Source organism: Streptomyces sp. NPDC000410, from assembly GCF_040300305.1.
Taxonomy (GTDB): domain Bacteria; phylum Actinomycetota; class Actinomycetes; order Streptomycetales; family Streptomycetaceae; genus Streptomyces.
In genome coordinates this window covers 57,132-114,802 of record NZ_JBEPDM010000010.1, presented here as the reverse complement: position 1 = coordinate 114,802, position 57,671 = coordinate 57,132, and the positions used below count along the sequence as shown (strand labels likewise).

Annotated in this window: 50 protein-coding genes, 2 tRNA genes and 1 pseudogene (2 of these 53 cut by a window edge); 34 read left to right on the top strand and 19 right to left on the bottom strand. The window is 70.5% G+C overall.

Going from position 1 to position 57,671, the window contains the following annotated elements; translation table 11 throughout:
* Positions 1 to 2,744: the end of a PDDEXK-like endonuclease domain-containing protein gene (locus tag ABT342_RS14655; protein WP_351572304.1), read on the top strand. Its footprint begins 2,974 nt before the window's first position; the window shows 2,744 of its 5,718 coding nt (coding positions 2,975-5,718); its start codon lies beyond the left edge, outside the window; the stop codon is at positions 2,742 to 2,744.
* 29 nt (positions 2,745 to 2,773) lie between these two features.
* On the opposite strand, the gene ABT342_RS14650 is transcribed toward ABT342_RS14655, so the two are convergent.
* The gene (locus ABT342_RS14650; RefSeq protein WP_351572301.1) at positions 2,774 to 3,031 is read right to left on the bottom strand and encodes a hypothetical protein; all 258 of its coding nucleotides are present in this window, start codon (positions 3,029 to 3,031) and stop codon (positions 2,774 to 2,776) included.
* A gap of 263 nt (positions 3,032 to 3,294) precedes the next feature.
* Between ABT342_RS14650 and ABT342_RS14645 the strand changes: the two genes are divergently transcribed.
* The 11 genes from ABT342_RS14645 (at position 3,295) to ABT342_RS14595 (ending at position 16,412) form a co-directional block, all read left to right on the top strand.
* Entirely contained in the window at positions 3,295 to 8,178 is a 4,884-nt protein-coding gene (locus ABT342_RS14645) for a hypothetical protein (RefSeq protein WP_351572299.1), read from the top strand.
* Between the two features lie 340 nt (positions 8,179 to 8,518).
* Positions 8,519 to 9,172: an HAD-IA family hydrolase gene (locus ABT342_RS14640; RefSeq protein WP_351572297.1), complete on the top strand. Its 654-nt coding sequence runs from the start codon at positions 8,519 to 8,521 to the stop codon at positions 9,170 to 9,172.
* 89 nt (positions 9,173 to 9,261) lie between these two features.
* The gene (locus tag ABT342_RS14635; RefSeq protein WP_351572296.1) at positions 9,262 to 10,464 is read left to right on the top strand and encodes a helix-turn-helix domain-containing protein; all 1,203 of its coding nucleotides are present in this window, start codon (positions 9,262 to 9,264) and stop codon (positions 10,462 to 10,464) included.
* A 194-nt stretch (positions 10,465 to 10,658) separates the two neighbouring features.
* On the top strand, positions 10,659 to 11,105 hold the full coding sequence (locus ABT342_RS14630) for a recombinase family protein (RefSeq protein ID WP_351572293.1): 447 nt from the start codon (positions 10,659 to 10,661) through the stop codon (positions 11,103 to 11,105).
* On the top strand, positions 11,102 to 11,296 hold the full coding sequence (locus ABT342_RS14625; RefSeq protein ID WP_351572290.1) for a hypothetical protein: 195 nt from the start codon (positions 11,102 to 11,104) through the stop codon (positions 11,294 to 11,296). Before ABT342_RS14630 ends, ABT342_RS14625 begins: the two co-directional genes overlap by 4 nt.
* Before the next feature lie 65 nt (positions 11,297 to 11,361).
* The gene (locus tag ABT342_RS14620; RefSeq protein ID WP_351572287.1) at positions 11,362 to 12,249 is read left to right on the top strand and encodes a glycosyltransferase; all 888 of its coding nucleotides are present in this window, start codon (positions 11,362 to 11,364) and stop codon (positions 12,247 to 12,249) included.
* The gene (locus tag ABT342_RS14615; protein WP_351572284.1) at positions 12,246 to 13,124 is read left to right on the top strand and encodes a phosphotransferase; all 879 of its coding nucleotides are present in this window, start codon (positions 12,246 to 12,248) and stop codon (positions 13,122 to 13,124) included. The genes ABT342_RS14620 and ABT342_RS14615 overlap by 4 nt, the downstream gene beginning before the upstream one ends.
* The gene (locus ABT342_RS14610; RefSeq protein WP_351572281.1) at positions 13,124 to 13,855 is read left to right on the top strand and encodes a glycosyltransferase; all 732 of its coding nucleotides are present in this window, start codon (positions 13,124 to 13,126) and stop codon (positions 13,853 to 13,855) included. The genes ABT342_RS14615 and ABT342_RS14610 overlap by 1 nt, the downstream gene beginning before the upstream one ends.
* Positions 13,852 to 14,766, top strand: a complete 915-nt coding sequence (locus tag ABT342_RS14605) for a PIG-L deacetylase family protein (protein WP_351572278.1) — start codon at positions 13,852 to 13,854, stop codon at positions 14,764 to 14,766. Before ABT342_RS14610 ends, ABT342_RS14605 begins: the two co-directional genes overlap by 4 nt.
* Positions 14,760 to 15,374, top strand: coding sequence for a hypothetical protein (locus ABT342_RS14600; protein ID WP_351572275.1), 615 nt, complete (start codon positions 14,760 to 14,762; stop codon positions 15,372 to 15,374). Before ABT342_RS14605 ends, ABT342_RS14600 begins: the two co-directional genes overlap by 7 nt.
* A 6-nt stretch (positions 15,375 to 15,380) precedes the next feature.
* Complete coding sequence (locus ABT342_RS14595; RefSeq protein WP_351572273.1) at positions 15,381 to 16,412, top strand: glycosyltransferase; 1,032 nt, start codon at positions 15,381 to 15,383, stop codon at positions 16,410 to 16,412.
* Here ABT342_RS14595 and ABT342_RS14590 read toward each other — a convergent pair.
* The 6 genes from ABT342_RS14590 to ABT342_RS14565 form a co-directional block, all read right to left on the bottom strand.
* The gene (locus ABT342_RS14590) at positions 16,409 to 17,494 is read right to left on the bottom strand and encodes a phosphotransferase (protein ID WP_351572271.1); all 1,086 of its coding nucleotides are present in this window, start codon (positions 17,492 to 17,494) and stop codon (positions 16,409 to 16,411) included. The two genes, ABT342_RS14595 and ABT342_RS14590, sit on opposite strands and share 4 nt — an antisense overlap.
* Before the next feature lie 106 nt (positions 17,495 to 17,600).
* The gene (locus tag ABT342_RS14585) at positions 17,601 to 19,304 is read right to left on the bottom strand and encodes a relaxase/mobilization nuclease domain-containing protein (RefSeq protein ID WP_351572268.1); all 1,704 of its coding nucleotides are present in this window, start codon (positions 19,302 to 19,304) and stop codon (positions 17,601 to 17,603) included.
* Positions 19,305 to 19,308: 4 nt separating this feature from the next.
* Positions 19,309 to 19,665: a plasmid mobilization protein gene (locus tag ABT342_RS14580; RefSeq protein ID WP_189285150.1), complete on the bottom strand. Its 357-nt coding sequence runs from the start codon at positions 19,663 to 19,665 to the stop codon at positions 19,309 to 19,311.
* A 143-nt stretch (positions 19,666 to 19,808) separates the two neighbouring features.
* Complete coding sequence (locus ABT342_RS14575; protein ID WP_351572262.1) at positions 19,809 to 20,921, bottom strand: DUF2637 domain-containing protein; 1,113 nt, start codon at positions 20,919 to 20,921, stop codon at positions 19,809 to 19,811.
* Between the two features lie 369 nt (positions 20,922 to 21,290).
* The gene (locus tag ABT342_RS14570; protein WP_351572259.1) at positions 21,291 to 22,577 is read right to left on the bottom strand and encodes a DUF3631 domain-containing protein; all 1,287 of its coding nucleotides are present in this window, start codon (positions 22,575 to 22,577) and stop codon (positions 21,291 to 21,293) included.
* 233 nt (positions 22,578 to 22,810) lie between these two features.
* Entirely contained in the window at positions 22,811 to 23,005 is a 195-nt protein-coding gene (locus ABT342_RS14565) for a hypothetical protein (protein ID WP_351572462.1), read from the bottom strand.
* Between the two features lie 130 nt (positions 23,006 to 23,135).
* On the opposite strand from ABT342_RS14565, the gene ABT342_RS14560 reads away from it, so the two are divergent.
* Both ABT342_RS14560 and ABT342_RS14555 read left to right on the top strand, forming a co-directional pair.
* Entirely contained in the window at positions 23,136 to 23,810 is a 675-nt protein-coding gene (locus tag ABT342_RS14560) for a helix-turn-helix domain-containing protein (RefSeq protein ID WP_351572256.1), read from the top strand.
* Positions 23,807 to 25,420: a site-specific integrase gene (locus ABT342_RS14555; protein ID WP_351572253.1), complete on the top strand. Its 1,614-nt coding sequence runs from the start codon at positions 23,807 to 23,809 to the stop codon at positions 25,418 to 25,420. Before ABT342_RS14560 ends, ABT342_RS14555 begins: the two co-directional genes overlap by 4 nt.
* Positions 25,421 to 25,464: 44 nt before the next feature.
* Here the strand turns inward: ABT342_RS14555 and ABT342_RS14550 are convergent.
* A tRNA-Arg gene (locus tag ABT342_RS14550) sits at positions 25,465 to 25,540 on the bottom strand.
* A 112-nt stretch (positions 25,541 to 25,652) separates the two neighbouring features.
* Between ABT342_RS14550 and ABT342_RS14545 the strand changes: the two genes are divergently transcribed.
* Positions 25,653 to 27,314 (top strand): AMP-binding protein, encoded by a 1,662-nt coding sequence (locus ABT342_RS14545; RefSeq protein WP_351572250.1) that lies wholly within the window; start codon positions 25,653 to 25,655, stop codon positions 27,312 to 27,314.
* Here the strand turns inward: ABT342_RS14545 and ABT342_RS14540 are convergent.
* On the bottom strand, positions 27,301 to 28,578 hold the full coding sequence (locus ABT342_RS14540) for a M6 family metalloprotease domain-containing protein (protein WP_351572247.1): 1,278 nt from the start codon (positions 28,576 to 28,578) through the stop codon (positions 27,301 to 27,303). The two genes, ABT342_RS14545 and ABT342_RS14540, sit on opposite strands and share 14 nt — an antisense overlap.
* Before the next feature lie 312 nt (positions 28,579 to 28,890).
* On the opposite strand from ABT342_RS14540, the pseudogene ABT342_RS14535 reads away from it, so the two are divergent.
* A pseudogene (locus tag ABT342_RS14535) lies at positions 28,891 to 29,154 on the top strand (SbtR family transcriptional regulator); the annotation flags it as partial.
* A gap of 57 nt (positions 29,155 to 29,211) precedes the next feature.
* On the opposite strand, the gene ABT342_RS14530 reads toward ABT342_RS14535, so the two are convergent.
* Positions 29,212 to 29,718: a MarR family winged helix-turn-helix transcriptional regulator gene (locus ABT342_RS14530; RefSeq protein ID WP_351572244.1), complete on the bottom strand. Its 507-nt coding sequence runs from the start codon at positions 29,716 to 29,718 to the stop codon at positions 29,212 to 29,214.
* Positions 29,719 to 29,831: 113 nt separating this feature from the next.
* Here ABT342_RS14530 and ABT342_RS14525 point away from each other — a divergent pair, with 113 nt between their 5' ends.
* Both ABT342_RS14525 and ABT342_RS14520 read left to right on the top strand, forming a co-directional pair.
* Positions 29,832 to 30,611, top strand: coding sequence for a dioxygenase family protein (locus tag ABT342_RS14525; protein ID WP_351572459.1), 780 nt, complete (start codon positions 29,832 to 29,834; stop codon positions 30,609 to 30,611).
* 358 nt (positions 30,612 to 30,969) lie between these two features.
* On the top strand, positions 30,970 to 31,974 hold the full coding sequence (locus ABT342_RS14520) for a sigma-70 family RNA polymerase sigma factor (protein ID WP_351572241.1): 1,005 nt from the start codon (positions 30,970 to 30,972) through the stop codon (positions 31,972 to 31,974).
* A 207-nt stretch (positions 31,975 to 32,181) separates the two neighbouring features.
* On the opposite strand, the gene ABT342_RS14515 is transcribed toward ABT342_RS14520, so the two are convergent.
* Positions 32,182 to 33,153, bottom strand: a complete 972-nt coding sequence (locus tag ABT342_RS14515) for a helix-turn-helix transcriptional regulator (protein ID WP_351572238.1) — start codon at positions 33,151 to 33,153, stop codon at positions 32,182 to 32,184.
* Positions 33,154 to 33,354: 201 nt separating this feature from the next.
* On the opposite strand from ABT342_RS14515, the gene ABT342_RS14510 reads away from it, so the two are divergent.
* From ABT342_RS14510 to ABT342_RS14485, 6 genes are all read left to right on the top strand, one after another.
* Positions 33,355 to 34,788: an MFS transporter gene (locus ABT342_RS14510; protein ID WP_351572456.1), complete on the top strand. Its 1,434-nt coding sequence runs from the start codon at positions 33,355 to 33,357 to the stop codon at positions 34,786 to 34,788.
* Between the two features lie 264 nt (positions 34,789 to 35,052).
* Complete coding sequence (locus ABT342_RS14505) at positions 35,053 to 35,814, top strand: DeoR/GlpR family DNA-binding transcription regulator (protein ID WP_351572235.1); 762 nt, start codon at positions 35,053 to 35,055, stop codon at positions 35,812 to 35,814.
* A complete protein-coding gene (gene pfkB / locus ABT342_RS14500; RefSeq protein ID WP_351572453.1) occupies positions 35,814 to 36,767 on the top strand; it encodes a 1-phosphofructokinase in 954 nt (317 codons plus the stop codon). Before ABT342_RS14505 ends, pfkB begins: the two co-directional genes overlap by 1 nt.
* Entirely contained in the window at positions 36,764 to 38,842 is a 2,079-nt protein-coding gene (locus tag ABT342_RS14495; RefSeq protein WP_351572232.1) for a PTS fructose transporter subunit IIABC, read from the top strand. Before pfkB ends, ABT342_RS14495 begins: the two co-directional genes overlap by 4 nt.
* Before the next feature lie 40 nt (positions 38,843 to 38,882).
* Complete coding sequence (locus ABT342_RS14490; protein WP_351572229.1) at positions 38,883 to 39,317, top strand: protein-tyrosine phosphatase family protein; 435 nt, start codon at positions 38,883 to 38,885, stop codon at positions 39,315 to 39,317.
* Positions 39,318 to 39,458: 141 nt separating this feature from the next.
* Entirely contained in the window at positions 39,459 to 40,079 is a 621-nt protein-coding gene (locus ABT342_RS14485) for a flavodoxin family protein (protein ID WP_351572226.1), read from the top strand.
* A gap of 21 nt (positions 40,080 to 40,100) precedes the next feature.
* Here the strand turns inward: ABT342_RS14485 and ABT342_RS14480 are convergent, their stop codons facing one another.
* Positions 40,101 to 40,856, bottom strand: a complete 756-nt coding sequence (locus tag ABT342_RS14480) for a DUF6227 family protein (protein WP_351572223.1) — start codon at positions 40,854 to 40,856, stop codon at positions 40,101 to 40,103.
* A gap of 219 nt (positions 40,857 to 41,075) precedes the next feature.
* On the bottom strand, positions 41,076 to 42,317 hold the full coding sequence (locus ABT342_RS14475; protein WP_351572220.1) for a low temperature requirement protein A: 1,242 nt from the start codon (positions 42,315 to 42,317) through the stop codon (positions 41,076 to 41,078).
* A gap of 103 nt (positions 42,318 to 42,420) precedes the next feature.
* Here ABT342_RS14475 and ABT342_RS14470 point away from each other — a divergent pair, with 103 nt between their 5' ends.
* A complete protein-coding gene (locus tag ABT342_RS14470) occupies positions 42,421 to 42,633 on the top strand; it encodes a hypothetical protein (protein WP_351572217.1) in 213 nt (70 codons plus the stop codon).
* Positions 42,634 to 42,644: 11 nt separating this feature from the next.
* On the opposite strand, the gene ABT342_RS14465 is transcribed toward ABT342_RS14470, so the two are convergent.
* The 5 genes from ABT342_RS14465 to ABT342_RS14445 all read right to left on the bottom strand — a co-directional run bounded on the left by ABT342_RS14465 (position 42,645) and on the right by ABT342_RS14445 (position 48,248).
* On the bottom strand, positions 42,645 to 43,178 hold the full coding sequence (locus tag ABT342_RS14465) for a hypothetical protein (protein WP_351572214.1): 534 nt from the start codon (positions 43,176 to 43,178) through the stop codon (positions 42,645 to 42,647).
* A gap of 433 nt (positions 43,179 to 43,611) precedes the next feature.
* Positions 43,612 to 44,508: an S-methyl-5'-thioadenosine phosphorylase gene (locus ABT342_RS14460; protein WP_351572211.1), complete on the bottom strand. Its 897-nt coding sequence runs from the start codon at positions 44,506 to 44,508 to the stop codon at positions 43,612 to 43,614.
* Between the two features lie 83 nt (positions 44,509 to 44,591).
* Positions 44,592 to 44,912, bottom strand: a complete 321-nt coding sequence (locus tag ABT342_RS14455; protein WP_351572208.1) for an FmdB family zinc ribbon protein — start codon at positions 44,910 to 44,912, stop codon at positions 44,592 to 44,594.
* 68 nt (positions 44,913 to 44,980) lie between these two features.
* Complete coding sequence (locus ABT342_RS14450) at positions 44,981 to 46,264, bottom strand: MFS transporter (protein WP_351572205.1); 1,284 nt, start codon at positions 46,262 to 46,264, stop codon at positions 44,981 to 44,983.
* A gap of 475 nt (positions 46,265 to 46,739) precedes the next feature.
* Entirely contained in the window at positions 46,740 to 48,248 is a 1,509-nt protein-coding gene (locus tag ABT342_RS14445; RefSeq protein WP_351572450.1) for a potassium/proton antiporter, read from the bottom strand.
* Positions 48,249 to 48,500: 252 nt separating this feature from the next.
* On the opposite strand from ABT342_RS14445, the gene ABT342_RS14440 reads away from it, so the two are divergent.
* Complete coding sequence (locus tag ABT342_RS14440) at positions 48,501 to 51,296, top strand: penicillin acylase family protein (protein WP_351572202.1); 2,796 nt, start codon at positions 48,501 to 48,503, stop codon at positions 51,294 to 51,296.
* 30 nt (positions 51,297 to 51,326) lie between these two features.
* Here ABT342_RS14440 and ABT342_RS14435 read toward each other — a convergent pair whose 3' ends face one another.
* Positions 51,327 to 51,896 carry a 5-formyltetrahydrofolate cyclo-ligase gene (locus ABT342_RS14435; protein WP_502965535.1) on the bottom strand — a complete coding sequence of 190 codons (570 nt, stop codon included), beginning with the start codon at positions 51,894 to 51,896 and terminating at the stop codon, positions 51,327 to 51,329.
* Positions 51,897 to 52,015: 119 nt separating this feature from the next.
* Here ABT342_RS14435 and galU point away from each other — a divergent pair, with 119 nt between their 5' ends.
* From galU to ABT342_RS14395, 8 genes are all read left to right on the top strand, one after another.
* Entirely contained in the window at positions 52,016 to 52,918 is a 903-nt protein-coding gene (galU, locus tag ABT342_RS14430; protein ID WP_351572196.1) for a UTP--glucose-1-phosphate uridylyltransferase GalU, read from the top strand.
* Positions 52,919 to 52,922: 4 nt separating this feature from the next.
* Positions 52,923 to 54,305, top strand: coding sequence for a molybdotransferase-like divisome protein Glp (gene glp / locus ABT342_RS14425; RefSeq protein WP_351572193.1), 1,383 nt, complete (start codon positions 52,923 to 52,925; stop codon positions 54,303 to 54,305).
* Positions 54,306 to 54,360: 55 nt separating this feature from the next.
* Positions 54,361 to 54,852 carry a cyclic pyranopterin monophosphate synthase MoaC gene (gene moaC / locus ABT342_RS14420; protein ID WP_351572190.1) on the top strand — a complete coding sequence of 164 codons (492 nt, stop codon included), beginning with the start codon at positions 54,361 to 54,363 and terminating at the stop codon, positions 54,850 to 54,852.
* Positions 54,849 to 55,460 (top strand): MogA/MoaB family molybdenum cofactor biosynthesis protein, encoded by a 612-nt coding sequence (locus ABT342_RS14415; protein ID WP_502965534.1) that lies wholly within the window; start codon positions 54,849 to 54,851, stop codon positions 55,458 to 55,460. Before moaC ends, ABT342_RS14415 begins: the two co-directional genes overlap by 4 nt.
* Before the next feature lie 17 nt (positions 55,461 to 55,477).
* Positions 55,478 to 56,083, top strand: a complete 606-nt coding sequence (locus ABT342_RS14410) for a GNAT family N-acetyltransferase (protein WP_351572187.1) — start codon at positions 55,478 to 55,480, stop codon at positions 56,081 to 56,083.
* Between the two features lie 142 nt (positions 56,084 to 56,225).
* Positions 56,226 to 57,335 (top strand): divisome protein SepX/GlpR, encoded by a 1,110-nt coding sequence (gene sepX / locus ABT342_RS14405; protein ID WP_351572184.1) that lies wholly within the window; start codon positions 56,226 to 56,228, stop codon positions 57,333 to 57,335.
* 75 nt (positions 57,336 to 57,410) lie between these two features.
* Positions 57,411 to 57,484: transfer RNA gene (locus tag ABT342_RS14400), tRNA-Ala, on the top strand.
* A gap of 65 nt (positions 57,485 to 57,549) precedes the next feature.
* On the top strand, positions 57,550 to 57,671 hold the 5' portion of the coding sequence (locus ABT342_RS14395; RefSeq protein WP_351572181.1) for a GNAT family N-acetyltransferase. 436 nt of this gene lie beyond the right edge of the window; 122 of the gene's 558 nt are visible here — the first part of the coding sequence; its start codon is at positions 57,550 to 57,552; its stop codon lies beyond the right edge, outside the window.

Genomic DNA, 57,671 nt, shown 5'->3' with positions numbered 1-57,671 from the left:
AGGCGACGCGTGCCGCCGTATCGGAGTTCCGGTCGAAGGAAGAAGCGGACCGAGAACTCCTCGGTGACCTCTACACGGCCAGGAGCACCAAGGTGCCCGACCTGACGGCCGGCCTGGACTGGATCGCCGCTCTGCGTGAGTCGTGTGGGCTTCAGCAGAAGACTCTCCTGAGCGCGTCCGCCGCAGAGATCCTCTACCGGGCGGAATCCGACACGGAACTGGAAGCCGCTGCGGACGCGTGGTCACGTGCCTCAGGGGCGCTGGCGAATCTGTTCCGTCCGGAACGCGCCGAGCAGCTGCGTCAGTCGTTCGCCGATGGCCAGGACGCGGCCGTAAAGGCGCTGGCCGTCCTGGACAACGACCGGGGCGGTCCTGACGAATGGCGCGCTTACGACATCGGACGCAGCTCCCTCGACGACCTGGGCCTTGGGGACCTGGTGGACCGGGCGGTGCGCCGTGGGGTCACTCCGGCAGACTTCCCGGACGTGGTCGAACGTGCGGTGCTCCGCGCATGGGCGGATGTCCAACTGGCAGACGACCGGCGGCTGGCCATCTCCCGGTCCGCTGACCGTGACGATCTCGTGGCCGGCTTCCGGAAGCTGGACGCGAGACTGGCCGACCATGCCCGTCTGCGCGTCGTCCAGGCGTGTGACGGCCGGCGCCCGCGGAGTACGAGTACGCCGGGTGCGGCGCTGCTCAAGCGCGAGGGCGAGAAGAAGAGTCGGCACAAGCCCGTGCGGGAGCTGCTGGAGGCTGCCAGGGACACGGTGTCACGGGTCAAGCCATGCTTCATGATGAGTCCGCTCACCGTGAGCCGCTTCCTGCCGTCCGACCTCGTCTTCGACGTGGTGATCTTCGATGAGGCGTCGCAGGTCCTGCCGCAGGACGCCATCAACTGCGTCTATCGCGGACGGGCACTGATCGTCGCCGGCGACCAGAAGCAGCTTCCGCCCACCGCGTTCTTCTCCTCTGCGGACGACGATGAGGAGGACCGCGAGGACGAGGAGGCCCCGGACAGGTTCGCCTCCGTGCTGGACCTCTGCAAAGCGAGCGGACTGCTGGAAAGTCTTTCCCTGCGCTGGCACTACCGCAGCCGTCACGAGGACCTGATCGCCTTCAGCAACCGGGAGTTCTACGACGAGTCGATGACGACCTTCCCGGGCGCTCATGCTGAGGGTGAGGATGTCGGCGTCGCCTTCTACCGTGCCACGGAGGGCGTCTACCGATCGGGGGCAGCCGCCCGGAACAACCCCGGGGAGGCCGCAGCGGTGGCCCGCCGGGTCATCCACCACTTCAGTACGCGCAAGGGCCGGTCGCTGGGCGTCGTCGCGCTGTCCCAGTCGCAGGCCGTCGCGATCCAGGACGCTGTGGACGCGGCCCGGCAGAGCCGCCCCGATCTCGACGAGTGCTTCTCCGAGGACCGGCTGAACGGATTCTTCGTGAAGAACCTGGAGAGCGTGCAGGGCGACGAGCGGGATGTCATGATCCTTTCCGTCGGTTACGGCCCTGACGCCCAGGGCAAGTTCTCGAAGAACTTCGGTCCGGTGAACAAAGCCGATGGCTGGCGCCGACTGAACGTCGCCGTGACCCGAGCGCGCTACCGTGTGGAGGTCGTGGCCTCGTTCGAACCGGGTGAGGTGGGAGACACCGGTAGCAAGAGTTTCCGGCACTTCAGCCGCTATCTGAGGTACGCACAGAGCGGGCCGTCCGTGCTCTCCCAGGAGGCGGTGGACCCGGACGCCCAGCCGGAAAGCCCGTTCGAGGAATCCGTACTGGCGGTGCTCCGCAACTGGGGTTATGACGTACAGCCTCAGGTCGGTGTCGCGGGCTACCGCATCGACCTGGGCGTCCGGCATCCGGACCGACCGGGCCTGTACGCGTTGGGCGTGGAGTGCGACGGTGCCATGTACCACTCCTCGAAGGCGGCACGCGACCGTGACCGCCTGCGCGAAGGAGTGCTGCGAGGACTCGGCTGGGAGTTGCACCGGATCTGGGGCACCGACTGGTACCGCGACCGGTCCGGAGCCGAAGTCCGCCTCCGTGCTGCGGTCGATCGCGCGGTGGCTCTCGTCAGGACGAGCCCCAGTAGCCCGCGTGTGATTGCGGGCGGCACGGCGGAACCGGGAGCATCATCGCCGCGAGCCGAATCGCGGAGCGGGTCCGCACAGCGGCCTTCTGCGACTCGGGGTAATGGAACCCGGACCGCCGCCGCCTCCCCTCTCTCGGCGCGGCGGAGCGGAACCGTGCCAGCCCCGCGGCGCGATGAAGCCACTCCCGCCCCCCGGTATCCGGTATCGACATTGGCCGAGACCTCCCGTCGCCGCGTCGAGAACGAACTGTCCCAGATCCGCCAGTATCTGCAGCAGCCGGAGCCCGTGGACCCCGCCACCGACTACCGGGTGCGCGCCGACAACCGGCGTCATTGGGAGAAGCGCTGTGCACAGCTCAAGGAGCGCGCCGCCTTCCTGGAGACCTTCCTCAAGGCAGTGCCCTCCACTCCTCGCGCGACTGGTGGAAAGATGGTCGCCCCTGGTCGTCTGATCGGCCTGACCTTCGGCGGATCCACAGACGTCGAGGAGTACGAGATCACTTCTCAGAGCCCCGCGATGGTGAAGGGCGAGGTGCTCAGCCCGTCTTCGCCCCTCGCCGCTGCCCTGCTGTGGCGCATGGCTGACTCCACGGTCGAGTACGAAGACGGATCAGGGAAGCGACGGACCGCTCAAATCCGACACGTTCGCGACTGAAGGAAACGCCAGGCGATCGACCAGGGCCGTCAATCAGCGGAGGGGAGGGCTCGGAGACGATCGTGGAAGTCTCGTACGGCCGGCACCGTGGAGTGCGGTTCGAGGTACTGGCTGAATTTCGTCAGCCGGACGCGTGCCCGGTCCGAGCGGACGCGGTTCTCCAGCAGCTCCAGTGGGATCGGGTCCGTGATCGGGAGTGATTTTCCGTGCCGGGTGGTGCTGTCCGTGCAGGTCAGCACCCCGGCCTTGCCCGCTGACGTCGGATGCCGCTCCGTCCGCGCACGCATCCGGGCGTGTGACCAGCCGTACTCCAGCCTTGAGAGGGCGACATCTCCACGGCCGTGTGACAGCCGGCCGAAGGGGGACCACGTGCTATCGCCGTACCCGCCTGCGATGGGGTGGTGCGCCATATGATGCAGAGATGGTGGGGCGCGACGGAGCGGAACAGGTGGCCAGCCCGTACTCGACTGGTGGCGGTGGCACGGTCTTGGAGCACCGTTTCGGTGCTGTCCTACTGGCTCACCTTCTCCTAGGCGATCCAGTACCGGCTTTGGGCGACGAAGTGACGCCGGTGGAAGTGCGCTTTCAGGACAGTCATTTCAGTGCCGTAGACGACCTGATCGTCGTCGGCAACACAGCCGACGGAGCGCAGCGGCGGTTGTCGATCGGAGTGCGTAGGGCCCCGAGCTTCGTAACCAGCGACGATTCCACAGCGGACCTACTTGTGTCCTACCTGCGGGTTGTTACCGACCATTGGGACGAGGCCAGTACGGGACGCTGGCGCCTGGCAGTTGCAGTGGCCAGTCCCAATCCGGCCGTACAACAGGTGCGTGAGCTGGCTGTGATCGCTCATGGGCAGCCCGATGAGGAGTCGTTCCGCGCAGCGGTAGAACAGGCGGGACGTACGAGCAACGCTGTTCGCACGCGATTGACTCATCTGGATGCGTTGATCGCTAAGGCGGCTGCCAGCCCGAAGGTACGTACCGAGACACCTGATGCGGAGCTGACCTGGCGAGTCCTGCACGTGCTCTGGTTGTGGGAGTTGAGGCTGGAGGGAGTCGACGAGTCCGATCGCACAGCGGTCGTGGGGCGTCTGCGGGGTATCGTTCCCGACTCCTCCGTAGAGGGTGCCGACGCACTGTTCGAAGCGCTGGGCAGGCTCTCTCAGGGGTACGCCCCGGCAGCGGCCACTGTCACCGAGAGCATGCTGCGAAGGCAGCTTTTCGGGGCTGCGGCTCTTGACCGCTCCCCGTCCTACCCCGCAGCGTGGCGTGTCCTCGACGCCTTGTCGGAGACGGCCGAGAATCTCGTACGGTTCCGGTTGACCGGCGCTGGCGAGAACCTTGAGTTGGAGCGCATCGAGGCCGGAAGCGCCCTGGCTGCCGAAGCAAGAGCGGTCGCATCGCAGGCGACCGCACTGATCGTTCACGGTGAGCCTGATGCTGGCAAGTCGGCTCTGGCCTTGCGTACCGCCGGCCAGCTGCGAGCCGACGGGGTCGCAGTCACAGTGCTGAACCTGCGAGAGACTCCCGCGACCCTGGTGGAATTCGAGACGCTGCTCGGTGCCCGCCTCGCAGTGGTGCTCGGTGCCTCGGCGGTCGGTACGGGGCGCCTGCTGGTCGTTGATGGCGCGGAGTCGGTGCTGGAAGGCCGTGCCCGGTTGCTCTCCGACCTTGCACGGGCGGCCATGACCGCCGGGCTTGGCGTGGTGGCGGTAACCCGCACTGATGGTTCCGGAGCCGCACGTGATGTCCTCAGGCAGGCAGCGGAAAGTGTGGAGCGGTACGGCGAGGTCATCGAGAACCTCGTTCGTGAGCATGAGGTCCCTCGGCTGACCTCGGTTGAGATCACGCAGTTGGTTGAGGTCTTTCCGCAACTGCAGCGGTGGGCCAGTGACGAGCGGGCGCAGTGGTTGCTGGGCAGGCCAGGTCTGGTTGACATGTTGCTGCGTGCAGGTCCGAGCGTGGCGGCCCCTCAAGGAGTGGCGTCGGAGGCCGACCTGTTCGCTGCCGTCTGGGGGCACTTGGTGCGCCGCGGAGAGATGGTGGTGGCAGGAGGGCCCTCCCCTGACGCTCGTGATCAATCTCTTCGTGCACTGGCCAGGCGCCAGCTGCTTCCGCACGAGAACTCTGCGCCACCTGATTCAACCGCGTTGCCTTCCCTGCGTTCCGACGGTTTGCTGGCGCCGCTGAACGCGACCAGTGCCTGGAACCCGTCCGATCGATTTGCCAGCGATCTCGTGCGAGACATGGCAATGGTGCGGCTGCTCGTCACGGACGGCTTCGATCTCCTCTCAGCTGCCGATGCGCCGCGCTGGGCGCTACGTGCCGCACGTGTCGCATGCCAGGCCCAGCTACTCACTACTGCTGACGTCAGGCGGTCACTTGCACACCTGCGTGCCGTCTTTGATCAGATCGCGGTTGACCACGGCGAGCGGTGGTCGGATGTGCCGTGGGAGGCAGTGCTCACCCTCGGTACAGCCGGCGAGGTCCTCGGCCGGGCATGGCCCGAGTTGCAGAAGGACCGGCAAGCCGGATTGCGTACAACGATTCGGTTGGCCATGCAGCGCTACGCGTCCCATGACGTCGGCGACCCGGTGGTGCTTGCGCCGCTGGTCGAGTTGACCTTCTGCCGCGAACACGATGCCGACTCCGATGACAGCTCCCGGGCTACCTATGACATGAGTCGCGCCATCCGCGAACTGGTGCTGGCCTGGCTGCGCGGACTGGTGAGAGCTGAGGTGGGTGTATCCATCCCAATTCGGCAGACGGTGAGGGACCGCATCCTCGCAGCCGAGCCAGAGCATTGGGACGAATTTGCTGTGGAAGCATTGGCACTGCTTGGCCCAGATCTCGACGGACGGGCCGAGGCGTTCCTCAGGGGAATCGCTGACGACGGTGGTGCACGTCTCGACCCTGTCGTGGAGAATTTCTGGCCCGTGACGGGCATGGCTAGACATCAGCCGGATCTGCTCTTGGCCTTTGCTGAGTCCTATTACATCGAACGATATGACTCCGAGGCGGCTAAATACGGCGGGTTTCGTTCGTACCCGTTTGATGATGGCATCCGGCACCACCGTGCTCGTGGAGGCATCACTGAACGGATGGCAGGCTGGTACCACGGCCCCTTCTGGCAGCTGCTGAAGGCCCGCACCGTGCCGACGCTGGCGTTGATCAATCGGATGCTCGACCACGCGGCGGCCATCCGGGTCGGAGACCGCGATAGCCACGTTCAGATTCCCGAAAATGAGCTGACCGGCGTGGATCTGGATCTGCCGGGGGTCGGTGTCAGGCACTGTGTCGGGGACGAACACGTATGGGCCTGGTATCGAGGGTCGTCAGTCGGCCCGTACCCGTGCATGAGTGCGCTGCTCGCGGTTGAGCGCCTCGTGGACCAGCTTGTGGCCATCGCTGATATTCCGATGGCTCGGGTTATGCAGTTGCTGTTGCGTGACTGCAACAACCTGGCCATGCCTGGCCTCGTGGTCGGGTTCCTTGTGCGGCATTTGGAGCAGGCGGGTGATCTGCTGGATCCTTGGATGCGGGACCCAGACGTATGGCATCTGGAATTCGCGCGAGTCGCTGGTGAAGGAGTGCTGTACGTACAAGGCCCGGACGAACCTGACCTTGTGGGGCGCTCTCGCCGTCGAAGCAATCTGCGTGACGTCGCCGCCGAACTCACCATCCGAGCGACCCTCTCCGGTGATCAGAACCGGCTGAACGAGCTCGCGGCCACAGGCGAGGAACTCATCCGTCGTGCCGAGGAACTGGTCGCTGACTCCCAGGGCGGTGCGGATGCTGATCGGATGCTCACCTCAGTACGGGGATGGGCGGCGACGTTCAGTCCGGAGAATTTTCATCCGGAAACTGATGAGTCTGGCAACTTGATCGTGCAGTATCAGCACCCCGAGCCGCTGGCGACTCGCATGCAGCCCGAAGCTGAGATGTTCGACCGTGCCGGCCAGGCGTTGCGCTTGCAGAACACCTACGCCAGATCCGCCGATCGCGTTGCCCCGGTTGACACTCTTCTGGCTGACATCGCCTTGGCGCGATCCCTGGGCGATGACCCACCCAGTCCTGCTCTCAACCGCCTTGACCCGATTGCTGCCGTCGCTGCTGCCGCAGCCGTCGCACACGCCCGCGGACGGATCCAGGTGCCGGTTGACGACTTGCGTTGGGCGACGGATGTCCTGGTCGAGGCGATCGTCGAACCGAGTCGGGCTGAGTACGTCTCTTCTTCCTTCTACTCGGTGGGTGCTGATCGATCTGCGGCGACTGGACTGCCGGCACTCTTGGCTGTGGCATCTGATGACGTCGATCTCGATCGTCAGGCAATCATCGGCGCCTTGGACCGCTGCACCACGAACCACTTCGACGAGGTGCGCATCGCGTTTGCCCTGGCTGTCGAACCTGTCTGGGACGCGCCGTGCGACGCTGACCAGCAGTCGAGCCCGTGCCGCCACCAAGTAGTGCTCAACGTCGTGCGGGCGGGACTGCAGGACTGTCGCCTTGGCGACTGGGACCCGACCACTGGTGTACTCGGCCGTCCCCGGCTCGACGGTCCTTACGAGCAGACGTTGCCCGAGGTCGAGACGGAGCGGCTCTATCTGACGTCACTGATTCCGCCACTTATTGCTGCCGGTTCAGCGTCCCTCAGCAACAGTTGTGTGGCAGATCAGGCGAACGGACTCGCTGAAGTCCTGCTTGACGCCCACGCCCGCGTCGCCGACCACTGGGCGAGGGAAGGGTACGAGAACCGGCACAGCCGGCAGATCGCTCGCGTCATCGTTGCCCTGGCGCTCAGGGGTAACACCGAGCCGCTCAAAGCACATGTACAGCGCTTCGCTGCCAATGGTCGCGCCCTGCAGGATTTCCTCCATGACCTCACCGTGCTGTTCACCTATGACGATGACCTACGCCCGGCCCTTCTGGACATTTGGTCCGTCGTGATGGAGACCGCCCTCGATGCCATCGGCGACGGCACTGAACTACGCACCGATCACCACTGGGGCGACTACGCACTGGGGGCGCTACTACCTGCTCCCGAGATCGACATGAGCGACACCGACATCGACGCGACCCTAGATCGCGCCCGAGAAGGCTGGCTACACCCCGACAGCCTCGCTGGCCTCGTAGATCGTTGGATAAGGATCGCCCGGCAGGAACCCAAGGCCCTCGACGCACTCGCGAAGCTTGGCAAGTGCGCTCCGCTGGAATGGCAGCGAGGCAGGGGACTCGACTTGGCGGAGCAATTGGTCGACGATAACTATGGTGTCATCGCCAACAAGTGCTGGTACGTCACCGACTGGCTTAAGACACTTCACTCACGCGATGAAATGCTGCCGGCCCATATTGCGCGGTGGCGACGCCTCGTCGACGGGTTGGCGGCAGCAGGTGACCACCGAGCAGCCACCCTGCAACTACTCGAAGAGTGACCTCAACATATGGGGATCTAGAGTAGGCGGGCGTCCTTTAGTCCGGAAGTTCTGATGGGCGAGGCCAAGCCGTCAAGGTCTCGGATTCTTTCGTTCGGGGCTTTCGAAATTTTATATCGAAACGGTGTGGCTGACAGGCAGTTCCGGGCGTAGCAGACGTGAGTCTTGCGGGGGGATTCTTCCGTGCTTGAGGAGGCTGGCGATCAGGGCGAGGCCGCTGGTGGCTTGGTCCCGGAAGCGACCTCAGTCCATCCGATCAGCGGGGAGGCTTCGTCTGTCCAGGTGGCCAGTGCGCGGTAGCGTCGCCGAGAGAAGCCATCAGGGAAGGAGCGATCACCGGATGCCGCACAGGACTGATGTCGCCGACAGGCGCGGCCTGATTCTCGACTTCGCCGGGGTGCTTACCGCCAGCCCGATCGATGTCCACCGCGCCTGGTGCGTGTCAGAAGGGCTGGATCCGGGCGCGTGGCGCAGCACTCTCAACGATCACCCTGAGGGCCGGCGTCTGTACGCGGCTCTGGAGATCGGGGAGATCGGGCAGGCCGAGTGGAACGAGGGCACGGCCGCGCTGTTGGGTGCGCACGTGGATCCGGTGAACCTGATGGGGCGGGCCTGGGCCGGGGTGCCCGTGGCCCGCCGGATGGTCGCGCTCGCCCGTGCCGCGCGTGCCGCCGGTCACCGGCTTGCCCTGCTGTCCAACAGCTTCGGGCTCGACCCGTTCAACCCGTACGAACACGTTGGCATCTGGGACCTGTTCGACGTGCACGTCGTCTCCGAGCTGGTTGGGATGGCTAAGCCCGATCCGGCGATCTACGAACTCGCCCTGGAGCGGATCGGGCTGCCCCCCGAGCGGTGCGTGTTCGTGGACGATCACACGGTGAACCTTCCGCCGGCCGCCGATCTGGGCATCGCCACGGTCCACGTCACGGACGAGGGTGAGGCCGTGACCGAGCTGGAGGCCCTCCTCGGTGTCACAGCGGTGCTCGCCGCGTGAACCCAACTGCGGTCTGATCAAAGGCTGTCAGCTCCACCGCTCCAGCCAGTACTGTCCGTGTGGGGCCCATCACGCGGAGGTTCTGGAGCATGCAGTGGTCGGAGTACACCACCTCTGAGCGCTTGAAGGCGCTGCGCGGCGGCATGACACAGGAGCAGTTGGCGGAGGCGGCCGGAGTGTCCGTCGGCGTGGTCCGCAAGCTCGAACGCGGCGGAACGGCTTCCCTGCCGTCCCTGCTGTCGATTGCCGACGCGCTCGGTACGGACATCGCCGTGCTCCTCGGTCAGCAGGCGCCACGGCGGTCCATGGACCGCGACGAGCGGGCCGCGTTACGCCTGGTTTCCGCAGCCACCCATGACGCGGCCATCGGCATCCCCGCCGAGGTCGAGCCGGGCACCGTCGACGAGCTCCGCGCCGTCGTCCGTCGCGCGGATGCCGCGTACTGGGGAGGCCGGTACACCGAGCTCGGCACTCTCCTTGGGCGGCTCCTTCCCGAGGCGCGGGCCAGGTTCGACATGGCCAGCCTCGACGAGCGGGAGGCCGCCGCCGGCGTCTTCATCGACACCTTTCAGACGGCGGGCATGGCCGCCAACGTGCTCGGATCACGAGATCTGGCGTATGCGGCGCGGACGTACGGACGCCAGATCGCCGTGCAGGGCGGAGACGATCTCCGTGACGCGCACCTTGCCGCCACCACCGCGTGGGTCAACCTCCGCGACGGCCGGACCAAGCAGGGCTTCCTCCTTGCCGCAGCACAAGCCGACCGGATCGAGCCCAAGATGAGCGAGCACGACCCGGACCGGCTGAGTGTGTACGGGCAGCTTGTCACGAACGCCGCCGTCGCCGCGTCCCGAGGCGGTGCGAGCTCGGACAACGCCCGCGAATACCTCTCGCAGGCGCACGCCGTCGCCGCCCGAATCGGGGACGAGCATGCCCGTGGTGCGCACGCCCAGCCGTACGGACCGATGTACGCCGCAACGCAGGCCATGAGTATCGCCGTGGCCCTCGGCGATACGGCTGGAGCGCTGCGGCTCATGGACACCGTTCGCCTAGACGACACGGTGCCCCTGGCCACCCGGGCCCGCTACGGCCTGGATGTAGCGCTCACCCAGGTCGAATGCCGACGGTGGGAGGCCGCAGCCGACACCCTCCAGGCCGTCTGCGCGATGGCCCCGGGGTGGGTGCGTCACCAGATGCTTCCCGGCGTCATCATCAGTCGACTTGCCGGGGTGTCCGTCAACCGACTGCGAGGACTGGCGAACTCCGCGGGCGTACCCCTCGGAGTGCGTTGACCTACGAGCCGAAGTACCACGGCCCGTAGTAGGTACGGGCGCGCCATCAGCGCGACTGCTACGGGGCGTGGCACACCTTCGAGCGACCCTGCTTCCGCTGCCACGCGGCGTGGCGGTCCGACCGGATACGGAGTCTCTCCACTGCGACGGGTCGTGCCTGGGCCCCAACTCCGCAGCGCAGCAGCCTTGTGGGCATGCCGACCAACCCGCCCGGCGGCCTCGGGCACGTACCCGTCGCCGTCTACTCCTGCGCCACAACCTCCACCGCCCTCGGTGAGAGCGAGGAGCGTGGCCGCTACTACGCCGATGCCCGGCACTGGCATGTCGCCGGCGTCTGGTCCGACCCCGACCCGGCGCTGCCGCTCATGGAGCGGCCGGGCTGGCAGGCCGTCACGGCCGCCCTGTCCGCCGGAATGATCCGTGGTGTCGTCGTCAGCGGCCTGACGCATGTCGCCGCCGACGCCGCCCAGTTCGCGACTCTCGGCGTTCTCCTCCGCGACCGGGGAGGGTTCCTCGCGGACGCGTCGAGCGGCACCCCGATCCGTCGAACCTCCGGCCAGGCCCGTCGTCGCCGCGACATCGCGGATGCGGCTTCCGGCTGGTTCACGCAGACAGGCACGTACGAGGAGGACGGCTCGTGAGCGCCCGGCGCGCCTGGGTCGGCGACCTCGTCCGTGACGGCGGCGGACGGCGGGCGATCGTCACCGACGTCCGCGCCGACGGCACCGTTTGGGTGCTGCGGCCGCCGACCGGCGGTGGCCCCCACTGGGAGACCGACGACCCCGACAGCCTCGAAATCCTCGCCCTTTCCGAAGCACGGGACAGGCCGTGAGCGCCCGCGCTCGCTGTCGACCCCTCCGTCCCGCCCGTGCACCACGCCCGAAAGGCGAAGTCCCCGTGTACGCGTTCGGCCTCTGCATCGACCAGCAGTACCTCGTCCCCGGCCTCGCCGCCCTCGCCGGCCTGGCCGACAGCCTCACCCCGGCGGCCCGCCGCGAAGCTGCCGTACGGGTGCTCACCCTCGACCTGGCACCGGCGCAGGCCCTCCTCCTCGCCGACCTCGCCAAGCGGGCCGGCTTCGGCTCCTTCGACCTCCGTCGATGCGCCCCTCTGCGCTCCTCGCGCATGGCAGACGCCTCGTACATCACCGTCACCACCTATCTGAGGTTCGAGTTCACGCCGAGCTTCGTCCGCCGTCCCTACCTGATCTACGTGGACGCTGACGTGCTCGTACGCGGAGACGTGAGCGAGCCGCTCAGCTCTCTCGCGTCGGACGAGACCGGCGCCGTGCGGGACGAGTTCAACCCGGCCGTCGGCGAGTGCCCGGCGCTGCCCGGAGCCGTCGAGCGCTGGCCCCACCTGCGCGGACGCCCGTACTTCAACGCGGGCGTGCTCTGGACCCACACCGACCACATGCCCCGCATCCGCCGAGGCGTCGAGCACTCCCTGATCCACGCCCGGCGCCACATCCTCCACAACGACCAGGACGCCCTGAACCTGTGGCTTCTGCGATCCGGCCGAGTGCGCGCGGTGTCCGGTGGTTTCAACCGGTTCGAGGTCGGCCGATTCCTGGAACGCGGGAACTGGGTGCGCCGGGTCGTCACGCGGTCGCCGAAGCCCGATCCGGCTGCCGCCCTCGTGCACTTCGTCGGTCCCGAGAAGCCGTGGCAGGCCGACTGCCCCGTCACGGAGGAAGTCGTCGAATACCGACGGCACCTGGAAAGGGCCATGCGTCACGTCCGGCGTCTGGGTGCCGTCGGCGTGGAACCGGCGGGTGTGCGGTGAGTGCGGGGGTACCGCCCGCTGTCTCGCGCGCTGCTCTTGCCCTGACTGGGGTACCGGCCCGTACCGCCCACCGGCTGTCCGCACGTACGCGCACCGTCGTGTACCGGGCGGGCCTGGCCGACGGACGCAGTGTCGTGATCAAGCTGTACGCGGCGACCGCATGCCGCAACGCGATCACGGAGAGCGCTGCCATCCGGGCCGTGGCCGACCACGTCCCCGTACCGGCCCTCATCGGATATGGGCACGTTCCAGGCCACGAGGCGACCGCCCTTGTCACCGCCGACCTCGGCCCGCTCACCCTCGGCAGCGCCATGCGCTCCGGCCGGATCTCCGACGAGCGAGCTCTGAAAGACCTGGCCGGCCTGCTCGGCCGCCTGCACCGGGCCCCCGTCCGGCCCTGGGCCCCGCGCCGGCCCCTCCACGAGCAGGTCACCTCACTGGGCCGCCGCTGCCCGCCCAGCAGCCTCGACCGCATCGCGCCCGCGCTGGCCGCCATCGCCGACGCCGTCCACACAGCGCCCGTGTGGTGCCACGGCGACCTGCACGGCGACAACGTCGTGATCGCCGGCCCCCGAGCCATCCGCCACCTGGTCGACTTCACCGACGCCGCGGCCGGTCCCCGCGAATCCGACGTCGCCCAGACCCTCGTCATGACCGACGCCCTGTCGACTCTCCGGGCCCGCACGGTCACCGACGCCTACCCCCTTGCCCTCGATGACCACCTGTTGGGTGCCTGGGTCGTCTTCCACACTCTGCGCTCCTGGGCGCATTCCCCTCCTGGAGACGACCGCGCCTTGTGGGCCCGCCGCCTGGACGACCTCAGCCGACGGACCCCGCACCTCTTCCGTACGCGCCGCCCGGAAAGGACGTGCTGATGAACACCCCCGCCCTGTCGGTAGTGATCCCGGCCTTCAACGAGGCCGCCTACCTGCCCCGCTATCTGCCCTCCGTCCTCGCCTCACTCACCCGCTGGGAGGAGAACACCGGCCGTACGGGAGAGGTGATCGTCGTCGACAACGCCAGCACCGACGCCACCGCCGACATGGCCTCCTCCTTCGGCGTTCGCGTCGTCACCGAGTCCGTCCGCAACATCGGCCGGGTCCGCAACACAGGAGCGGCAGCCGCCCGCAGCGGCCGGCTCTTCTTCACCGACGCGGACGTGGCTCTGCCCCTGGAGGCGGTCACCGCTGCTGCTGCCGCCATGGACGCCGGGGCCGTCGGCGGCGCCATCCCGCCGCTCTACACCCCGGAACGGCTCGGCGCCCGCCTGCTGTGCGCGTACTGGGACCACTACCGCACCCGGCGCGGCGGGGCCCAGGGCGTCAACCAGTTCTGCACCGCCGACGCCTTCCACCACATCGGTGGGTACCGGGACGACCTGTTCATGAGCGAGGACGTGGAGTTCTTCGCCCGCCTCACCGCCCACGGCCAGGCCACCGACCGTCCCGTGACCATCCTCGACGAGCTGCGCGTGCGCCCGTCGACCCGCCGCTACGACCAGTGGTCGAGCCTGCGGATGCTCTGGTGGCAGAACCCCGTGACCGCCCGCCTGCGCCTCCGGTCGCCTCGCATGTGGCGCCACTGGTACGAGACGACCGTGCGATGACGAAGGAGACTCCTGTGCAGCCCCAGTTCCTGGTCGACCTGCCGGTGCCAGACGGGCAGGGCATCTACACCTTCCCTGACGACCTCCACCGCGCCCACCAAACGCACACCCAGCAGCTCGCCGCCCGCCACCGGAACCACGACCACCGCGTCCTGGAGGTGACCGCACCCCACACCCGCGTCCCGTACTACATCGAGGCGCGCACCCCCGCCGGCCGCCCGGTCCTCGTCATCGAACCCCATCACGATGACTTCGCCCTGTCGGCCTCGGGAACGTTCCTCGCCCGTCCCCGACCGCTGACCGTGGTCAGCGTCTTCACCCGGTCCCGGAGCGTGCACCCCGCCCTGGAGGCCACGTACGCCGACGTCGACACCGTGTCCGAGCTGCGCGACCGGGAGGGTGCCGCCGCGCTCGCGCCGTTCGCCGCCCGCCGGCACCTCCTCGGCCACAAGGACGCCGAGCCGCCGTACTGTCCCTACGACCCACAGGTGCTTGACCAGGTCACCGAGGAGCTCGGTCGGGTCGCCGCGGCCCACCCCGGCGCCGAACTCCTCGCGCCCGCCGCCGTCACCCGCCACCCCGATCACCTCCTCGTCCACGAGGCGGCCATCCGCCTCGGCTGCACCTGGTTCTGGGAGGACCTGGCCTTCTGGTCGACGTACGCGCTCGCCGGCTGCGACCAGCACCTGTTCCGTACGCGCACCGGGGCGACGATGCGGCCCGAGCTGGTCGACATCACCGACGTCGTCCTGGACAAGGTCACCGTCCTGCGCATGCACGGCTCGCAGATGCACCCAGCGCGGAAGATGTACCGGCCGATCCGGCACGCCTTCACCACGGCGGCCGACCTCGTCGACGGGCCCGGCCCCTACGCCGAGCGCTTCTACCGGACGGAGGAGCCGACGTGCTGATCATCGCCCTGGAAGGTCCCTCCTACGCAGGCAAGTCCACGGCGATACGCCACCTCCGCCAGACCGCCATCGGCTCGCGGGCGTTCGTCTCGGACTGCTACGTCAGGCACATCGCCCACCGCGACGACATCCCTCCGGCCCGGACCGACTCGGCGGCTACCCAACTCGCCGCCTTCGAGAGGTTCATGGAGATCGAGGCGACCCGCGTCGCCGAGGCCGCCGCGAGCGGCAGGCAGTTCGTCATCCTCGACCGGTCCGTGGACACCCTCCTCGCCCACGCGTACGCCCTGGACGCCCTGTTCGGGTACGGCGTCCACCACCAGCTCCGCGACCGCCTCAAGACGCTTTCCTTCCTGCGCCCCGGCCACACCCTCTACCTCGACGTACCGGCGGAGACGCTCCACCTCCGCCGCAAGACCGTCGGCCACACCGCCGCCGAGTCCGAGTACTTCCTCCACGAGCCGGGCTTCCTCAGCCACGCCCGCGACTACTTCGTCCACACGCCCCGTCGGCCAGTGACGCGAGAGCTCACGGTCCTGGCCGCCGACGCGGGGCAGGACGATGTGGCCCAGGCCGTGGAAGCCCTCGTCACCTTCTGGGCGAGGTGAAGGAGGATGCCCACCGCCCTGTTCGCCTGGCGCCGCACCCCGCCCCCGTTCCTCATCGGCGGCGCCGAGGTCACCCAACAGCTCCTCGCCGAAGAACTCGCCGCCGCCGGCTGGCACGTCACCTACCTCGGCTCGCACGAGGCGCCCTGGGACGGAACCACCCAGCTCCCCGACATGCGCGCCCACCTCGACAGGCATCGCGTCCCGTACGACGAGGCGGACGGCACCCTGCGCTACCGGTGGAACGGGGTCGAGTGTGCGGCGTTCATGCAGAACAACGTGGAGCACACGCTGGGCAGCCTCCTGGGAGACCTCAGCCCCGATGTCGTGTTCACCTCGCAGGAAGGCTCGGCGCAGCTCGCCGCGCAGGCTAGACCGACCGCGCTCGTCGCCGGCCTCCTGCACTCCGTCTCGGCCACCGGACTGGGGGTCCTCGCCGGCCGACCCCACTACGGCCTCGCCGTGTCGGATTTCGTCCGGGCACGCGCACCCCGTATGCCTGGCACCCGCCTCGCCGTGATGTACCCGCCGTTCGCGCTGCCCGGGGAGGGCTCGGGCGAGGCCCGCACCGCGTCCGTCCTCATGATCAACCCCATCCCCGCCAAGGGATCCGAGCTACTGCACCAGCTCATCCGTCTCATGCCGGAACAGCACTTCACCTTGGTCGAAGGCTGGTGGGACACGGCCGCCGACTTCGCCGCTTACCCGAACGTGACGTACGTGCCCCGCGTGTACGACATGGGGCCTCTGTACCGCAGCCATCGCCTGCTGCTGGTCCCGTCCGCCGTGGAAGATGCCTTCCCCCGCGTGATCGTCGAGGCCGCGCTCCACGGCGTCCCGAGCATCGGGACCGACCGGGGCGGCATCCCCGAAGCCATCGGCGACGCCGGAATCGTCCTGCCGAGCACAGCCGGCCCCGAGACGTGGGCACGCGCGATCCGAGAGGCGGACCACGAGGCGCTGGGCATGAGGGCCCGGCGTCAGGCGGTCACGTTCACGCGACCGTGCCTGCCCGAGCTTCGGGAGCTGGGGCTCTAGGCAGATCCGGCGAATGCCCGCTCCACCACGTCGAGCCGCTCCGTCCACCAGTGAAGAAGCGCCTCGTCGGCGAGGAACAACTCGTCGCAGGAGTGGTCGCCCCGGTCGTAGTGGAACTCGAGCTGCCAGAAGTCCGTCATTCGCTTCCACCACAGTCGCCGCGCGGCGTCGACCAGATCGGCCGACTCCAACGGGATCACCGACTGGTAGCCGGCCACGAACGCAGCCACCCGCTCCAGGTCGAACACGCCCTCCACCCCGAACTGCACCTGCGCCGTACGAACGACTTCTTCCGCGTGCGGGCGGACTCCCAGCCGATCCCAGTCCAGGACGGCAACCAGTCCGCCGTCCGCCCAGAGGAGGTTCCGGTACTGGAAGTCACCGTGCGTCCAGCCATGCGGGCCCGCAGGGGTGTCTCCCTCGGGGCGCAGGTGGGCGTGCTTGTCGAGGAGGATCTTGCGCTCTTCGAGGGCAGTTCCCGCGGCCCTGTCGAAAGCGTCGCCCGCGCCCCGGGCCGACACGGCTCCGGCAAGCCGGTCAGCCTTCTGGACGGCTCGGCCGGCCTCGGTCACCTCAGCGGTGACCGAGGCCGGCACTGCGGTCATCCCGGCCTCATCGACAGCACGGCCGAGTGCCGTATGGAGTCCCGCGAGGTGTGTGCCGAGCTTGGGCGTCTGCGTCAGCGACAGGTCAGTTCCGCGAACGTGTTCCCCGGCCGACCAGGGAAAGAGGCAGTAGACGCCACCGCGGACCTCGGCGATCACATCGCCGTGGACGGTGGGGAGCGGGGCACATACGGGGACGCCGTACGAAGCCAGGACGGGAAGGACCGCGAGGTTGCGACGCAGTCGATCGATCGGCACGTCTGTGACCCGCTTGAGGGCGAACCTCCCGGCCCGGGTGTCCAGCCGCCAGTTCACGTTCATGAGGCCATCGGCCAAGTGCTGTCGGTCCAGCACTTCGTCGATGTCGTATGCCCGGATCAGCTCGGCAAGATCGTCTGTGGGGAGGTGCGTCCTGTCCGCCACGTTCGCGTCGGTCACCCTGGCGACGATACGGGAGTCGGCCGTGCAGACGCACAAGGATCACTGGTCTGCCTCGGCGGGACGCGCCCGTTCCCGGAGGGAACGAATCGGGTGTTCCCCGAGGGAACGCTTTCCCTGTTCCCTCGGGGAACACGAGGGTCGGTCAACGCCGCCGCACCTGCGGCTGCTGTACGGCGGTCGGTGTGGCCGCCGGCGGGTGGACCGGGGTGGCAGGGAGCCGTGTGGTGCTGCGGGCCATGGCTGCCTGGGCGAGGGGGCCGGGTGCGTGGCGTTGCCCGAGGCGGTGGATGCGCCAGGTCAGGGCACGCGCTGGGTTGCGGGCGTCATCGAGAGCGCGTTGGCCGAGGGCCTGGTCGAGGAGGGTGGACGGGTTGTGGCCGGCTGTCTCCGCGTCGGCGAGGACGGTGGCGAGGGCGTCCCAGGCGGGGTCCTTCAGGATGCGATCGGCGTGCTCGGGGACGGCCTGCTGGAGATGGCGGGCGTAACGCTGCTTGGTCTGGATACCGGGGGCGCGACGGGCGAGATCGTCCAGGACCGGGACGGCGATCTGGGCGTACGCGGTCTGGAGGTGGACGAGGGCCTGCTGGGCTGCTGCCTCCTGCTGGGCGTGCTGGTGGGTGCGGTGCCAGTGCTTGGCGAAGGCCACGGCGATGAGGGCGGCATCCAGCAGCATCGCCAGCCCGGCGCCGTCGCGTGTTGCGGCGCGGGTCCGCAGGATCGTCTGGATGCTGCGGCGCAGGACGCGGGCGCTGTCGAAGTCGGCGGTGATGCGGGAGCGGGTGGCGCGCTCGAAGACGGCGGCGGCACGTTCGAGCTCGCTCCTCGCGGCGGCTGGTGCGGTGAGGGGGAGCAGGTCGAGGGCTCCGCCGAGGGCGACGAGCTGGCCCTGGGCGACGTGGTCGTCTCCGTGGGTGAGGCGGCGGGGGATGCGTTCGGTGGCGGCGGTGGCCTGGTGCCAAGGGTCGGCCGCCCGGGCGGTGGCCGGTTCGGGGTTGGTGGCGCTGAGGCGGTAGCGGATCTTGGGCAGGGAGAGATCGCCGGCGAGGGTGGAGCCGGAGAACCACACGGGCTCGTCGTGCTTGTTGAGGTCGCCGGGCAGGGCGACGCTGTAGCCAAGGACGTCGCCGGACGGTCCGGTCTTGGGGCGCACTGCGACGCCGGTCGCCTCCAGCAGGGCGAAGAATTCGGTCTCGGTGGAGGCGGCTGCCACCGCTTGCCGTACGCGCGTGCGCAGGATCTCGCGGGTGGTGGTGTCCTGGCCCTGGCGCTTGGCCTTGAAGTGCTCCTTGCTGGTGGGGCGTTTGGCGGCGGTGCCGTCGCCGGGGTTGAGGCGGCGCAGGCCGAGGTCGGCTTCGATCTTGCGGGCTTCGCGCTGGACGGCGCGGATGTCGTGGTCGCGGCGGGGGCGGCGGCCGTCCTGGCGTACGAGGGTGGCGGCGATGTGGATGTGGTCGTCGGCGTGGCGGACCGCCACCCAGCGGCAGGCTTCCTCGTCGCCTTCGGGGGCGATGCCGGCGGCGGCCACGATCCGGCGGGCGATGTCCGCCCACTGGGCGTCGGTGAGGATCGGGTCCTCGGGCGCGGCACGCACGGGGCAGTGCCACAACGTGGTGGTCGGGGCCTTGTCGCCGAGCATCTTCACGGGCTGGTCGAGGTGCGCGGCGAGCTGGTCCTCGACATCCTTGGGGTTGCGGTGGGGGCTGCGGCCAGGGTCGGGGGCGAAGTCGTTCCAGGACGCGACCAGGTGCGGGTCGGTGTGCTCGTTGGCGGAGCCCGGTCCGTACAGGTAGCCGATGAGGCGACGGGTGGCGCGAGCACCCTTGCCAAGGATGATCTTCGGAATCACGTGCTCACCGCCCTGAGGTCACCTGAGCGACGGCCACGTCCACATCGGCGATCGACGCTTCGACCCGGTCCAGCAGCCTTTGCACGAGGTCCAGTGCGGGCCACGCGCCGTCCTTGTTGAGATGCCATGCGAGCTGGTTGAGGTTGCCGCCGATCTTGCCGAGCTGCCCGTTGGCCGCCATCAGCGCCTTGACCATGGCCCGGTAGTCGGCCACCGCGGCGGTGGGATCATCCGCACGGGCGGCGGCCAGCGAGGTCTCGGCGACATAGCCACCGACGGGCATGCGGCTGAGGGCGGCGGCGTTCGCGAGGAGGGTGAACTCGTCGTTGCTGTAGCGGGGGTGGACGCGCTTCTCGCGCAGTGTGGATTCGCGAAGGCGGCGGCGCGGCGTGGGCGGCTGTGGGGCTTCTCCCCGAGTCGGCTCCCCCGGGCCGGCCGACCCCGGTGCCTCCTCGGCGCCGGATGCCTCCGCCTCCCCTGGGGCGGAGGCCGGGTAAGGACTCCTTACCCGACAACTTGCTGCGCGGTTGAGGCTGCTGATCGTCTCCTCCTGAGTGGTGGGGAGTTTGCGGTGTGGGTCGTGCATGGATCGGTTCTCCGCGGGGTGCTGGGTGCTTGGCTGTGTGAGGCCCCCGTGTCCCCGTGCTCGGTTGCACGGGGACACGGGGTGCGCCGAAGGGCGGGGTCAGACGGTGCGCGCGGGGGAGGCGGCTTCGTCGAGTGACCCGGCTTCGAAGGCGTTGTCCGTGACGGTTGGACTTGACGGGTGCGGTCGGCCTGCAGTTGGTCGCGCAGGAGTCGGGAGGGCTTCTGGCCGATCCGTAGTTCGGTACGCAGTCCCACGGCGGTGAGCTGGTCGTCGGGCCAGTCGGCGGTCAGGAGTCGGGCCCGGTCGAGGAGTTCGGGCGCGATGCCGGTGTGGTCGGTAGTCGACTTGGCGGCGGGGACCTGGCCGGTCGCTCGACGGCGGGTGGCTCCGGTCGACTCCGCCACGGTGGCCGACCGGGGAGGCCGGGCCGCGGGGGCCGACTCGTCTCCCTTGGCCGGCCCCAGGTCGGGTGCCGCGGTGGCCTTCACGGGGGTCGACTCGGTCAGCTGCTCGGGAACCGATTCGGCCCGGTCAGGCGTCGACTGCGGGACCTGTTCGCCGGCCGACTGGGCAGAGGCCGTTTCGGGGGAGTCGGCCGACTCGGTGTTGTGGTGCAGCACCTTGGCCACGAGGTCCGACCCGAAGTAGATCGACCCGACCGGGAGCGAGGTCGCCAGCAGCACGAGGGCCCAGTTCGCGTAGTTCAAGTCGGTCAGCCGGCCCCACTGGATTGAGTCGGTGTGCAGGGCCGGTACGAGGCCGTGCACGTAGTTCAGCAGAAGGCTCGCGATCGTGTAGGTCGCCAGGACCCGCAGCGCGAACTTCCGATCGGCACCGGTCAGCACGAGCGTGGCGATCAGGGCGAGGGCCATCAGCCCGTCGACCACGATCGGGTAGAGAAAGGCAGCGGTGGAGTCGGCGCCGATGGCGCGGGCCACGTCGGACAGCGCGTTCCACGAGACCCGGAAGGCCATGAGGACGACGGCCACCAGGCCGAGGACGAGGGCGAAGCGTCCCGTGCGGTTCACGCGACGACCCCCATCGGGTGCGGGTGCGGGTGCGGGTGCGGGTGCTCGGCGAGCTTCGTCAGGATCGCCGTGCTGTGTGAGGGTCTGGTCCCCGGCGGCCGAGGTGAGCCGCGCGATGCGGGCGCGGATGCTGCGTATCGCTGCCGGGGTGCTTGGGGCAGGGAAATGCAAGGGAGTGGTCTCCAGGTGGGGAAGGGCGTGGCTGCCGGGCTCGGCGGGGAGCGTGGCGGGTGACCTGTCGCGACCCGTCGCGTGCCTGGTCAGGGCGGGTACGGGTCGGGGCGGCGACATCGGGTCGACCCGTCACGGGCGGGTGACCCGTCCCGGCTCTGACCTGCACGGCGACGGGTCGGGATGGGTCGTGGCGGGTCAGGCGCCGGACGTGGGTGCTGGCAGGAGCAGCGGCTCGGCGGCCGGTGCGGGCTCGGGGCAGTAGCGGTTCCAGGCGTCGGCGAACTGCTCGCGGGAGAAGCCCCTGGCCTGGAAGCCGTCGGGGAAACGGTGGCTGGACGCGCTGATCCCGTAGTCCTTCAGCAGAAGCTGGAGGCCGCGCGCGGTCAGGCCCTTGTCCCTGTACTCCGGCCAGGGCGACTCGGTGTCCTCGTTGAGGATGCCGAGCAGACGGCCGGTACGGAGCAGGGCCGGATTCCCTTCGGCGGCGAAGACGCGGCGGATATCGGCCAGGAGCCGGATGTTCAGACCGCTGTTGTCCTGGTCCTGCTCGGCCTCGTGCCTCGTCATCGCCAGGCAGGCGGCGCGGGCGGCCTCGGGCCAGGCGCCGCCGGCGAGGTCGGCGACGGCGACCAGCGGCTCCCAGGTGTCGGCAGCCCGGTCCTCGACCGGCATAGTCGGAGTGAGGTCCATCGCGGTGGCGTGCAGCGGTGCCAGCCACTCCACGAGTCGGTCTCGTACGGCGTGCAGGGTGGTGGTGTCCCGTACGGTGCGGAACTCGGCGACCTTCTCGCCTGGCCTGCGCCGTCGCATCCGGATCACGACCGAGCAGTCCATGATCGTGTCGGGCAGGTCGCCGATCCCGGCGAGGGCGGCCATGGCGAAGGTGGGGAACTTCGACACCTCGTGGTTCGGGCCGGAGACCCGCAGGGTCGGGCGGTTGCGCTGGTGGCCGGCGTTGAGCAGGCCGCGCATCTCCTCGTTCTTCTCCGCGACCTTGGCGGACCCGAAGAGGGTGTCGGCCTCGTCGACCAGCAGGGTCGGCGGGTTCTCGGTGATCGACCGGAACACGGCGGCGGCGGAGGCGTTGACCGTGATCAGTGGGTCGTGGACGGTCTCGGTGACCACGTCCAGAAGCCGCGACTTCCCACACCGCTTCGCGGGGGCGACCACCGCGAGGCGCGGGGCGTGCTGCCACGCCGTCTGCAGGTGCGTGGCCGCCACCCACAGCGTGACGGCGTCCAGCGCCTCCGGCGAGGGGAGGATCACGAACTTCGCTATCTGCCGACGCAGTTCGTCCAGGAGGGCCGATCCGATGGTCGGCTCGGGGGCCTCCTCCACTGCGGGCTCGTCCTCCCGTACGTCCTCGGTGACGTCGGAGGCAGAAGGCCGACCGGTGTACTCGCCGGGCTTGCCCGGGAGGGCGGTCGGCGGCCATTCGCGCTTGTCGGGGGCGGAATAGGGCTGGGTTTCGGGATGTTCCACGGGGCAGCTCCTCGTCTGGCGGTGGCGGGCTCGCACGCCCGTGCCGCCGGGTTGGTTCTTCCAGGGCCGTTCGGGGTTGCTCGGGCCTCCGGCGTCGCACCGCCGGGGGCCCTTCTCCTTCTCGCGGGCAGCAGGCCGCCGCGAGGGACCACGAACCGTACGTCCACCCCCGGCGACAGTCCAGCGATTCTGTGTCAGCTCAGCGCAGAACCGTCTGCTACCTTCCTCCGCCCTCAAGCGGCCAGCCCCAACAGGCTGAGCAGATCGGCCGTCACCACGCGGTACGCGCTCCCCAGCCGCAGGACCCTGCACGGGTACTCGCCCCGCTTCGCCAGCTCATAGCCCTTGCTCCGCCCGAGACCCAGCGCACGGTTGCCCGTATCCAGGTCAACGGCCACCGGCAGGGCCAACAGCTCCTCCCGACTCATGCCTTTCGGACCGGTTTCCGCGATGTCGTCGCGCACGCGGCGCCCCTCTCGTCACAGCCCTCGGCGAACACGGCTCTCGCGTCCGGCTCCAGGCCAGTAAGAACCATGATGGGGAAGCTAGTGTGTCTACATGACACAACACGATGTGGACGATGAAGCGGACGACTTCCCCGAGTGGGTGGACCGGGTCAAGGCCAACGTGGCCGGAGAAGTCCGGCGGAGAAGGAAGGAGATGGGGTGGAGCGCACAGGACCTGGCGGACCGCTGCGAGGAGCTGGGGCACCCCATCCCGCGGAACGTGATCGCCAACATGGAGTCCGGCCGCCGTGCCGTCCTCCCCCTGGTGGACGTCATCGTCCTGGCCGCCGCCCTGGAGACGTACCCGGCCCACCTGATCTTCCCCGTCGGCTACGTCGAGGAGACCCAGGAACTCCCCTTCCAGAGACTCGTGCCCACCTGGGACGCCCTGCGCCGCTTCACCGGCGAGACAGAAGTACCCGGGCACGACGCCGGCCTCGTCCCCGACTTCGAACGCCACGCCAGCCTCGTCCACACCGCGCTCGCCGCCCTCGAAGAGGAGGAGAACGCCCGCTTCGCGGCCAAGCAGGCCACCAGCCGCGCCCAGCGGGAGGAAGCCGAACGCAAGCGGACCGCCTACGCCGACCGGGGCATCTCAGCCAAGTACAACCTCCGCCATCTCCGCCGCGAACTCCGCGAAGAGGGCGTCACTCCCCCCGACCTGCCACCCGCGCTGAACGACGTCGACCCGCCCGAAACCGACCCCACCCCAGAGGAACGCCTTTGAAGGGCTCCACCCACCGCCGCTGCTACTGCCGCGACCCCAAGACCGGCAAGCCGCTCGGCAAGAACTGCCCCAAGCTCTCCAGCCGCAAGCACGGCTCCTACTCCATACGCCAGGAGCTTCCCCCTCGTGAGGACGGCACCCGCCGTTCCTTCAGCCGCGCCGGCTACGAGAGCCTCAAGGAAGCCCAGGCCGACCTCGACCACGTGCGTGCCCTCCTGGGGCTCGCCGAGTCCGACGACCCCGAGGCCCTGGCCCAGATCGCCCAGCTTCTGGAGACCGTGGCCGCCGAGAAGGCGCCGCTGCCGAAAATCGAGTCGACCCGGCGCCGCCTCAGCCACGGCCTGGACCTGATCAGCAGGCTCACCGTCGGTGAGTGGCTGGACATGTGGCTGGCCGGCAAGAAGGGGCGGCAGAGCGCCATCAGCCGCGACGAGAGCAACATCCGCGTTCACCTCAAGCCGCGCATCGGCCACCTGCGGCTCGACCGTCTCCGCGTCTCTCACCTCTCGGAGATGTTCGAGGCCATCGCCGAGGACAACGTCGAGATCGCCGAGGGCAACGCCGCCCGGCGCAAGGCGTTCGAGGAGCTGTCACGGATCCCCTGGAAGGGGCGTGAGCCGCGCGCTTGCCGCAAGGCGATGAAGGCGGCCATTGCCGAGATGGAGCCGTACCGCCGCATAGTCGGACCGGCCACGCGCCAGCGCGTTCGCTCGACCCTGCGTGCCGCTCTGAACTCCGCGATCGCGCAGCAGCTGATCACCTTCAATCCGGCCGCACACGTTGAGCTGGAAGCGGGCAAGCGGCCCAAGGCGCTCGTGTGGACCGAGGAACGCGTCCTGCACTGGCAGCGCACCGGCGATAAGTCCTCGCCCGTCATGGTCTGGACGCCGGAACACACCGGCCGTTTCCTCGACCACGCGGTGGACGACCGTCTGTACGCCCTGTTCCACCTCATCGCGTTTCGCGGGCTCCGACGTGGCGAGGCGTGCGGTCAGAAGTGGACCGACACTCACCTGGACGCGGGTCTCCTCACCGTCGCCAAGCAGCTCGTCGTCGACGGCTGGGAAGTCTACGAGGACAACCCCAAGACCGACGCGGGTGCGCGCACCATCGCCCTGGACGCCGACACGGTCGAGGTCCTGCGTCGGCATCGTGCTCGGCAGGACGAGGAGCGTGAGAAGTGGGGGACAGCCTGGGTGGAGACCGGTCGCGTCTTCACGCGGGAGAGCGGGGAACTGCTCCACCCCGCCAACGTCACCCGCCGCTTCATCGAGCTGTACGAGGAGATCGGCCTCCCGCCGGTCCGGCTCCACGACCTGCGCCACGGCGCGGCGACCCTCGCCCACGCGGCCGGCGCCGATCTGAAGGACATCCAGGAGATGCTCGGCCACTCCTCGATCACCATCACGGCGGACACGTACACGAGTCTGCTTCCCGAGGCGGATCTTGCGATCGCCGAGGCCGCGGCCCGTCTCGTCCCGCGTGCACGCGCCCCTCGCGACGTGCCGGATGGTGCTGATCGGTTGGGGGAAATTTCGGGGGCTGCCACCCCGTCCGCTCACGCAGCGCGCACGCAAACGGCCCCGGACGAGACGTCCGAGGCCGAGTGAGGCTCCTCCCTGAGGGATAAACCCCAGGTCAGAGCGGTACTGCATGGTGCCCCCGGCAGGATTCGAACCTGCGACACCCGCTTTAGGAGAGCGGTGCTCTATCCCCTGAGCTACGAAGGCGGGGGGATCCACGCGATCCGGCGCCTAGCCTAGCGGATGAGCATTCCCAACTGGCAAGATTCTCGTTTCCGCAGCTCACACGACCGGCCCAGGGCCGAGAGAGGGGCGAGCCGTGCCGCACCCCGCCGAAGTCCGGGATTCCCTCACCGCCGACGGGGCGCCCTTCGCCGTTGTCGACGGGGTGTACGTGTCCGGGCCGCGCACCCTGCGGGAGTTCGTCGAGGCGACGTGGGCGTTCGGGGAGCGGCCGTTTCTGGTGGGCGGGTCGGGGGCGTACACGTACGGGGAGTTCTTCTCGGCCGCCTGCGCGCTGGCGCGGCGGTTCGTCGAGGATTACGGGCTGCGGCCCGGTGACCGGGCCGTCGTGGGGATGCGGAACCACCCCGAGTGGCAGATCGCGTTCTGGGCGGCGCAGCTGGCCGGGCTGGTGGCGGTGCCGCTCAACGCGTGGTGGACCGAGGAGGAGTTCACGTACGCCCTCGACGACTGCGAGCCGCGCGTGCTGCTGGTCGACGGGGAGCGGCTGGGGCGGGTGCGCGGGTGGGCGCGGGGGCGGGGGGTCCCGGTGGTGGTGTTCCATCACGAGGGGGCCGGCGAGGAAGGCGTCGTACGGTACGAGGACCTGCCCGCGCCGGAGCCGGGTGTGGCGCCGCCCGATGTGGACGTGCGGGCCGAGGACGACGCCACGATCATCTATACGTCCGGGACGACGGGGCGGCCCAAGGGTGCCGTGGCCACGCAGCTCGCGCAGGCCGGGGCCGCGATGAATCCGCGGTACACGGCGGCGGCGTCGGCGCTCGGGCGAGGGGTGATTCCCGGGCAGGGGGCCGCGCCGGTGACCCTCATGACGTTTCCGTTCTTCCATGTGGCGGCGTTCACGACGCTGTACTCGGTGATGGCGGTCGGCGGGACGCTCGTCCTCATGCGGAAGTGGGACGCCGACGCGGCCCTCGCGCTGATCGAGGAGCACCGCGTCACGCACTACTCCGGGGTGCCCACGACCGCGCTCCAGCTGCTCGACGCGGCGGAGCGGACGGGCGCGGAGCTGGAGACGCTCACGCATCTGAACACCGGAGGCGCCCCCGCGCCGCCCCGGCTCGTCGGCCGGCTCACCGCCCGCTACGGGCAGCGGATAGAGCCGCGCAACGGCTACGGGCTGACCGAGACCAGCGGCGGTGTGACGGCCAACTTCGGGGCGGAGTACCGGGAGTTTCCCGAGAGCGCCGGGCGGCCGACCCCGGCGACCGAGGTGCGGATCGCCGGACCCGGCGGTGAGGCGCTGCCCGAGGGGGAGACCGGCGAGCTGTGGCTGCGGGGGCAGGCGCTCGTCCGGGGGTACTGGCGCGATCCCGAGGCCACCGCGGCCGCGTTCACCGAGGACGGCTGGTTCAGGACCGGCGACCTCGCGACCGTACGGGACGGGCGGGTCACCGTCGTCGACCGGATCAAGGACATGGTCATCCGCGGCGGCGAGAACGTGTACTGCGTCGAGGTCGAGGCCGCGCTCCACGGTCATCCGGACGTGGCCGACGCGGCCGTCCTGGGCATCCCGCACCCCGTCCTGGGGGAGGAGGTCGCCGCTGTGGTGCAGCCGCGGCCCGGTGCGAACGTCACCGTCGAGGAGCTGCGCGCGCATGTCGGCAGGAATCTCGCCGCCTTCAAGGTGCCCGCCCATGTCGTCGTACGCGACGAGCCGCTGCCCCGCAATCCCACCGGGAAGATCCTCAAGCGGGAGCTGAGGGACGGGTTCGGGAACGGGCTCAGGAACGGGTGACGCGTACCCGGTAGGTGCCTTCCGCGCCTTCGGACAGCACGCTGATCCGGATCCCGTTGCGGTCGTCGGCGAACGTCTCGCCCGGCCGGTACGGGGCGTCGGACAGCTCGGCGTGCACATTGGGCAGCCGGGTGCAGCCGCCGCTGTCCTTGTCGCTGTCGGAGACCAGTACGGGGCCCTGACCTGTGTCGATGTCCGTCTCGACCCGGTAGATGAGAACGCCGGGCTCGCAGACGGCCTCGTCGTTGCCCTCGCGGGTGCGCACCTCCGCCGCGTAGCCCGCGTCGGGGCTGATCGGCACGAAGATCAGCTTGCGGCCGCCGGAGCGGGCCAGCGGGGTCAGGTCGAAATCGCGCGTGCCGGTGACGGACGCGCAGCCGATCTGTCCGCTGTCGAGCCAGCCGAGCTTCCACTTGTGCCAGCCGAGCAGGTCGTTGTTGGCGCCCCAGTCCTCGGACATGATGTCCCAGTGGCCGACCGCGCCGCCGCCCTCCGAGGTGTAGAGGTCGGGCAGGCCGAAGACATGGCCGTTCTCGTGCGGGAGCACCCGGTAGCCGGTCTCGGCGTAGGAGCCGGAACCGTCGTCCTGGCGGCTGTAGACGAACGACGTGTTCGCGAGCGGCACGCCGTCCGCGTACGGCGCGTCCGGGTTTCCGGAGAACGTCACCGACAGGACAGTGTCCAGCGCGGAGGGGCCGGCGTTCGGTGTGACCAGGACGTTGACCAGGTCGTACGCGCTGAAGTCGACGTGCGGGTCGGCGGCGGCCACGATGTCCTGCACGAGCCGGCGGTAGCCGGGTTCGTACGGCGAACCGCGTTCTATGCCGTACGCCGAGAACGGCATCGGCATGCGCAGCCAGTCCGTCAGCGGGGCTTCCGGGCGGTAGCTGAGGCGGCCGTACGAGCTGGTGGCGAACCACTCCTGGCTCTGCGGGAAGAACTCCCCGTACCGGTCCAGCGCCGTCCCCTCGCCCTGCGCGTCAGGGAAGTCGATCATGATGTTGAGGGCTTTGACCTCGCCGGTGGAGCGGGCGTAGTCGGGTGAGGTCGGCATGCCTTCCGACATCTGTACGCCCATGGTGGTCGCGATGCGGCACGGGCTGACCTCCGCTTCGTCGGCCGCCGCCACCGGACCCCCCGAGGCCCCCGAGGGGACGGGGAGGGTCGAGCTCGCCGAGGTGAGGGCGGCGAGGGCGATCGCGGCGAGGGCGCCGAGGGTGCCGGGTCTGCCCGGTCTGCGTATCCGGTGGCGGGTCTGCGGCATGCGGTCGCCTTCGGTCCGCGGCAGCCGGCCGGTCCTCGGCTGCGCTCCGTTCGATCAGCCTGTGGCGAGGGGTCGTTGGGCGCGCGCCGGGTGAGCCGATCGTGGGACGCGGCGGGTCGGTGGATGTGACCCAGGTCACGTGGCGCCTTTGCTCCTTTCGGAAATGGCCGCGGGCCAGGTCCCCGTTTGCAACGGTTTCCGCGACAGCCGGGGAGTGGTCCCGGGCAGGAAATCGGAGGGGGAGCTGTGAGCACCACCGGCGACGCGAACGGTGTCACCGCACCGCGCCGCGCTCCCCGGCCGCGCGCCGGCGCGGACCGGCTCGAAGAGGCCGTGGCGGGCCTCATGGAGCGCGGGCGAGCGGCGGGCCGGCTCCGGGCCGACGTCGCCGTCGGAGACCTGCTGGTCGCCCTCTCCCAGCTCACCCGGCCGCTGCCCGGTATCGGTGGCCCGGGCGTCGACCGGTTCACGCACCGGCATCTGCAGCTGTTCCTCGACGGACTCGAAGCGCCCGCGCGCTCCGCACTGCCCGGGGCGGCGACGACCTTGGAGGACCTGCGGCGCCGTACGCCGTGAGCGGCGGGCCCTCCCGTGCTTGCGTACTCCCCTGCTCGCGTACGTGCTCGCGCGTGCTCAGCGCAGCCAGGGCAGGTCCGCGCCGGTGCCGTCCGGCTGGAGGCCCTCGGCCATGATGCGGGTGATCTCGCCGAGCTGGCGCACCTGTTCGGGGCTGAGCCGGTCGAAGATCGCCTCGCGTACGGCGGAGACATGGCCGGGCGCCGCCTTCTGCAGCACCTCGTACCCCTCGTCGGTGAGGCACGCGTTCTGTCCGCGTTTGTCGGAGGGGCAGTCCTCGCGGCGCACCCAGCCGTTCTTCTCCAGCCGGGCGATCGCGTGCGAGAGCCGGGACCGGGTGATCTTGGCGTCCTTGGCCAGCTCCGTCATCCGCAGGCGGTGGCGGGGCGCCTCGGCGAGCTGGACGAGCAGGCCGTAGTAGATGTGCGGCATCCCGGCGTCGCGTTGGAGCTGACGGTCGAGACTGTCCTCGAGGAGGGTGGTGGCGTGGAGGTAGGAGCGCCATACGCGCTGCTCCTCGTCGCTGAGCCAGCGGGGATCACCCGCACTCGGTGCCGTATTCATGTATCCACTCTACGAGCCCATCCTTGAACATTGAACTAGATTGGCCTAAAGTCATCCGAGATTGGAACTTGAATGTTCAAGATCTCGTGATCCGGGAGGCTCCCGTGGACGACATGGCCGTGACGGAGCGGATGCCCGCCCTCTATCTCTCGCACGGCGCCCCGCCGCTCGCCGACGACCCGGTCTGGCCGGGCGAACTCGCCGCCTGGTCGGCGCGGCTGCCACGCCCCAAGGCGATCCTGATGGTCTCCGCCCACTGGGAGGAGGCCCCGCTCGCGCTCGGCGCCACGCGGACAGTGCCACTGGTGTACGACTTCTGGGGCTTCCCGGGGCACTACTACCGGGTCCGGTACGGCGCCCCGGGCGCGCCCGCGCTCGCCGAGTCCGTACGCAAGCTGCTGCGCGCCCCCGGCATGCCCGTGCAGGACATCCCGGACCGCGGTCTCGACCACGGTGCGTACGTCCCGCTCGTCGAGATGTTCCCGGACGCCGACGTTCCCGTACTCCAGATCTCCCTGCCGACGCTCGACCCGCGGCGGCTGATGGAGATCGGGCGCAAGCTCGCGCCGCTGCGCGACGAGGGCGTGCTGATCGTCGGCAGCGGGTTCTTCACCCACAATCTGGCGGCGCTGCGGCATCCGGGTGTGCCGGGCTGGTCGGCGGACTTCGACGCCTGGGGCGGTGAGGCGCTGGCCGCCGCCGATGTGGACGCGCTGCTGGACTTCGAGCACAAGGCGCCCGCGGGGAAACTCGCGCATCCGCGCACGGAGCACTTCGCGCCGCTGTTCGTCACGCTGGGGGCGGCCGAGTCCGCCGGGGAGCTGGGGCGGGGGCGCAGTGTCATCGACGGCTTCTGGATGGGGCTGGCGAAGCGGTCGGTCCAGTTCGGCTAGGGCGCGGTGCGGGCGCGGTCCGGGCGCGGTTCCGTTCGTCCGTTCGGCCGGGGCTCGGGGGCCGGTCCGGCCGGAACGTGATCCGAAAGGCGGGCCCTGAGCAACCAGGGTGACGCGCGCGGCGTCTTCGCAGGTGTCACAGGCTCTGAGGGCGGCCGTCCACGTCGGCGCTGACCTGCACCTCTGCGGGCGTGGACAGGGCCGTCCCGGTGTCGTGGCGGCGCAGGATACTGCAAGATCACAAAAAACTATGTACCGCGTGGGAATTCTGTCCGGTTTCCAGTCGTTGTTTCCGTCGGATGCAGGGCACCTGGAAGACCCTGAAGGGTGTCGCGACCTACTCAGCAAGGGAGCACGCATGGCAACCCGTGCCGTCGCCCGTCGTAAGTCCGCCGCCGGTGGGACCGGGGCCGATGGGGCAAGCAGTGCGCGCGTGGCGAGCGGGGAGATCGCCGACCGGGACCTGGTCGGGATGTATCTCGACGAGATCGCGCGCACGCCGCTGCTCGACGCCGCCAAGGAGGTCGAGCTCTCCCAGACCATAGAAGCGGGTGTGTACGCCCGCCAGATCCTCGACGGAGAGATAGAGAGCGACGCGGGCGGCGCCACGCGCGAGGAGCTGGAGGCGCTGGTCGCCGAGGGGGAGCGCGCCAAGGACATCTTCATCAAGTCGAACCTCCGCCTGGTGGTGGCTGTCGCGCGCCGCTATCCGCGCAGCGGACTGCCTCTGCTGGACCTGATCCAGGAGGGCAACGCCGGCCTGGTGCGCGCGGTGGAGAAGTTCGACTACGCCAAGGGCTTCAAGTTCTCGACGTACGCGACCTGGTGGATCCGCCAGGCCATCACGCGCTCCATAGCCGACCAGTCCCGCACGATCCGGCTGCCCGTCCACCTGGTGGAGGAGCTGGGCCGGATCCGTCGTGTGCAGCGCGAGTTCAACCGCGAGCACGGGCGCGAGCCGGAGCCGACCGAGGTGGCGGCGGAGCTGAGCTCGACGCCGGAGCGGGTCATCGACGTGCTCGACTGGGCGCGCGACCCGGTCTCGCTGAACATGTCGGTGGACGACAACGGCGAGACGCAGTTCGGCGATCTCCTGGAGGACACCTCCGCGGTGTCGCCGGAGCAGTCCGTCATGTCGCTGCTGCGCAGCGAGGAGCTCGACGACCTCATCGACAAGCTCGACCACCGCACCGCGTCGATCATTCGGATGCGGTACGGCATCGAGGACGGCCGCGAGCGCACGCTGACCGAGGTCGGCAAGGAGCACGGCCTGACGCGTGAGCGTATCCGCCAGATCGAGAAGCACGCGCTGCTGGAGCTGAAGCGGATGGCCCGCGACACGGGCTTCGACGAGGCGGCGTAACCGTCGGGTGCGGTCCCGGTGCGGCCGCACCCCCCGAGCGGACCCCGGCACCCTTCCCCCCCTGGTGTCGGGGTCCTTTACGCGCACGCACCCCCGACGTAGGAGCCCGGCCCGCGTAACCGACCCGCGCGCTCGGCCTGCGTAACCGACCCGCGCGCCCGGCGTGTGTGCCCGCGTGCGCGCCCGACGGACGTGCGCCCGGGTCCCTTACGCGCTCGCCGCGCGGGTCAGGCGGGCGCCCAGGTCCGTGAGGTAGTCGGTCAGCGGCTGCGGGCTGTGGACGGTGAACTCGCAGTCGACCAGGGCCAGTCGTACGGCGATCCACTCCAGCGAGTCATGCGCCAAGGTCCGCAGTCGGCAGCTGTCCGGGCCCGTCGGCTCGGGTGCGCCGAGGTAGCCCGGCAGCCGGGAGGCCACGAACTCCACCGGGGCCTCGAAGCTCACGTCCAGCGGGAGCTCCGGCAGGTTGCGGTGCGTGCGCATGCGCTGCGACAGGAACTCCGCCGCGTTCCCGCCCGTCGGCAGCTCGCGGGGTGCGAAGCGGGCGCCGGTCGGGAACGGCTCGCTGACCCGGTCGACCCGGAACGTACGCCAGTCCTCACGCCCGATGTCGTACGCCACCAGGTACCACCGCCGCCCCGTGGAGACCAGCCGGTAGGGCTCGACCTGCCGTTTCGTCTCCGTACCGTCGCCGCTGCGGTAGCCGAAGCGCAGCCGCTCCCGGCCCGTGACGGTCGCGGCGATCGCGGTGAGCGTGTGCGGATCGACGGTCGCGCCGTCGCCGCGCGTGAGCGGGATCGTCGCGTTCTGGAGGGTGGAGACCCGGTGCCGCAGCCGGGACGGCAGCACCTGCTCCAATTTGGCCAGCGCCCGTACGGACGCCTCGTCGACGCCCTCGATGGCGTGGCCGGCCCCCGCCCGCAGCCCCACCGCGATGGCGACGGCCTCCTCGTCGTCGAGGAGCAGCGGCGGCATCGCCGCGCCCGCGACCAGCCGGTACCCGCCGACCGCGCCTCTGGTCGCCTCGACCGGATACCCGAGGTCGCGCAGCCGGTCGATGTCGCGGCGGATCGTGCGGGGGCTGACCTGGAGGCGCTCGGCGAGTTCGCTGCCCGGCCACTCGCGAGGGGTCTGGAGGAGGGACAGCAGATTCAGCAGTCGTGCCGGGGTGTCTGTCATACCTCTCACAGTGCCAGCGTTCTAGGACACGAGCTGGCCTATATGGCCTCTAACTTCTTCCGCATGAGCTCCCACGACCGCGACCCCGCGGGCCCCGTAGCGGGCCCGGTGGCGGACTCCGTACCGGACCCCGTACTGGACACGCCCCCCGATCCTTCGTCCGGCGCCGACCGGCGCCGCTGGATAGCCCTGGCCATCGTGATGACGGCGGCCTTCATGGACCTGGTCGACGTGACGATCGTGAACATCGCGATCTCGTCGATCGAACGCGATCTCGGTGCGACGTTCGGTGCGATCCAGTGGATCACCGCAGGCTACGCGCTCGCGTTCGCCGCAGGCCTGATCACGGGGGGACGGCTCGGCGACATCTACGGCCGCAGGCGGCTCTTCCTGATCGGTATCACCGGTTTCACCATCGCCTCCGCGCTGTGCGGTTTCGCCGCGAACCCGGACATGCTGGTCGCCTCGCGACTGCTCCAGGGAGCGATGGCCGCGATGATGGTGCCGCAGGTCCTGGCGATCATCCACGTCACCTTCCCGGCGCACGAGCGCGGCAAGGTCTTCGGGATGTTCGGCGCGGTCGTCGGACTCGGGGCCGTAACGGGTCCGCTGCTGGGCGCGCTGCTCACCGAGTGGAATCTGTTCGGGCTGGAATGGCGCCCGATCTTCCTGATCAACCTGCCCGTCGGCATCGCGGGGGTGATCCTCGGCCGGAAGTTCATCTCCGAGTCCCGCGCCGAGAAGGCGCTCCGCCTCGACCTGGTCGGCGTCGCGCTCGTCACGCTCGGACTGCTGATGCTGATCTACCCGCTCACGCGCGGCCGTGAGCTGGACTGGCCGCTGTGGGGCCACCTCTGCATGGCGGCGAGCCCGGTCGTGTTCGCGCTGTTCGTGGTGTACGAGAGGTACAAGACGCGGCGCGACGGCTCCCCGCTCGTCGAGCTGTCGCTGTTCCGGGTCAAGAGCTTCGCCGCCGGTATCGCCGTCCAGCTGACCTTCGGTGTGGTCCTCGGCATCTTCTTCCTGGTCTGGACGCTGTACATGCAGGGCGGGCTCGGCTGGAGCCCGCTGCACGCGGGTCTGACCGGCGTGCCGTTCTCGATCGCGGTGTCGGTGGCGGCCGGGCTGTCCGTACAGAAGCTGGTGCCGCGCTTCGGGCGCAAGGTGCTCCAGGCGGGGGCGCTGACCATGGCGGCCGGGCTGCTGCTCTACCTCTGGGCGGCCGGGCGGTACGGCACGGAGATCAGCTCCTGGCAGATGGCTGCGCCCCTGGTGATCATGGGTGTCGGGATGGGGCTGATCGTGGCGCCGCTGACGGACGCGGTGCTGTCCGATGTGCCGCGCGAGCATGCCGGTTCGGCGTCCGGGCTGATCAACACCACCGGCCAGATGGGCAACGCGCTGGGGCTCGGGCTGGTCTCGGTCGTCTTCTTCGGGGCGATCGACGAGCCGCTCGCGCCGGCCGCCGTGGGGGCTGCCTACGTGGAGGCGTTCCAGAACGCGCTGTGGTGGGTGGTGGCGGTGCTGGCGGTGATCTTCCTGGTGATGTTCGCGCTGCCGGGGCGGCCGAAGCAGCACATGGAGGCCGCGGGCGTCGAGGCGGAGGAGGAGCGGGAGCCGGTGCTGGCGCACTGACGCGCTGAGCCCGTGTCCCGCGTGTCACTCGCGGAGGCCCGGCCGGGGAAGTCTTCCCGGCCGGGCCTCCGCCCTTTTGCGCCCACGTGTTCCCGCTGTTCACGCCCCTTCTAGTGTCCGATGTTCTTCCGCTGTTCTTCCGCCCTTTCGTGTGCGCTGCCCGTTTCATGCCCGCTGGTGCCCGATTCTGTTTACTTTGCGGATATTGGGGCGTAGCCTGACGGTGAAACCACAGGTTCGGGCATGAAATGGACGTAAACCCACATGTACGCACCGGAGCGCCAGCAGCAGATCCTTCGCCTCGCCCGCGAGGGCGGACGGGTCGAGGTGCTGTCCCTCGCCGACGAGTTCCAGGTCACCGCCGAGACCATCCGGCGCGACCTCAAGTCCCTGGACCGGGCCGGACTCGTACGCCGGGTGCACGGCGGGGCCATCCCGGCCGGCCGGCTCGACTTCGAACCGGACCTCGCCGAGCGGGAGTCCACCGCCGCCGACGAGAAGGACCGCATCGCGCGGGCCGCACTCGCCGAGCTGCCGGGGGAGGGCAGCGTCATCCTCGACGCGGGCTCCACGGTGGCGCGGCTGGCGGCGGCGTTCCCGCTGGACTGCTCGCTCACCGTCGTCACCCACGCGCTGCCCGCCGCCGCGCGGCTCGCCGACCACCCCGGCATCGATCTGCACCTGGTGGGCGGCCGGGTCCGGCACCGTACGCGCGCCGCCGTCGACGCGTGGGCGCTGCGGGCGTACGGGGAGATCCGCGCCGACGTCGTCTTCCTCGGCACGAACGGCTTCTCGGCGGGCGACGGTCTGACCACCCCCGATCTCGCCGAGGCCGCCGTGAAGCGGGCGCTCGTCGCGGCGGCGCGGCGGGTGGTGCTGCTGGCCGACTCGGCGAAGTACGGGCAGGAGCACTTCGCGCGGTTCGCCGGCCTCGCCGATGTCGACCTGCTCATCACCGACAGCGGGCTCAGCCCCGAGGACGCCGCGGCCATCGAGGCCGCGGGTACGGAAGTCGTACGCACATGATGCTGCTCACCGTCACCCCGAACCCCTCGCTGGACCGGACGTACGAGATCCCGGACCTGGAGCGCGGTGAAGTGCTCCGGGCCACCGGCGAACGCATGGACCCCGGCGGCAAGGGCGTCAACGTCTCCCGGGCGGTCGCGGCGGCCGGGCACCGCACGGTCGCGGTGATGCCGCTCGGCGGCGCGCCGGGCACGCTGGTCGCCGAGCTGCTGGCGGGGGAGGGGATCGAGGTGGCGCCGGTCCCGGTCGCGGGCGCGACCCGGTCGAACATCGCGCTGGCGGAGCCGGACGGCACCCTGACGAAGATCAACGCGCCCGGCCCCCTGCTGTCCCCTTCGGAGTCCCGGTCCCTGCTCGCGGCCGTCTCCGCCCATGCGCCCTCCGCGTCCTGGATCGCGTGCTGCGGCAGCCTGCCGAGGGGCCTCGCGCCCTCCTGGTACGCGGAGCTGGTGACCCGGGCGCACGCGTCGGGCGCCCGGATCGCCCTCGACACCTCCGGCCCGGCGCTCCTCGCGGCGCTCGCGGGCCACCCGGACGTCGTCAAGCCGAACACGGACGAACTGGCCGGGGCGGTGGGGCGGCCGCTCGCGACGGTCGGCGACGCGGCGAAGGCGGCGGAGGAGCTGCGGGCACTCGGGGCGGGGGCGGTGCTGGCGAGCCTGGGGGCGGACGGCCAGCTGCTGGTGTCCGCCGCGGGGGTGTGGTTCGCGAGCGCCCCCGTCCCCGTCGTCCGCAGCAACGTCGGCGCGGGGGACGCCTCCCTGGCCGGCTTCCTGGCGGCGGGCGGCGAGGGGCCGGACGCCCTGGCCGCCGCGGTGGCCCATGGCGCGGCCGCCGTCCAACTTCCGGGCAGCGTGATGCCCACGCCGTCCGACCTCGATCCCGCCGCGGTCCTGGTGACCGCGGACGTCCCCCTGGACCGCGCACTGATGGAGCAAGGGAGCCCGCGATGAGCGAGATGATCACCGCGGACCTGGTCGACCTCGACCTGGCCGCACCGACGAAGGAAGAGGCGGCCCGCTCGCTGGCCGAGCGCATGCTCGCCCTCGGCCGTGTCACCGACCTCGACGGCTTCCTCGCCGACGTCGCCGCCCGCGAGGCCCAGATGCCGACCGGCCTCGACGGCGGCATCGGCATCCCGCACTGCCGTAGCGCGCACGTGGCGGAACCGACCCTGGCCTTCGGCCGCGCCCCCTCCGGCATCGACTTCGGCGCCCCGGACGGCCCGGCCGACCTGATCTTCCTGATAGCCGCCCCCGCGGGCGCCGACGACGCCCACCTCACCATCCTCTCCGCCCTGGCCCGCCGCCTCATGAACGACGACTTCACGGCGGCCTTGCGGGCGACCACCTCCCACGGCGCCGCCGCGTCCCTGATCCGCGGCGACATCGAACCGGACGAGGCGCTCGCGCCGCAGCCCCCGAGTGCTCCGGCCGAGGGCGTCGTCGCTGATGCGGCGGGTATGGCTCCGGCCGAGGGCGTCGCGGCCGCCGACGCGGCGGGGGCCGAAAGCCCGCGCCCCGGCCCCTTCCGTATCGTCGCCGTCACCTCCTGCCCCACCGGTATCGCCCACACCTACATGGCCGCCGAGTCCCTGGAGCGCGCCGCCGGCGCCGCGGGCGTGGAGGTCGCCGTCGAGGCGCAGGGGTCCGCCGGGTTCACCCGGCTCGACCCGGCCGTCGTCGAGGCGGCGGACGGCGTGATCTTCGCGCACGACGTGCCGGTACGGGAGAAGGAGCGGTTCGCCGGGAAGCCCACCGTCGATGTCGGCGTCAAGGCCGGAATCAACCGAGCCGCCGAACTCATCGCCGAGGTCCAGGACAAGGCCGCCCGCGGTGAAGCGGCGGACGGTGAAGCGGCGCGCGGTGAAGTGACCGCCGCCGTACGGCCCACGCCCGTCGAGGGCGCCGGGGAGCCCGGAGAGGGCTACGGCACCAAACTCCGCAAGTGGCTGATGTCCGGCGTCAGTTACATGATCCCGTTCGTCGCCGCCGGCGGTCTCCTCATCGCCCTCGGCTTCGCCATCGGCGGCTACGAGATCGCCGACGCCAAGTCCGTCGCCGAGGTCTTCGCCTGGGGCGACCACAGCAGCTGGGCCGCGCTCCTCTTCCAGATCGGCGGGCTCGCGTTCAGCTTCCTGATCCCCGTACTCGCCGGGTACATCGCGTACGGAATGGCCGACCGCCCAGGCCTCGTACCGGGCTTCGTCGGCGGCGCGATCGCGATCACCATCAAGGCGGGCTTCCTCGGCGGCCTGGTCGCCGGCCTCATCGCGGGCGCCGTGGTCCTGGGAATCCAGAAGGTCAAAGTGCCCGCCGTGCTGCGCGGCATCATGCCCGTCGTGGTGATCCCGCTGATCTCCTCCATCATCGTCGGCTTCCTGATGTTCCTGGTGATCGGGAAACCGCTCGCCACGCTCCAGCGGGCCCTCACCGACTGGCTCGGCGGCCTCAGCGGCGCCAACGCGATCATCCTCGGCGTCATCCTCGGCCTGATGATGTGTTTCGACCTGGGCGGTCCGCTCAACAAGGTCGCGTACACCTTCGCGGTCGGCGGTCTCGCTGCCGCCACCGAAGGCTCCTTCAAGGTCATGGCGGCCGTGATGGCCGCGGGCATGGTGCCGCCGCTGGCGATGGCCCTGGCGACCACCGTGCGGGGGAAGTTGTTCACCAAGGCCGAGCGGGAGAACGGCAAGGCCGCCTGGGTGCTGGGCGCTTCGTTCATCACCGAGGGCGCGATCCCGTTCGCCGCGGCCGATCCGCTGCGGGTCATTCCGTCGGTGATGGTGGGCGGCGCGGTCACCGGAGGCCTCTCGATGGCCTTCGCATGCACGCTGCGCGCACCGCACGGCGGCATCTTCGTGGTCCCGCTGATCGGCAACCCGTTCCTCTACCTGGTCGCGATCCTCGCCGGTACCGCGGTCAGCGCCGCTCTGGTCATCCTGCTCAAGGGCATGCGCAGGACCCCGCCGGCCGCCCCGGAGACCCCGGCGGCGGCCGGCAAGCCCGAGGTGGCGGCGGCCGTCTGAAAGCCGGGCAGCCCGGCCGACGCGTCGATAGAGTGCGCGAATGGCGGACAGCTGGTGCGCGACAGACCCCGGAATCATGCGGCTCCCCTCAGGCGTCCTGGTGCGCGGACGGGGGCTGCGGTACCCCCTTCCCTCCGGACCGACGCCCTCGTTCGCGGTCCATCTGCTGGGCAAGCAGCCACCGCCGACCGAGTGGGACGCCCGATGGCTGCCCTGGCCTGACTTCCGGCTTCCCAAGGACCGCTCGCAGGCCCTCGACGTACTCAGGGAGGCCCTGGCCCGGGCGGCGAGCGAACGCGTGGAGGTCGCCTGCGGCGGTGGCCGCGGACGGACCGGGACGGCTCTGGCATGCATGGCCGTCCTGGACGGTGTCCCGGCGGACCGGGCCGTGGCCTTCGTCCGCAGGCACTACCACCCCCGGGCCGTGGAGACTCCGTGGCAGCGGCGCTTCGTCCAGAGGTTCGCTCAGCCCTGACCGGCGCGCGGCGGCTCGCTCACCTGTCGGAATATCCCCCGGGGCAAGGGGGTTGGAAGCGAGGAACTCACCGATCCCCCGGTGGGCGGTCGGCGTCATGGCCCCTCGTGCCCGTGCTCGGGGGCCGAGACCGGAGCAGACATGACCACCGACACGACCCGTGACACGGACCGTTCGTTCCTCTTCGTCCTCGGCAGCGCCCGCCCCGACGGCAACACCGAGATCCTGGCCCGTGCCGCCGCCGAGCAGCTGCCCGCCGGTGTCCCGCAGCGTTGGGTGGACCTGGCCCGGCTGCCGTTGCCCGACTTCCAGGACGGGCGGCACGAGACCGGCACCTGGCCGGTCGGGGAGAGCGAGGAGACTCTGCGGCAGGCCACTCTGGAGGCCACCGACATCGTCATCGCCTCGCCCCTGTACTGGTACACCCTCTCCGCGCACACCAAGCGCTACCTCGACTACTGGTCGGGCTGGCTGGGGGTGCCCGGCCTGGACTTCAAGGAGCGGATGGCGGGCCGGACCCTGTGGGGGGTGACGGTCATGTCGGACCACGACGAGGCCGTCGCCGACGGACTGGTGACCACCCTCAACCACACGGCGGCGTACTTGCGGATGGGATTCGGCGGGGTGCTGTTCGGCAATGGATCCCGGCCCGGGCAGGTGCGCGACGACGAGCGGGCGACGCTACGTGCCAAGACGTTCTTCCAGCGCGAGGCCCCGCTCGCCCGGTTCCCCTACGAGGAGGGCGCGGCCGGGGAGCTGTAGCCGTCGGCACCCCCCGGGGATTCAGCGGACCCGCGCGCGGAGCTGCATCGCCTCGCGCGCGGAACGCTCGTCCACGTACACCTCGCACATGTGGCGGCCGTCGGGTGTCGCCGTGTGCTCGACCTCCCACAGGCTCAGTTCCGTGCCGTCGAGCAGCAGGAACGCGTGCTCGTAGAGGGTGAAGCCCGCGTCCCTCCCGTCGACCAGGCACTGGCGGCCGAAGGCCTGGCCGATGTGATGGGCGAATGACGACCGCAGCCGGCGTGCCGTGTCCTCGCCGGGCCGGTCGGCGTTCTCGGCGCGGCGGAGCACGCGGCGGGCGTGGTCGGGCGAGTCGTCGGGGACGTACGTACGCGGTGGGACGGCCGGGGGCGTGGCCAGCAGTCTGCCGAGCAGCTCCAGGTCGGTGTCCAGGTCGTCGTCGAGGCAGGGCCCGAGACCGGTGCCCGCGCGCTCCGCCGGGGTCACCGGCAGCCGGGAGGCCGCGAGCCGGGCCTCCGCCTCCTCCGCGTACAGCTCGTGCTGGTCGGCGCCGTCCCGTCCCGTGTTGTGCACGATCTCCCAGAGGGTGATGGAGGAGCCGTCCGGCAGGAGATACGTATGCCGGTACGTCGCGCGGTGCAGGGCCGCGCTGTGGTGCGAGGAATGCAGCGAACTGGCATGCGCCAGGGCGGATTCGAGCCGCTCGACCGTGGTGTCGGGGAGGTCGAAGGAGTTGAGTGCCCGACCCATGAGCCGCTCGAGGTGCGTCTCGGTTGTCTCGTACGGATCGCTCAAAGTGGATCTCCAGGCCGTTGCCGCTAGTCACGTGGTGACTGCTTAACGTAGTCCCTGGGTCGGACATCGCGTCCAGGGTTCGGGAAAACGAACGGCGCATCGGGCAGGTTCCCGGGACGCAGCCCAACTTCCTTGTCCCGTCGGCCAGTCCGTACGTCGGCCGAGCGGTCAGTCCGTACGTCGGCCAGGCGGTCGGTCCGTACCTCCTCGGCCCGTCGGTCACCCCGTGCGGCTGATCGCGGCGGCCTCGGGCCGGGGCCGGCCGCGATGTGCCAGGGTCTCGCCCACCGCCACCGTCGCCGCCGCCACCAGCCCCGCCGCGAGCACCGCCCACTCGCCCGCGAACGTGCAGGCCAGGACCGCCAGTGCCGAGACGGGCAGCGTCAGCTGCTGCGCCACGCCCCGCTTGAAGTGGCGCGCGTGCAGAAGCCATACGGTCAGCAGGAACGCCGCCGCGGGGATGGTGACCGCGGCCGCCGCCACGGTCGTGGAGACATGGGACTTGTGGACGGCCGTCTCGACCGACACCTCCAGGCCGGCGCCGATCGCCGCGGCGGAGGCGAAGATGACGTAGTGGCCGTAACCCCACAGGAACGCCTCCCTGTTGGAGGCGAGGCGGGCGTGCGCGGGCACGGCGAAGTAGATCCACCAGGCCGCGAACACGATCAGCAGCCCGCCCACCGCGATCGGAGCCAGCCGCCCCAGCTCGTCGTTCTCGTCGAGCGCCGAACGCATCGCCACCGTCGAGGCCAGGATCGTCTCGCCGAGCACGATGATGGTGAACAGGCCGTAGCGCTCGGCGATGTGGTGGGCGTGCCAGCTGGTGGCCATCGAACGCTCCGCGATCACCGGCACGGCGAGCTCGGCGACCGCCATCACCAGGAACACCCAGGGCCGCGTGCCCTCCGGCGCGATCAGCAGTGCCACCCAGCCCACCTGGCAGAGGGTGATCCCGACCGCGTACCGCAGCGCCGTCCTCCGCTCCGCGCCGCGCGTCGAGGCCGCCGCCCTCAGCCACTGCCCGACGAGCGCCAGCCGCATCACCAGGTAGCCGATATAGACCACCAGGAAGTCCTGCTGGAGGAAGGCCCGGGACACCCCGGCGGCCAGGATCAGCACGCCCGCGATCTGGACGAGCGTCACCAGACGGTAGGGCACGTCGTCGGTGTCGTACGCGGAGGCGAACCAGGTGAAGTTCATCCAGGCCCACCAGATGGCGAAGAACACCATCGCGTAGCTGGCGACGCCCTCGGCGGCATGGTTCTCGGCGATGGCGTGGACCAGCTGCATCCCGGCCTGGGCCACGGCGACGACGAAACAGAGATCGAAGAACAGTTCCAACGGGGTCGCGGCGCGGTGCGCCTCGTCGCGGTGGCGCGCTCTCATCGGGCGCAGGACTCCTGAGCCCGAACCCGAGCCCGAGTTCGAGGCGGCCGGGGCGGATGCGGAGGGGGAGGTCATGCCACCAGCACAGCAGAGAGGACGGGCGAGGGCCGCGAGGCTCGCGCCGGTCCGAGAGTGGTCCCCGTGGTCCCCGCCGGACCCCTCGCCTTACGCTGGAGGCATGAGCACCGCCCCCACCCCCGGCCCGCGCGATACGAAGGAGCCCCGGCAGCAGCCCCTTCCGGCCACGCCGGCGCTGATCTTCGAAGATCCGCTGGACCAGCAGTCCTCGGACGATACGGACCGCGGGTGGGGCGAGCGGCCTGCGGCGAGCGGTGACAGCGCCGCCGACCTCGCGCGCTTCCTCGACGAGAAGCCCCCGCACCACCTCTGAACCCACCGGGCTCAGCACAGCGTCACCGCCAGACGGGACGTCGTGCCCGCGCCGGCCAGCGCCGCCGCGACGGGGCGCGGGACCGACAGGACGATCAGCGCTCCGCCACCCGCCTCCGGGAACGTCTCGCGGGCGCGGGGAACTTCGGCCACTCGGGCGCCGGTCGCCACGACGCGCGCGTCGGAGGCCGCGCCCGTAGGGGAATCGGCGGCCGCGATCACGTCCACCCGGTCACCGGGCCTCAGCAGCCGGACCGTCTCCGCGTCCGCGATACGCACCGGAGCGGACACCATCTCGACGGGCTTCGGCCGGTGCTGCCGCACCGCGACCGGTTCACCGTGCGGGGCGGGCGCCGCCCCGACGGGCGCACGCGCCCCCCACGCGGCCAGCGCCGCGGCGGTCACCGCCAGCCCGGCCGCCAGAGCCCGCCGCCTGCGCCGCATCGCCCGCCGCAGTCGAAATCGCCCCCACCCGCCCCGTACGCGCAGCGGCGCGAACGCCGGCACCCCGCACGGCTCCGGCGCCGCCACCGCAGGCAGGGGCATCGCCCCGGGACCGCCCGGACCCCCGGGAGCGACCGGGGCCCGCGAAGGGCCTCGCCCAGAAGGGCCGTGCCCATGGGAAGAAAGCGAGGAATGCAGCGACATCGTCATGACCGCCTGTCGTGAGTCCCGTGAGGAGTGGTGTGCCGACGCACCTCACGATCCACGCTCCGCCGCCGCCCCGCCGGGCCCTGTGGATGAGGGCCCGGCTGTGGACAACTCACTCACCCCGCAGGGTGATCTCAGCCTTGATCAGGCCCGGGGCCGGGCCCGAGGCCGGGCCGGGGCAGGCCAGGCCGGGTCAGGCCCAGGTCAGGCCGCGAGGCCAGGCCTGAGGTCCATACCGAGATCAGGGCTGAGATGCAGCCCGAGGCCCAAGTCTGAGACCGAAGCCGAGGCCCAAGTCTGAGACCGAAGCCGAGGGCCAGGCCCGAGATCAGGGCAGCTCGATTCCCGTGTCGAGTCCGTTCAGCGCGCTCCCGCACAGACACGTCCGCTCCTCGTTCGTCGGCAGCCCGGCCACCGCGTCGAAGAGCACCCCCCGAAGCCGGTCGACATTGGCGGCGAAGACCTTCAGCACCTCTTCGTGGGAGACGCCCTCGCCCGCCTCGGCCCCCGCGTCGAGGTCGGTCACCAGGGCCATCGACGCGTAGCAGAGCTCCAGCTCGCGGGCGAGTGCCGCCTCGGGGTGCCCGGTCATGCCGACCACGGACCAGCCCATCGCCGCGTGGAAGCGCGACTCCGCCCGGGTGCCGAACCTCGGGCCCTCGACCACCACCAGCGTTCCGCCGTCGACCGGCTCCCAGTCCCGCCCCCGGGCCGCAGCGAGCGCGGCGGACCGCCCCGACGGGCAGTACGGGTCGGCCAGCGACACGTGGACGACCTTCGGCACCGCGCCTCCCCCGGAGACTCCGTCCTTGGAGGTATCCCCAGGCAGCGGCTCGCCGTCGAAGTACGTATCGGTGCGGGACTTCGTACGGTCCACCAGCTGGTCGGGGACGAGCAGTGTGCCCGGCCCGTACTCCGGTCGCAGACCGCCCACCGCGCACGGCGCCAGCACCTGCCGCACGCCGACGGACCGCAGGGCCCACAGATTGGCGCGGTAGTTGATGCGGTGCGGCGGAAGGTGGTGGCTGCGTCCGTGCCGGGGGAGGAACGCGACCCGGCGGCCGGCGATCTCGCCGAAGAACAGGGAATCGCTGGGGCTGCCGTACGGGGTCGGCACCTCGACCTCGGTCACGTTCTCCAGGAACGAGTAGAAACCCGAGCCGCCGATCACACCGATGTCCGCGCGGTGTCCGGTCGCCTGCTGTGCGCTCTCTGCGTTGGCCATGGCCGTCACCCTAACCGCGCCCGCACACGCCAAGGGCCCCACTGTTCGATTCGTTCGATGACAGTGGGGCCCCGGGTGAAGATCTACGCGGCGGACGAACCGCTGCTGGAAGTGCTGGAGGTGCTCGACGAGCTGGTGGAGCTCGACGCCGCGGGCTTCGCGTCCGACGAGGACGACGATGCCGAAGACGACGACTTCGTCGTGGCAGGCGAGCTGCTCGACGACGAACCGCGGCTGTCGTTGCGGTAGAAGCCGGAGCCCTTGAAGACGATGCCGACCGCCGAGAACACCTTCTTGAGGCGTCCCTGGCAGCTCGGGCACTCGGTCAGGGCGTCATCGGTGAACTTCTGGACCGCCTCGAGGCCTTCGCCGCACTCGGTGCACTGGTACTGGTAGGTCGGCACTAGTCTTCCTCCTGGCACTCTCACTCGATGAGTGCTAACGAACGTCCATAGTGACGTATTCCGTGGGATCAGTCCACCGTCACGGGCACTCGGTGACCGATACCACGTGCGACCGTCCGGGTCCGCGCCCGCGGCGCGAGCCACGACCGCAGCGCCACCAGGGTGGCCAGGGCGAGTGCGGTACCGACCAGCGGAACCAGGAATCCGGCGCTCGCGCCGTGCGCGTCCGCCAGCCGTCCGGCCACGGTCACCGCGCCCGCCTGGCCGAGCGCCACGGCGCCCGTCAGCCAGGTGAAGGCCTCGGTGCGGGCCGACGCCGGCACCAGGGACTCGACCAGCGTGAAGCCGGTGATCAGCGCGGGCGCCATGCACACGCCGACGACCAGGCCCAGCACGCCGAGCAGTACCGCGGAGTGCGCGGTCCACAGCAGCGACGCGGCGATCGTCAGACCGGCGTAGCCGAGGACCAGCCGGCGACGCGGGCTCGTCTTCCAGGCGATGGCGCCGACCGCGATGCCCGCCAGCATGTTGCCCGCGGCGAAGAGCCCGTACAGCAGGCCGCTCATGCCCGGCTGGCCGATCTCCTGGGTGAACGCCGTCAGCGAGACCTGCATGCCGCCGAAGACCGAGCCGATGCCCAGGAAGGCCACGGCCAGGATCCGTACGCCCGGCACGGACAGCGCGGAGGTCCGCTCCGCGTGCGCCAGGGGGCTGTCGGGGCGGCCGTAGGCGGGCTGGGTGCGGCGCTGGGCCGCGAAGAGCAGACCGCCGGCCAGCATCAGCGTGGCCTCGGCGATCAGACCGGCGGCCGGGTGGACGCCGGTGCACAGGGCGGTGGCCAGGACCGGCCCCACCACGAAGGTGAACTCGTCCGTCACGGACTCGAACGCCGCCGCCGTCGGCAGCAGCGGGGAGCCCTGGAGCTTGGCCGCCCAGCGGGCCCGCACCATCGGGCCGACCTGCGGGACGGAGGCGCCGGTCGGCACGGCGGCCGCGAACAGCGCCCACAGGGGAGCGCCGGCGAGCGCGAGGGCCGTCAGCGCGGCGACCGAGACCGTGTGCGCCAGCACGCCGGGCACGAGCACCGCGCGCTGGCCGAAGCGGTCGGCGAGCTTGCCGCTCTGCGGCGCGAACAGAGCCATGGAGACGCCGGTCACGGCGGCGACGGCGCCGGCGCTGCCGTACGAACCGGTGGTGTGCTGGACCAGCAGCACGATGCCGATGGTGAGCATCGCGAAGGGCTGCCGGGCCGCGAATCCGGGAAGCAGGAATGTCCAGGCTCCGGGGGTACGGAGCAGCTGCCCGTAACCAGGACGCTTGTCGGACGTGTCAGAAGCGACCGTGGACACCACGGTCCTTGCCTTTCTGCCGCCTGGTGGCGCTCCCCTGGGTGTCGGGAGCCGCCGAGAGCTGTCCTCTTGCGCGGAACTGCGGTAGATACCGGGGCCCGCTGAGGGGGACCGCTCGGCCGCCATACGGTCGCGCCAGCTCTGCATCAGACAGAGTTGGTCGATCGGTGTGTGCCTTCAGGGTACAGGAGCAATACGTATCCTGCCTGTGAATTAGCCGACCGACCGCGATTCATGCCTACGATTAACCGGATGTTCATGCAGGTGCACAGATGAGCGCCCAACCAAAGGCGCGGTGAACCGAAGGCGGCGCGCGCCGCGCCCGGCGAGACGCCCGGCCGAGCGCCCGAAGGGGCCCGGCGAGGCACCCGGCCGAACCCCTGAACCCCCGAACCCCCGAGTGCCCGAGAGCCTGAATCCCCGAGAGTCCGAGAGCCTGAGCACCCAAGCGCCCGAAGGCCCAAGCGCCCCGTAACCCTCAGGCCCCCGCCCGGTTCCCGCCGCCGGTCCCCAGCCAGCCCGCCAGCTTGCCGCCCTGCCCGACCGCCCGCAGCCGCGCCTCCGCCGCGTCCCGCACCGGATCGGTCGCCACCACCAGCAGCTCGTCGCGCCGCCGCAGCACCGTCGACGGCAGCGGTACGAAGCTCTTCCCGTCCCGTACGACGAGCGTGACCGCGGCCCCGGCGGGCAGCCGCAGCTCCGAGACCTCGACACCGTGCATCCGGGACTTCTCGGGAACGGAGACCGACAGCAGATGACCGCGCAGCCGCTCCAGGGGCGCCGACTCGATGCCCAGGTCCGCGGCCTCGGCCGGGTCGCCGAGCCGCAGCGCCTTCGCCAGCCAGGGCAGCGTGGGCCCTTGCACCAGCGTGTAGACGACCACGAGTACGAAGACGATGTTGAAGATCCGCTCGCTGCCCTCGATCCCGGGCACCAGGGGAATGGTCGCCAGGATGATGGGTACGGCGCCGCGCAGGCCCGCCCATGACATCAGTGCCTGCTCCCGCCAGGGAATCCGGAACGGCAGCAGACCGGCGACGACCGACAAGGGCCGCGCCACCATCGTCAGTACGAGCCCGATGACGACCGCCGGCCAGAAGTCCTGCGTCAGCTCGTGCGGCGTCACCAGCAGCCCGAGCAGCACGAACATGCCGATCTGGGCGATCCAGCCGAGCCCGTCCGCGAAGCCGCGGGTGGCGGGCCAGTGCGGCAGCTTGGAGTTCCCGAGCACCATCGCCGCCAGATAGACGGCGAGGAAGCCACTGCCGTGCGCGATGGCGCCGGCCGCGTACGCCGACATGGCGATCGCCATGACGGCGATCGGGTACAGGCCGGAGGCGGGCAGTGCCACGTGGCGCAGCCCGAAGGCACCGAGGAAGCCGACCGCGAGCCCGATGGCCGCGCCGATCGCCAGTTCCAGGGCGATCGTGCCGACGAGGGCGTACCACGAGTCCACCGGCCCGGACGTGGAGAACGCGACCACGAGGATGACCACAGGGGCGTCGTTGAAGCCCGACTCCGCCTCCAGTACGCCGGTGACGCGCGAGGGCAGCGGCACCTTCCGCAGAACGGAGAAGACCGCCGCGGCGTCCGTCGAGGAGACGACCGCGCCGATGATGAGCGCCTGGCGCCACTCCAGCCCGATCAGATAGTGCGCACCGGCCGCCGTGACACCCACGCTCACCGCGACACCCACCGTCGACAGCACGATCGCGGCGGGCAGCGCGGGTTTGATCTCCTTCCACTTGGTGCCCAGGCCACCTTCGGCCAGGATCACCACAAGTGCGGCATAGCCGATCACCTGCGTCAGTTCGGCGTCGTCGAATTTGACGGCGAAGATGCCGTCCTGCCCTATGGCGATCCCGATACCCAGGTAGAGCAGCAGGCTGGGGAGCCCGCTCCGGGACGAGACGCGCACCGCCGCCACGGCGATGAGCAGGACGAGCGAGCAGACGAGCAGGAGCTCATTGAGCTGGTGGACAGTCAGTGGCCGATCCTTCCCCTTGCGCTTGCGTGCCGGATCGTTCCTCCGGCTGCGACACTTCGTTACCTTACCTAATCTTTTACGCTTCCTTGACGCGAGCGGCCGTTTGTTCGACCGCTGGCACCGGGTAGCCCCCGGCGCGTCGAGTGGCGTTCTTGCTGTCGCGTTACTGATACCGCGTCCGGACGCGTTGAGCGCTGCGCCTATGGTTGCTCCAGCACTCCCCAGGACCACCCTGCCCCTCGAAGGACAGCGATGCCCGCCAACACCACTGCCCCTCCGGCCGCCAAGCCCGGCAAAAAGAAGGGGCGACGCGCCCGTCTGATCCTGATTGTCCTGGTGCTGGCACTGGTCGGGGGCGTCGGCTACGGCTCGTACTGGGGCGTCAGCACGGTGCGTGCCTCCTTCCCGCAGACCACCGGGACGATCAAGCTCAAGGGCCTGTCGGGCCCCGTCGACGTCAAGCGGGACGCCAACGGCATCCCGCAGATCTACGCGAGCAGCGACGCGGACCTCTTCCGCGCCCAGGGCTTCGTCCACGCCCAGGACCGCTTCTGGGAGATGGACGTACGGCGTCACATGACCGCCGGCCGGCTCTCCGAGATGTTCGGCGCCGGGCAGGTCGACACCGACGCCTTCCTGCGCACCCTCGGCTGGCGCCGGGTGGCCCAGCAGGAGTACGACACCAAGCTGTCGGCCGAGACCAAGCAGCACCTCCAGGCGTACGCGGACGGCGTCAACGCCTATCTGGAGGGGCGCGACGACGAGGACATCTCCGTCGAGTACGCCGCTCTCGGCTTCACCAACGACTACAAGCCCGAGAAGTGGACGCCGGTCGACTCGGTGGCCTGGCTCAAGGCGATGGCCTGGGACCTGCGCGGCAACATGCAGGACGAGATCGACCGCTCGCTGATGACCAGCAGGCTGAGCGCGAAGCAGATCAAGGACCTGTACCCGGCCTACCCGGGCTCCCTGCACACGCCGATCGTCGAGGGCGGCGGCGTGGACCCCGTCTCCAAGAAGTGGGATCCGCAGGCCGAGCCGTCGAAGCGGGACTCCGACGACGCCGACGGATCCGGCGACTCCCAGGACGCGCAGAACTCCCGGAACGGCTTCGCGGCCGGCAGTCCCTCGGACGCCACCCAGGGCCTCCAGTCCCAGCTCTCCAAGCTCTCCGACTCCCTCGACGGCATCCCGGCGCTGCTCGGCCCGAACGGCAACGGCATCGGATCCAACTCCTGGGTCGTCTCCGGAGCCAACACGACCACCGGCAAGCCGCTGCTCGCGAACGACCCGCACCTCGCGCCGCAGCTGCCCTCGCTCTGGTACCAGATGGGCCTGCACTGCCGCGCCGTCTCGCCCACCTGCAAGTACGACGTCGCCGGTTACACCTTCTCGGGCATGCCGGGCGTGATCATCGGCCACAACCAGGACATCGCCTGGGGCTTCACCAACCTCGGTGCCGACGTCACCGACCTCTACCTGGAGAAGCTCTCCGCCGACAGCTACCAGTCCGGAACCCGGACCAAGCCGATCACGGTCCGCGACGAGACGATCAAGGTCGCGGGCGGCGAGAGCGTGACCATCAAGGTCCGCTCGACCGAGCACGGCCCGCTGCTCTCCGACCGCAGCGGCGAGCTGGAGAAGGTCGGCGAGCGCGCCCCCGTGCACAGCGACGCCCCGGACCGCGCCCAGGGCTACGGCGTGGCGCTCAAGTGGACCGCGCTGGAGCCGGGCAAGTCCATGGACGCCGTCTTCAAGCTCAACCGGGCCAAGGACTTCGCCGGCTTCCGCGCCGCCGCCAAGGACTTCGAGGTCCCCTCGCAGAACCTGATCTACGCCGACACCAAGGGCAACATCGGCTACCAGGCCCCCGGCAGGATCCCGGTCCGCGCCAAGAACTACGACGGCTCGGTGCCCACGCCCGGCTGGGACCCCAGGTCCAGCTGGAAGAAGAACCCCATCCCCTTCGACGAGCTGCCGTACGAGTACAACCCGAAGCGCGGCTACATCGTGACCGCCAACCAGTCCGTCGTGGACGAGGCCAAGTACCCCTACCTGATCACCAAGGACTACGGCTACGGCTCGCGCAGTCAGCGGATCAACGACCTCATCGAGTCGAAGATCAAGGACGGCGGGAAGATCTCCACGGACGACATGCGCACGATGCAGATGGACAACAGCAGCGAGATCGCCAAGCTGCTCACGCCCCTCCTGCTGAAGATCGACGTCTCCGACCCGTACGTCCGTGAGGCGCAGAAGCTCCTGGAGACCTGGGACTACACCCAGGAGCCGGACTCCGGGGCCGCCGCCTACTTCAACGGGGTCTGGCGCAACGTCCTCAAGCTCGCCTTCGGCAACAAGCTGCCCAAGGAGCTGCGCGTCGAGGGCGAGTGCCTCAACGTCCGCCCGGCCGACAGCACCGTCCCGGTCGACGACCTGAACCAGCTGGTCCGCGAGTGCGGCCAGCGCGACCCCGAGTCGGCGCAGCCGGACGGCGGCGACCGCTGGTTCGAGGTGGTCCGCGGGATGCTGGAGCAGGAGGACAACGAGTGGTGGCAGTCGTCCAAGAGCCGTCCGGACTCCGCCGACAACCCGCGTGACCGGCTGCTCGCGCGGGCCATGGAGGACGCCCGCTGGGAGCTGACCGCCAAGCTCGGCAAGGACGTCTCCAGCTGGAGCTGGGGCCGGCTGCACCAGCTGACGCTGAAGAACCAGACGCTGGGCACCGAGGGTCCGGGCATGCTCCAGCACATGCTCAACCGCGGCCCCTGGAACCTGGGCGGCGGCGAGGCCACCGTCAACGCGACCGGCTGGAACGCGGCGGGCGGCTACGAGGTCGTCTGGGTGCCGTCGATGCGGATGGTGGTCAACGTCGGCGACTGGGACAAGTCCCGGTGGATCAACCTGGCCGGTGCCTCGGGGCACGCGTACAACGCGCACTACACCGACCAGACCGAGCTGTGGGCCAAGGGCGAGCTGCTGGACTGGGCCTACGGGGAGAAGGCGGTCGACGCGGCCACGCAGGACACCCTGGTGCTCACGAAGTGAGCACTCGGGCCGTCGTCCTCAGGCGGTACATCAGGCCGTAAATCGGCGGACGCCTTCGGGCGTCACCACCGCGTGCACGGGGTGGTCGTGCGGTTCCTCCGGGACCCGCGCGACCACCTCGTTCGCGTACAGGAGCACGACGAGGGCCGGGGCCGCGCCCTCCCGGGCGAGCCGGGCGAGGACGCGGTCGTACGAGCCTCCGCCCCGCCCGAGCCGCATTCCGCGCTCGTCCACCGCGAGCCCCGGCAGCAGCACCGTGTCCGCCTCCAGCACCGCCCTGTGGCCGAGCCGGGGGCCGTCCGGCTCCCGCAGGCCGCGCCGCGCGGGTACGAGGTGCTCCGCCCCCTCGTACACCGCCCAGTCGAGATCGTTGTCGTCCAGGAGCACCGGGAGGAGCACCCGTACGCCCCGCGCGCGCAGCGCGTCGAGCAGCGCGCGGGTGCCCGGCTCGCGCCCCACGGACACATAGGCGGCCACGGTGCGGGCGGCGGCCAGTTCGGGCAGTTCGAGCGCGTGCCGCGCGAGAACCAGCGAGGCCTCCCGGGCGTCCTCAGGTGACAGCAGGCGCCGTGCGTCGAGGAGTTCACCTCGTACTGTCATCTTTACGGACATCTCATTACTCACAGCGGCCTCACAAACTTCTGCCAATGCGCCTTTATGAGCAGAAAGTTAACCCGAGCCTAATCTTCCGCCCATACGTACCCGATAGGGTGCTGGGCATGACTCAGTCGCACCCCAGGATCAGCAAGGCTGTCATCCCTGCCGCAGGCCTCGGAACCCGGTTCCTGCCCGCAACGAAAGCCACTCCAAAAGAGATGCTTCCTGTCGTCGACAAGCCCGCCATCCAGTACGTCGTCGAGGAAGCGGTGGGCGCCGGCCTCTCCGACGTCCTCATGGTCACCGGCCGCAACAAGCGACCGCTCGAGGATCACTTCGACCGCAACTACGAACTGGAAGAGGCGCTGAGGCGCAAGGGCGACGGGCAGCGTCTGGCGAAGGTGCAGGAGTCCAGCGACCTCGCCACCATGCACTACGTGCGCCAGGGGGACCCGAGGGGCCTCGGGCACGCCGTGCTGTGCGCCGCCCCGCACGTCGGCAACCAGCCCTTCGCCGTCCTCCTCGGCGACGACCTGATCGACCCGCGCGACCCCCTGCTGTCCCGCATGGTCGAGATCCAGGAGCGCGAGGGCGGCAGCGTCATCGCCCTGATGGAGGTCGAGCCGGCCCAGATCGGCCTCTACGGCTGCGCCGCCGTCGATCCCACCGGCGAGTCCGACGTGGTCCGGGTGACCGATCTGATCGAGAAGCCCGATCCGTCGGAGGCGCCGAGCAACTACGCGATCATCGGCCGGTACGTCCTCGACCCCGCCGTCTTCGACATACTGCGTGAGACCGAGCCCGGCCGCGGCGGCGAGATCCAGCTCACCGACGCGCTGCAGAAGCTCGCGGCCGAGGAGAAGATCGGCGGCCCGGTCCACGGCGTCGTGTTCAAGGGCCGCCGCTATGACACCGGTGACCGTGGCGACTATCTGCGTGCCATTGTCAGACTCGCGTGCGAACGTGAAGACCTGGGCCCGGACTTCCGTGCCTGGCTTCGCCGTTACGTCACCGAGGAGATGTAGCACTTTGAGCAACGCAGCAACACCGTCCGACCCGTCCGCCGACCGCCCGGCCCTCTGGTCGGTGGACGAGCACCTGGACGACATCCTGGGCGCGATCCGTCCGCTGGAGCCCATCGATCTCCAGCTGCCCGACGCCCAGGGCTGCGTCCTGGTCGAGGACGTCACCGTCCCGGTCGCCCTGCCGCCCTTCGACAACAGCTCGATGGACGGGTACGCGGTCCGGGTCGCCGATGTCGCGGGCGCGAGCGAGGAGTTCCCGGCGGTCCTCACGGTCATCGGCGATGTCGCGGCGGGCAGCGGCGACCAGCGCACCGTGGGCCCGGGGGAGGCCGCCCGGATCATGACCGGTGCGCCGCTGCCCCCCGGGGCCGAGGCCGTCGTCCCCGTCGAATGGACCGACGGCGGCACCGGCGGGGGCGCGGCCACGACCATGCGCCCGGCCGGAGAGGCCCCCGAGGGCGCGACCGGCGAGGTCCGCGTGCACCGGCCGGTCCAGCCCCGGGCGCACGTCCGCGCGCGCGGCAGCGACGTCCAGGCGGGCGACCTCGCCCTCGCGGAGGGCACGGTCCTCGGCCCGCCGCAGATCGGCCTGCTCGCGGCGATCGGCCGCGGCACCGTGCGCGTACGGCCCCGGCCGCGCGTCGTCGTGCTCTCCACCGGCAGCGAGCTCGTCCAGCCGGGCGAGGAGCTCACCGACGGCAAGATCTACGACTCGAACAGCTACACGCTCACCGCGGCCGCCCGTGACGCCGGAGCGATCGCCTACCGGGTCGGCGCGGTCACCGACGACGCCGACGAGCTGCGCGCCACCATCGAGGACCAGCTGATCCGCGCGGACCTGCTGGTCACCACGGGCGGCGTCAGCGTCGGCGCGTACGACGTCGTCAAGGAGGCGCTGTCCGGCGTCGGCGGTCTCACCGGCGCCGCAGAGGCCACCGACGAGTCCGCCGACGACGAGGGCGAGCGGCCCCGGGCGGGGGTCGACTTCCGCAAGCTCGCCATGCAGCCGGGCAAGCCCCAGGGCTTCGGCTCGATCGGCCCCGACCGCACCCCCCTGCTGGCCCTGCCCGGCAACCCCGTCTCCTCGTACGTCTCCTTCGAGCTGTTCGTACGCCCCGCGATCCGTACGCTCATGGGCCTCAAGGACGTGCACCGCCCGCGCGCGCGCGCCGAGCTGCGCGCCGACAAGGCGCTGCCGTCGCCCTCGGGGAAGCGCCAGTTCCTGCGGGGTACGTACGACCCCGACACCGGCACCGTCACCCCGGTCGGCGGTACGGGCTCCCATCTCATCGCGGCCCTCGCCCAGGCCGACGCGCTCATCGTGGTGCCCGAGGACGTCACCTCGCTGGAGCCGGGGACGGAGGCCGAAGTGGTCCTGCTCGGCTGAGTGCGCGAGGGTGGCGGTACCGTGTCGTACCACACAGTGACCGGGAGCCACAGCAATGAGCGCGCAGCAAGGACTCACACACATCGACGAGGCGGGCGCGGCTCGCATGGTCGACGTCTCCGAGAAGGACGTCACCGCGCGTACCGCCCGCGCGAGCGGCCGGGTCCTGGTCTCGCCGCGCGTCGTCGAGCTGCTTCGGGGCGAGGGCGTTCCCAAGGGAGACGCCCTGGCCACCGCCCGCATCGCGGGCATCATGGGCGCCAAGCGCACCCCCGACCTGATTCCGCTCTGCCACCCGCTGGCGGTCTCCGGGGTGAAGCTGGACCTGACCGTGGCCGACGACGCCGTCGAGATCCTGGCGACGGTGAAGACGACGGACCGCACCGGCGTCGAGATGGAGGCCCTCACCGCGGTGTCCGTGGCCGCGCTGACGGTCGTCGACATGATCAAGGCGGTCGACAAGGCGGCGGTCATCTCCGACATCCGGGTGGAGGAGAAGACCGGCGGGAAGTCGGGCGACTGGACCCGTAAGGGAGCCGGACGGTGAGCCCCCGAGGCGGCGAGGTCCACAGCCACGCCCACGCGGCCCCCCGGACCGAGGAGCGGCCCGCGCCGCGCCCGCCGCGCCGGGCCCTGGTCGTCACGGCCTCCAACCGGGCCTCGTCCGGCGTGTACGAGGACAAGGGCGGCCCGCTGCTCGCCGAGGGCCTGACGGCCATGGGCTTCGAGGTCGACGGCCCCCGGGTCGTCCCCGACGGCGACCCGGTCGAGGCGGCCCTGCGCGACGGCGTGGCCGCCGCGTACGACGTCATCCTCACCACCGGCGGCACCGGCGTCTCGCCCACCGACCGCACCCCCGACGCCACCCGCCGGGTCCTCGACTACGAGATCCCCGGCATCCCGGAGGCGATCCGGGCGCACGGACTGGCGAAGGTCCCCACGGCCGCGCTGTCCCGTGGGCTCGCCGGAGTCGCGGGCGGCCGCACCCTGATCGTCAACCTGCCGGGGTCGACCGGAGGGGTGCGGGACGGCCTCGCCGTCCTCGGCCGGATCCTGCCGCACGCGGTCGACCAGCTCCACGGCGGCGACCACCCCAGACCGGCGGGGCCGACGGGGCCGACGGGAACAGCGGGCCCCACGGGGAGCCCCAACTGAACGCGCCGGCCTGGCCCGTGGTCCTGACGGACGGTGATGTCACCCTCCGCCCGATAAGACTGCGCGACCAGCGGGCCTGGCGGGAGGTGAACCGGCGCAACCGCGACTGGCTGCGCCCCTGGGAGGCGACGATCCCGCCGCCCGCCCCAGGCGCCCCGCTCGCCCAGCGCCCCACGTACCGCCAGATGGTCCGCCATCTGCGGGCGGAGGCCAACGCCGGCCGGATGCTGCCGTTCGTGATCGAGTACCGGGGCGCGCTCGTCGGCCAGCTGACGGTCGCCGGGATCACCTGGGGCTCGATGTGCTCGGGCCACGTCGGGTACTGGGTCGACCGTGATGTCGCCGGCCGCGGAGTGATGCCGACGGCCGTCGCCCTCGCCGTCGACCACTGCTTCCGGTCCGTCGGGCTGCACCGCATCGAAGTCTGTATTCGCCCGGAGAACGGGCCGAGCCGCCGGGTCGTCGAAAAACTCGGATTCCGCGACGAGGGACTGCGTCCCCGCTATCTCCACATCGACGGTGCGTGGCGTGACCATCTGGTGTTCGCGCTGACCGTCGAGGAAGTCCCGGAGGGACTGCTGCGCCGCTGGCACCAGGCACGGTCCCCGCATCATGGGAAATGAAATAACTGTTCGAATTTATGTGCCATGTGAGCACTCGGCGATCTGAAGAATCACAAAAAAGTTCAGTGATATCAGCCAGATCGTGCGACACACCGCGCCAATTGGCCGATGCCCTCGCGCGGATCCCTCTACGGTGTGATGCGTGAGCAGCAGCGGCCTCATCTACGCAGTCATCGTCGGGGCCTGGGCCGCCTACTTGGTGCCGATGTGGCTCCGCAGGCAGGACGAGCTCAACGAAGCCCGTCCGACGGAACGCTTCAGCACGGCCATCCGGCTTCTGTCCGGACGGGCGGGAATGGAGCGCCGGTACGCCAAGGAGCTGCGCGAGCGCGCCACCGAGGAGGAGGCGGTCGCCGACGTCGACCCGGATGCCGAGACGGACCGATTCAGTTCCGTCGACGTCCGGGCCTTCGCCGCGCCTCCGGCCCGTACGGAAGCCCGTATGCGCCCGCCCGCGGCCCCCGACTCGAACGGCCCGTCGGCCTCGCCCGTCACGCCGGCCCCGCGTCCGTCCGCCACGCCGGCCCCGCGTCCGTCCGCCACGCCCGCCCCGCGTCCGAACGGCGCGGCCGCCGCGCGCGCCCGGCGCTCGAAGGTCCTCGCCCGTCGCCGGCGCACCACCGTGATCCTCTTCCTCGCCTTCACGCTGGGCGCGGTCGTCGCGGCGGTCGGCGGGCTCGGCTTCCTCTGGGCGCCCGCCGCCCCGGCCGTCCTGCTCAGCGCGTACATCGTGCATCTACGCGCGCAGGAGCGCCGCCGCTTCGTGTACGTGATGGACCGGCGCCGGGCGGAGGCCGCGGCGCAGCGCCTGCGCGAGAGCCGCCCGCGCCGCCAGGCCCCGCCCGTCGCCGCGGAACCGGACGAGGAGCCCGAGGTCCGCCCCGAGCCCGAACCGGTGCTCTCCCCCCAGGAGGCCGGCCGTCGCGCGCTCGTCGAGCAGACGGACCACGCCGAATGGGTGGACCAGCAGCGCGACCGCGGCCCGGCCCGCGGCGACAGCTGGGAACCGGTCCCGGTCCCCCTGCCGACGTACGTCACCGCCCCGGTCGCCCCGCGCGCCACCAGCGGCATCGACGTCACCGACCCGGAGACGTGGAGCTCGGCCCGCTCCTCCACGGCCGATCCCACCGCACCGGCCGTGCCGGCCTCGCGCCAGCGCACCACCCCGCCCCGCCGCGCCCGCGACCGCGGTCGCACCCCCCTCTTCGACCAGTACGCGGACGAGGACCGGCCGCGCGCGGCCAACGAGTGAGACCACGGGCGGAGACCGTGGAGCAACGGATTTCCGAGCACCCCGATCGGGGTGCTAAGGTTTCACTCGTTGCAAGGGCCTGTGGCGCAGACTGGTAGCGCACCTCGTTCGCATCGAGGGGGTCAGGGGTTCAAATCCCCTCAGGTCCACAACAGTCAGAGTCCCTGTCGGAGAGATCCGGCAGGGGCTTTGTCGTTTCTTGAGGGGGCACCGTATGACGCCGCAGGGAAGTATCACGGTGGAGCACATGGACGGCTCGGCCGCGGAACGGGCCGAGGACGCGTTCAGGCTGATCTACGCCGACGTGTTCGCGGAACCGCCGTACAACGAGACCGC

Bases quoted from the DNA above. Each gene is read 5' to 3' on its own strand.
- ABT342_RS14650 (WP_351572301.1), bottom strand. From the start codon at position 3,031: ATGCGTGCGCGGACGGAGCGGCATCCGACGTCAGCGGGCAAGGCCGGG.
- ABT342_RS14640 (WP_351572297.1), top strand. From the start codon at position 8,519: ATGCCGCACAGGACTGATGTCGCCGACAGGCGCGGCCTGATTCTCGAC.
- ABT342_RS14635 (WP_351572296.1), top strand. From the start codon at position 9,262: ATGCAGTGGTCGGAGTACACCACCTCTGAGCGCTTGAAGGCGCTGCGC.
- ABT342_RS14630 (WP_351572293.1), top strand. From the start codon at position 10,659: ATGCCGACCAACCCGCCCGGCGGCCTCGGGCACGTACCCGTCGCCGTC.
- ABT342_RS14610 (WP_351572281.1), top strand. From the start codon at position 13,124: ATGAACACCCCCGCCCTGTCGGTAGTGATCCCGGCCTTCAACGAGGCC.
- ABT342_RS14605 (WP_351572278.1), top strand. From the start codon at position 13,852: ATGACGAAGGAGACTCCTGTGCAGCCCCAGTTCCTGGTCGACCTGCCG.
- ABT342_RS14595 (WP_351572273.1), top strand. From the start codon at position 15,381: ATGCCCACCGCCCTGTTCGCCTGGCGCCGCACCCCGCCCCCGTTCCTC.
- ABT342_RS14565 (WP_351572462.1), bottom strand. From the start codon at position 23,005: ATGAGTCGGGAGGAGCTGTTGGCCCTGCCGGTGGCCGTTGACCTGGAT.
- ABT342_RS14560 (WP_351572256.1), top strand. From the start codon at position 23,136: ATGACACAACACGATGTGGACGATGAAGCGGACGACTTCCCCGAGTGG.
- ABT342_RS14540 (WP_351572247.1), bottom strand. From the start codon at position 28,578: ATGCCGCAGACCCGCCACCGGATACGCAGACCGGGCAGACCCGGCACC.
- ABT342_RS14530 (WP_351572244.1), bottom strand. From the start codon at position 29,718: ATGAATACGGCACCGAGTGCGGGTGATCCCCGCTGGCTCAGCGACGAG.
- ABT342_RS14525 (WP_351572459.1), top strand. From the start codon at position 29,832: ATGGCCGTGACGGAGCGGATGCCCGCCCTCTATCTCTCGCACGGCGCC.
- ABT342_RS14520 (WP_351572241.1), top strand. From the start codon at position 30,970: ATGGCAACCCGTGCCGTCGCCCGTCGTAAGTCCGCCGCCGGTGGGACC.
- ABT342_RS14515 (WP_351572238.1), bottom strand. From the start codon at position 33,153: ATGACAGACACCCCGGCACGACTGCTGAATCTGCTGTCCCTCCTCCAG.
- ABT342_RS14510 (WP_351572456.1), top strand. From the start codon at position 33,355: ATGACGGCGGCCTTCATGGACCTGGTCGACGTGACGATCGTGAACATC.
- ABT342_RS14505 (WP_351572235.1), top strand. From the start codon at position 35,053: ATGTACGCACCGGAGCGCCAGCAGCAGATCCTTCGCCTCGCCCGCGAG.
- pfkB (WP_351572453.1), top strand. From the start codon at position 35,814: ATGCTGCTCACCGTCACCCCGAACCCCTCGCTGGACCGGACGTACGAG.
- ABT342_RS14495 (WP_351572232.1), top strand. From the start codon at position 36,764: ATGAGCGAGATGATCACCGCGGACCTGGTCGACCTCGACCTGGCCGCA.
- ABT342_RS14490 (WP_351572229.1), top strand. From the start codon at position 38,883: ATGGCGGACAGCTGGTGCGCGACAGACCCCGGAATCATGCGGCTCCCC.
- ABT342_RS14485 (WP_351572226.1), top strand. From the start codon at position 39,459: ATGACCACCGACACGACCCGTGACACGGACCGTTCGTTCCTCTTCGTC.
- ABT342_RS14475 (WP_351572220.1), bottom strand. From the start codon at position 42,317: ATGACCTCCCCCTCCGCATCCGCCCCGGCCGCCTCGAACTCGGGCTCG.
- ABT342_RS14470 (WP_351572217.1), top strand. From the start codon at position 42,421: ATGAGCACCGCCCCCACCCCCGGCCCGCGCGATACGAAGGAGCCCCGG.
- ABT342_RS14465 (WP_351572214.1), bottom strand. From the start codon at position 43,178: ATGCCCCTGCCTGCGGTGGCGGCGCCGGAGCCGTGCGGGGTGCCGGCG.
- ABT342_RS14460 (WP_351572211.1), bottom strand. From the start codon at position 44,508: ATGGCCAACGCAGAGAGCGCACAGCAGGCGACCGGACACCGCGCGGAC.
- ABT342_RS14440 (WP_351572202.1), top strand. From the start codon at position 48,501: ATGCCCGCCAACACCACTGCCCCTCCGGCCGCCAAGCCCGGCAAAAAG.
- ABT342_RS14435 (WP_502965535.1), bottom strand. From the start codon at position 51,896: ATGACAGTACGAGGTGAACTCCTCGACGCACGGCGCCTGCTGTCACCT.
- galU (WP_351572196.1), top strand. From the start codon at position 52,016: ATGACTCAGTCGCACCCCAGGATCAGCAAGGCTGTCATCCCTGCCGCA.
- moaC (WP_351572190.1), top strand. From the start codon at position 54,361: ATGAGCGCGCAGCAAGGACTCACACACATCGACGAGGCGGGCGCGGCT.